This window comes from Paenibacillus sp. V4I9 (assembly GCF_030817295.1).
Classification (GTDB): domain Bacteria; phylum Bacillota; class Bacilli; order Paenibacillales; family NBRC-103111; genus Paenibacillus_E.
Genome location: NZ_JAUSZE010000001.1, coordinates 1,440,015 through 1,497,685, shown reverse-complemented (window position 1 = coordinate 1,497,685; position 57,671 = coordinate 1,440,015). Strand labels below are relative to the sequence as shown.

48 protein-coding genes and 1 riboswitch (2 of these 49 cut by a window edge) are annotated in these 57,671 nt (G+C 44.0%); of the genes, 8 read left to right on the top strand and 40 right to left on the bottom strand.

From position 1 onward, the window contains the following. From QFZ81_RS07165 to QFZ81_RS07145, 5 genes are all read right to left on the bottom strand, one after another. A protein-coding gene (locus tag QFZ81_RS07165) for an ROK family protein (RefSeq protein WP_307440909.1) crosses the window boundary here: on the bottom strand, positions 1-204 show its start. Its footprint begins 672 nt before the window's first position; 204 of the gene's 876 nt are visible here — the first part of the coding sequence; its start codon is at positions 202-204; its stop codon lies off the left edge, out of view. 30 nt (positions 205-234) lie between these two features. Next, positions 235-1,725: a glycoside hydrolase family 32 protein gene (locus QFZ81_RS07160; RefSeq protein ID WP_307602069.1), complete on the bottom strand. Its 1,491-nt coding sequence runs from the start codon at positions 1,723-1,725 to the stop codon at positions 235-237. A gap of 76 nt (positions 1,726-1,801) precedes the next feature. Further along, entirely contained in the window at positions 1,802-3,403 is a 1,602-nt protein-coding gene (locus QFZ81_RS07155) for an ABC transporter substrate-binding protein (RefSeq protein WP_307602066.1), read from the bottom strand. 48 nt (positions 3,404-3,451) lie between these two features. Beyond that, entirely contained in the window at positions 3,452-4,333 is an 882-nt protein-coding gene (locus QFZ81_RS07150; RefSeq protein WP_307440906.1) for a carbohydrate ABC transporter permease, read from the bottom strand. Positions 4,334-4,351: 18 nt separating this feature from the next. Beyond that, a complete protein-coding gene (locus QFZ81_RS07145) occupies positions 4,352-5,287 on the bottom strand; it encodes an ABC transporter permease (RefSeq protein ID WP_307449546.1) in 936 nt (311 codons plus the stop codon). Positions 5,288-5,839: 552 nt separating this feature from the next. On the opposite strand from QFZ81_RS07145, the gene QFZ81_RS07140 reads away from it, so the two are divergent. Next, positions 5,840-6,883: a LacI family DNA-binding transcriptional regulator gene (locus QFZ81_RS07140; RefSeq protein ID WP_307440905.1), complete on the top strand. Its 1,044-nt coding sequence runs from the start codon at positions 5,840-5,842 to the stop codon at positions 6,881-6,883. Between the two features lie 1,031 nt (positions 6,884-7,914). Here the strand turns inward: QFZ81_RS07140 and QFZ81_RS07135 are convergent. The 12 genes from QFZ81_RS07135 to QFZ81_RS07080 form a co-directional block, all read right to left on the bottom strand. Next, positions 7,915-8,592 (bottom strand): ABC transporter ATP-binding protein, encoded by a 678-nt coding sequence (locus QFZ81_RS07135; RefSeq protein WP_307602064.1) that lies wholly within the window; start codon positions 8,590-8,592, stop codon positions 7,915-7,917. 55 nt (positions 8,593-8,647) lie between these two features. Next, positions 8,648-9,349 (bottom strand): RNA polymerase sporulation sigma factor SigK, encoded by a 702-nt coding sequence (sigK, locus tag QFZ81_RS07130; RefSeq protein WP_047676202.1) that lies wholly within the window; start codon positions 9,347-9,349, stop codon positions 8,648-8,650. Positions 9,350-9,689: 340 nt separating this feature from the next. Next, a complete protein-coding gene (locus QFZ81_RS07125) occupies positions 9,690-10,874 on the bottom strand; it encodes a GntR family transcriptional regulator (RefSeq protein WP_307446260.1) in 1,185 nt (394 codons plus the stop codon). A 92-nt stretch (positions 10,875-10,966) separates the two neighbouring features. Continuing rightward, on the bottom strand, positions 10,967-12,574 hold the full coding sequence (locus QFZ81_RS07120) for a response regulator (protein ID WP_307446263.1): 1,608 nt from the start codon (positions 12,572-12,574) through the stop codon (positions 10,967-10,969). Further along, positions 12,567-14,408 (bottom strand): cache domain-containing sensor histidine kinase, encoded by a 1,842-nt coding sequence (locus QFZ81_RS07115; RefSeq protein WP_307446266.1) that lies wholly within the window; start codon positions 14,406-14,408, stop codon positions 12,567-12,569. Before QFZ81_RS07115 ends, QFZ81_RS07120 begins: the two co-directional genes overlap by 8 nt. Next, the gene (locus QFZ81_RS07110; protein WP_307602062.1) at positions 14,350-15,672 is read right to left on the bottom strand and encodes an ABC transporter substrate-binding protein; all 1,323 of its coding nucleotides are present in this window, start codon (positions 15,670-15,672) and stop codon (positions 14,350-14,352) included. The genes QFZ81_RS07115 and QFZ81_RS07110 overlap by 59 nt, the downstream gene beginning before the upstream one ends. A 198-nt stretch (positions 15,673-15,870) precedes the next feature. Next, a complete protein-coding gene (locus QFZ81_RS07105) occupies positions 15,871-16,917 on the bottom strand; it encodes a glycoside hydrolase family 43 protein (RefSeq protein ID WP_307602060.1) in 1,047 nt (348 codons plus the stop codon). A 30-nt stretch (positions 16,918-16,947) separates the two neighbouring features. Continuing rightward, a complete protein-coding gene (locus QFZ81_RS07100; protein ID WP_307446271.1) occupies positions 16,948-17,778 on the bottom strand; it encodes a carbohydrate ABC transporter permease in 831 nt (276 codons plus the stop codon). A 6-nt stretch (positions 17,779-17,784) separates the two neighbouring features. Then, a complete protein-coding gene (locus QFZ81_RS07095) occupies positions 17,785-18,684 on the bottom strand; it encodes a carbohydrate ABC transporter permease (protein ID WP_307446275.1) in 900 nt (299 codons plus the stop codon). A gap of 69 nt (positions 18,685-18,753) precedes the next feature. Then, entirely contained in the window at positions 18,754-20,076 is a 1,323-nt protein-coding gene (locus tag QFZ81_RS07090) for an ABC transporter substrate-binding protein (RefSeq protein ID WP_307446279.1), read from the bottom strand. Positions 20,077-20,621: 545 nt separating this feature from the next. Further along, a complete protein-coding gene (locus tag QFZ81_RS07085) occupies positions 20,622-21,281 on the bottom strand; it encodes a FusB/FusC family EF-G-binding protein (RefSeq protein WP_307446282.1) in 660 nt (219 codons plus the stop codon). A gap of 263 nt (positions 21,282-21,544) precedes the next feature. Beyond that, a complete protein-coding gene (locus tag QFZ81_RS07080; RefSeq protein ID WP_307602057.1) occupies positions 21,545-22,279 on the bottom strand; it encodes an MBL fold metallo-hydrolase in 735 nt (244 codons plus the stop codon). 82 nt (positions 22,280-22,361) lie between these two features. Between QFZ81_RS07080 and QFZ81_RS07075 the strand changes: the two genes are divergently transcribed. The 3 genes from QFZ81_RS07075 (at position 22,362) to QFZ81_RS07065 (ending at position 26,304) form a co-directional block, all read left to right on the top strand. Further along, positions 22,362-24,104 (top strand): sensor histidine kinase, encoded by a 1,743-nt coding sequence (locus QFZ81_RS07075; RefSeq protein WP_307446287.1) that lies wholly within the window; start codon positions 22,362-22,364, stop codon positions 24,102-24,104. 74 nt (positions 24,105-24,178) lie between these two features. Next, positions 24,179-24,277, top strand: a riboswitch (purine riboswitch). A gap of 58 nt (positions 24,278-24,335) precedes the next feature. Beyond that, positions 24,336-25,760, top strand: a complete 1,425-nt coding sequence (locus tag QFZ81_RS07070) for an NAD(P)/FAD-dependent oxidoreductase (protein ID WP_307446290.1) — start codon at positions 24,336-24,338, stop codon at positions 25,758-25,760. Positions 25,761-25,941: 181 nt separating this feature from the next. After that, on the top strand, positions 25,942-26,304 hold the full coding sequence (locus tag QFZ81_RS07065) for a LytTR family transcriptional regulator DNA-binding domain-containing protein (protein ID WP_307446293.1): 363 nt from the start codon (positions 25,942-25,944) through the stop codon (positions 26,302-26,304). A gap of 111 nt (positions 26,305-26,415) precedes the next feature. Here QFZ81_RS07065 and QFZ81_RS07060 read toward each other — a convergent pair whose 3' ends face one another. The 7 genes from QFZ81_RS07060 to QFZ81_RS07030 all read right to left on the bottom strand — a co-directional run bounded on the left by QFZ81_RS07060 (position 26,416) and on the right by QFZ81_RS07030 (position 34,299). Continuing rightward, positions 26,416-26,814, bottom strand: coding sequence for a hypothetical protein (locus tag QFZ81_RS07060; protein ID WP_056836124.1), 399 nt, complete (start codon positions 26,812-26,814; stop codon positions 26,416-26,418). A gap of 114 nt (positions 26,815-26,928) precedes the next feature. Further along, complete coding sequence (locus QFZ81_RS07055; RefSeq protein ID WP_307446298.1) at positions 26,929-28,197, bottom strand: MFS transporter; 1,269 nt, start codon at positions 28,195-28,197, stop codon at positions 26,929-26,931. Continuing rightward, entirely contained in the window at positions 28,194-28,643 is a 450-nt protein-coding gene (locus QFZ81_RS07050; RefSeq protein ID WP_307446301.1) for a MarR family winged helix-turn-helix transcriptional regulator, read from the bottom strand. The genes QFZ81_RS07055 and QFZ81_RS07050 overlap by 4 nt, the downstream gene beginning before the upstream one ends. A 337-nt stretch (positions 28,644-28,980) precedes the next feature. Further along, entirely contained in the window at positions 28,981-30,066 is a 1,086-nt protein-coding gene (locus QFZ81_RS07045; RefSeq protein WP_307602055.1) for a lactonase family protein, read from the bottom strand. A gap of 164 nt (positions 30,067-30,230) precedes the next feature. Continuing rightward, positions 30,231-30,851, bottom strand: a complete 621-nt coding sequence (locus QFZ81_RS07040; RefSeq protein ID WP_307446305.1) for a DUF2238 domain-containing protein — start codon at positions 30,849-30,851, stop codon at positions 30,231-30,233. An 86-nt stretch (positions 30,852-30,937) separates the two neighbouring features. Then, positions 30,938-31,741, bottom strand: a complete 804-nt coding sequence (locus QFZ81_RS07035) for a VanW family protein (RefSeq protein ID WP_307446307.1) — start codon at positions 31,739-31,741, stop codon at positions 30,938-30,940. 110 nt (positions 31,742-31,851) lie between these two features. Continuing rightward, positions 31,852-34,299, bottom strand: coding sequence for an HAD family hydrolase (locus QFZ81_RS07030; protein ID WP_307602053.1), 2,448 nt, complete (start codon positions 34,297-34,299; stop codon positions 31,852-31,854). Positions 34,300-34,435: 136 nt separating this feature from the next. Here QFZ81_RS07030 and QFZ81_RS07025 point away from each other — a divergent pair, with 136 nt between their 5' ends. Then, on the top strand, positions 34,436-35,251 hold the full coding sequence (locus tag QFZ81_RS07025) for a glycosyltransferase family 2 protein (RefSeq protein ID WP_307602051.1): 816 nt from the start codon (positions 34,436-34,438) through the stop codon (positions 35,249-35,251). Here QFZ81_RS07025 and QFZ81_RS07020 read toward each other — a convergent pair. Then, on the bottom strand, positions 35,240-36,085 hold the full coding sequence (locus QFZ81_RS07020) for an AraC family transcriptional regulator (protein WP_307602049.1): 846 nt from the start codon (positions 36,083-36,085) through the stop codon (positions 35,240-35,242). The two genes, QFZ81_RS07025 and QFZ81_RS07020, sit on opposite strands and share 12 nt — an antisense overlap. Before the next feature lie 131 nt (positions 36,086-36,216). On the opposite strand from QFZ81_RS07020, the gene QFZ81_RS07015 reads away from it, so the two are divergent. Both QFZ81_RS07015 and QFZ81_RS07010 read left to right on the top strand, forming a co-directional pair. Continuing rightward, entirely contained in the window at positions 36,217-37,218 is a 1,002-nt protein-coding gene (locus QFZ81_RS07015) for a Gfo/Idh/MocA family protein (protein WP_307446320.1), read from the top strand. Between the two features lie 33 nt (positions 37,219-37,251). Beyond that, positions 37,252-38,190, top strand: a complete 939-nt coding sequence (locus QFZ81_RS07010) for an aldo/keto reductase (RefSeq protein WP_307446323.1) — start codon at positions 37,252-37,254, stop codon at positions 38,188-38,190. 151 nt (positions 38,191-38,341) lie between these two features. Here QFZ81_RS07010 and QFZ81_RS07005 read toward each other — a convergent pair whose 3' ends face one another. Continuing rightward, on the bottom strand, positions 38,342-39,730 hold the full coding sequence (locus QFZ81_RS07005; protein ID WP_307601847.1) for an IS1182 family transposase: 1,389 nt from the start codon (positions 39,728-39,730) through the stop codon (positions 38,342-38,344). A 661-nt stretch (positions 39,731-40,391) separates the two neighbouring features. On the opposite strand from QFZ81_RS07005, the gene QFZ81_RS07000 reads away from it, so the two are divergent. After that, entirely contained in the window at positions 40,392-41,147 is a 756-nt protein-coding gene (locus QFZ81_RS07000) for a DeoR/GlpR family DNA-binding transcription regulator (protein ID WP_307446328.1), read from the top strand. Positions 41,148-41,202: 55 nt separating this feature from the next. Here the strand turns inward: QFZ81_RS07000 and QFZ81_RS06995 are convergent, their stop codons facing one another. From QFZ81_RS06995 to QFZ81_RS06930, 14 genes are all read right to left on the bottom strand, one after another. Beyond that, positions 41,203-41,397: a CstA-like transporter-associated (seleno)protein gene (locus QFZ81_RS06995; RefSeq protein ID WP_307446331.1), complete on the bottom strand. Its 195-nt coding sequence runs from the start codon at positions 41,395-41,397 to the stop codon at positions 41,203-41,205. A 4-nt stretch (positions 41,398-41,401) separates the two neighbouring features. Continuing rightward, the gene (locus QFZ81_RS06990; protein ID WP_307602047.1) at positions 41,402-43,462 is read right to left on the bottom strand and encodes a carbon starvation CstA family protein; all 2,061 of its coding nucleotides are present in this window, start codon (positions 43,460-43,462) and stop codon (positions 41,402-41,404) included. 129 nt (positions 43,463-43,591) lie between these two features. After that, positions 43,592-44,335 carry a LytR/AlgR family response regulator transcription factor gene (locus tag QFZ81_RS06985; RefSeq protein WP_307450018.1) on the bottom strand — a complete coding sequence of 248 codons (744 nt, stop codon included), beginning with the start codon at positions 44,333-44,335 and terminating at the stop codon, positions 43,592-43,594. Positions 44,336-44,341: 6 nt separating this feature from the next. Further along, positions 44,342-45,946, bottom strand: coding sequence for a LytS/YhcK type 5TM receptor domain-containing protein (locus QFZ81_RS06980; protein ID WP_307602045.1), 1,605 nt, complete (start codon positions 45,944-45,946; stop codon positions 44,342-44,344). 144 nt (positions 45,947-46,090) lie between these two features. Next, on the bottom strand, positions 46,091-47,338 hold the full coding sequence (locus QFZ81_RS06975; RefSeq protein ID WP_307446341.1) for an MFS transporter: 1,248 nt from the start codon (positions 47,336-47,338) through the stop codon (positions 46,091-46,093). Positions 47,339-47,501: 163 nt separating this feature from the next. Beyond that, on the bottom strand, positions 47,502-48,572 hold the full coding sequence (locus QFZ81_RS06970) for an ROK family protein (protein ID WP_307602042.1): 1,071 nt from the start codon (positions 48,570-48,572) through the stop codon (positions 47,502-47,504). Then, on the bottom strand, positions 48,572-50,203 hold the full coding sequence (gene nagZ / locus QFZ81_RS06965) for a beta-N-acetylhexosaminidase (protein WP_307602040.1): 1,632 nt from the start codon (positions 50,201-50,203) through the stop codon (positions 48,572-48,574). Before nagZ ends, QFZ81_RS06970 begins: the two co-directional genes overlap by 1 nt. A 26-nt stretch (positions 50,204-50,229) precedes the next feature. Beyond that, positions 50,230-51,045 (bottom strand): carbohydrate ABC transporter permease, encoded by an 816-nt coding sequence (locus tag QFZ81_RS06960; RefSeq protein WP_307446351.1) that lies wholly within the window; start codon positions 51,043-51,045, stop codon positions 50,230-50,232. Next, positions 51,042-51,926 (bottom strand): carbohydrate ABC transporter permease, encoded by an 885-nt coding sequence (locus QFZ81_RS06955; RefSeq protein WP_307446353.1) that lies wholly within the window; start codon positions 51,924-51,926, stop codon positions 51,042-51,044. Before QFZ81_RS06955 ends, QFZ81_RS06960 begins: the two co-directional genes overlap by 4 nt. Before the next feature lie 11 nt (positions 51,927-51,937). Next, entirely contained in the window at positions 51,938-53,275 is a 1,338-nt protein-coding gene (locus QFZ81_RS06950; RefSeq protein ID WP_307602038.1) for an extracellular solute-binding protein, read from the bottom strand. Between the two features lie 94 nt (positions 53,276-53,369). After that, positions 53,370-54,968, bottom strand: a complete 1,599-nt coding sequence (locus QFZ81_RS06945; RefSeq protein ID WP_307602036.1) for a response regulator — start codon at positions 54,966-54,968, stop codon at positions 53,370-53,372. Then, positions 54,965-56,779: a sensor histidine kinase gene (locus tag QFZ81_RS06940; protein ID WP_307446361.1), complete on the bottom strand. Its 1,815-nt coding sequence runs from the start codon at positions 56,777-56,779 to the stop codon at positions 54,965-54,967. Before QFZ81_RS06940 ends, QFZ81_RS06945 begins: the two co-directional genes overlap by 4 nt. Positions 56,780-56,917: 138 nt before the next feature. Beyond that, positions 56,918-57,361, bottom strand: coding sequence for an OsmC family protein (locus QFZ81_RS06935; RefSeq protein ID WP_307446364.1), 444 nt, complete (start codon positions 57,359-57,361; stop codon positions 56,918-56,920). A 23-nt stretch (positions 57,362-57,384) separates the two neighbouring features. Next, a protein-coding gene (locus tag QFZ81_RS06930) for a DMT family transporter (protein WP_307446366.1) crosses the window boundary here: on the bottom strand, positions 57,385-57,671 show its 3' portion. Its footprint extends 115 nt past the window's final position; the window shows 287 of its 402 coding nt (coding positions 116-402); its start codon lies beyond the right edge, outside the window — the gene reads right to left on this strand; its stop codon occupies positions 57,385-57,387.

The window sequence follows — 57,671 nt, the reverse complement described above, 5'->3', positions numbered from 1 at the left end:
GCTCTGCGGGTTCACATCGATCGGGCCGAAAGTTCCGATTCCAATCGCTTGTATCTCTTTAGATGCAAAGAAATCCATCGCATTGCCGAGCGTAGCTTCAGGTGTCGTTGTTGGGATAGAGATGCGGTCAAGGATTTCACCATCTGCCGTACCAATCCCGCATACGAACTTTGTCCCGCCGCCTTCGATAGCACCTAATAACAATTCGTTTCCCTCACAATCATCGTCACTTTGTTATACCCTCACAACTGAATAGGTCGATTTCAATGGATGAAGCGCTAGAGAAATGACCTTGGCCTTTCCATCAAGCACATAAAGTTCCATACCTGTACTGAACGGATCCGGAAAAATTTGATCGGTAATCACGATCTCCCCGTCATTTGCAAATACTTCAATGGAGGAGCTATCGACAAAAAGGTGTAGCTTTAGCCGACCGTTTTGAAGCTCCAATTGTACATCATGCTTACATGCAAATGCGTCATGAAATCCGCTTTCACCGGAGTTGCAGCGGTCAACAAACAATGTCTGCATGGCGGTGTTATAGCCGACTACGGTTTCTTCCCGCTCCGAATTCCGAAGCTTAAAACCAACTTCCGATGCTTCACCCAAATCGATTTCACATTCGAGCTCATAGATATCGCTGTGCACGTCCGAAAGTAAATTTTGACCGGGATTAACTGTAACCTCTTGCCAAACCTGCGCTTCTAACCGAAGCTTTTGCAAATCTGTAACTGGCTTTTGTACTAAACGAATTCCAGATGGCCCCTTCTTCAGGGAGAGCACCCGTGGCAGCGTCATAGCGCTTCTCCAACTGCTTGTCGGAGTGAGATTTGCGTACTTCCAATTGCTCATCCAGCCGATAAACAGCTTTCCTTTATCCGATCTATCAACATCCGACCATGTTACACCGGCATAGTTATCTCTTCCGTGATCCAACCATAATACGGTTTCAGGAGAAGCATCGTTCGTAAACGTACTTCCGTCAAAGCTCCCGACAAAATATTGTGTCCTCGAACCTTCCGCCATCTGTGGATGATCTCCAATGCTGACGATCAGTATCCATTTCGTTTCTTCAGCATGACCATTTATCGGTAGCTCTATTAAATCCGGGCATTCCCATACTCCTGCGTGCGAGCCTTCTGCGGCACCGAACTCACTTGCAAAAGACCATTCCTTTAAATTGGCAGACGTATAGAAATGAACACGGTCACACGCTGCAAGCACCATGACCCACTGCTGCTTTGTAGCATGCCAGAAAACTTTAGGATCCCGGAAATCCGTTATTTGCTCGTTGCACAACACTGGATTCCCCTCATACATTACCCAGGTTCTGCCTTTATCCAAACTATAAGCAAGGCTTTGCCTCTGTCTCGGACGATCGGAATCCGGATAATGGTCCGCGTGGGTGAAAATAGCAACTAAACCCGGCTTACCGGAGAAAAATCCGCTGGTATCCTCCCAATCCACTACTGCGCTTCCGGAAAATATAAAACCGTTTTGATCCGGCTTTAACGCAATCGGACGATGCTCCCAATGGGTCAAGTCCGTACTGATTGCATGACCCCAATGCATCGGTCCCCAAGTTGTACCTTCCGGATAATGCTGATAAAACAAGTGATATTCCCCATCGAAATATACCATTCCATTCGGATCGTTCATCCACTTAGCCGGCGGTGTAAAATGAAACTGTGGCCGGTACTTTTCTCTATACATAACAGTTGACATCTCTTCCACTCCCTCTATATTTAAAATCCGGAGCGTTACCTTCATACTCGATCCGCTCCGGGTCCTATAACAAAACTTATTTTTTTACGTTTCTGTCGTAACCTGCTTGTTTAATCTTCAACCAATCTTGTAGGCCCAGACGGTCCAATTCTTTTAAATAACCAGCCCATTCAGCTTCAATTTTCCCATTCTGGATCCACTCGGTCCGTTTTCTCAGCACATATGCAAACATATCTGTTTCAATCGCAGTAAGTCGATCCAATTCTTCAAGAGAGAAGAACACTTTTGGATATATATTTTTAGCTTTCATGTCCGGGACCATCACTTTTTTCATTAGATCCAATCTCCATGCCGCATCGTCTGGCTTCGTCGTAACATTGCCATAGTAAGAATCCAGAATCGCCAATGGTCCGCCAACAAAGGTTTTTTGTCTCAATTCCCAAGGAGACATGCCGTTCAACGGTAAATGTTTCAGCATTTTTTTAGATTCGTCGAATTCAAAGATATTTTGCTGCGCTTTATCTCCATAAGTGCCCCAGTTGTTTTGTACGGATTGGGTCGGATCGTATAGAGAATCAATCCATTTTGCAGTCGTTTCGATATTTTTATTTGCTTTTGTGATAACCATTCTTCCTCTATCGAAGCCCATTCCGTTCGTTCTTGTTACGTTTTTCCAGCCATTTGGTCCTTCAAGCGCAGGCATAAGGTCATATTTATCGTTCATGCCTGTGATATTTCCCTTATCCCATGTAAAATATAGACCATAACGATTTTCTTTTCCTTTAGCTAGATAAGTATTCCAATCCTGCGTAGGCGCTTCAACATCCATTAAACCTTCTTTATATAATTCATTTAGAAACTTGACACCTTCCTTAAAGCTATTATCAGCAGATGTGAAAGTAACCTTTCCATCATCACTGACAACCGTATGATCCCAGTTTTCACCCAGACCGAAGGAGCCAAATAAGAACGCCAAGTCTTCTCCGCCGGTTTTATTAATAAAGGACATAGGTATTTCATCCGCTTTTCCATTACCGTTCGGGTCTTTTGTTTTAAAAGCTATCAAAACTTGTTTTAATTCTTCGGTAGTTTTAGGCATTTTCAAGCCTAACTTATTTAGCCATTCCACGTTAATCCAAGGAAAATCGTCGACAGAATGGATACTTTCCTTACCCGCGCCTAGCTCCTCAATCCATGGGAATGAATAAATATGGCCATCAGGGGCCGTAATCATCGATTTATATTGCGGCGCTTTCTCCAAAACCTTCTTGAAATTTGGCATTTGTTTTTCAATAATGTCATCGAGCGGAATAATGGTTCCGTCCTTTGCCAATTTAAGCAAATCGTAGTCACCCAAGGCTGCATCGAAAATCGCATCAGGAAGGTCCCCGCTGGCAATCGCTAAATTCCTCTTCTCGGCAAACGAATCCCACGGATAATTCTCCCAATCAATGTGTATCCCCGTCTTTTCTTCTAGACGTTGGAATATCACCTTTTTATTAGGATCTTCGGGAGCTAGCGGTGAGCTTTGTGTCATAAACTTCAAAGCAGGTTTCGCTGTTGTACCTGGGGCAGCACTTGATGCTGCCGGCTGGCCTGATTCCTCGCTGCTGCCGCACCCCGTTACTGCCAATAATGCCGCCATAGAAATGAAGAATGCCTTTTGGGAATGTTTCATAAGAATAACCCTCCTCTTTTTTGGAAAACCTATATGTTTGCCGATCCATTATTTTAATGAACCGACCAAAACACCCTTTTCAAAATACTTTTGGAAAAAAGGATACATAATAAGTAACGGTAGACTTGAAATAACAATGGACGAATACTTAATAATCTCAGATAACCGTTTCAGTTCTGCCATAGCCAATTGGTCCGCAATCATGCCAGGATTTACTTGATTCTGAATTAAGATAGATCTTAAAACCAACTGTAGAGGCAGCAAATTAGCACTCTTCAAATAAATTAACGCGTCGAAATAAGAATTCCATTGGCCTACGAATGCATATAGAGCTAATACGAAAATAATTGGTTTAGATAGAGGGAGAACAATCTTGAAGAAGATACGCACCTCAGATGCGCCATCGACCTTTGCTGCCTCGTTCAATTCATTCGGAATTCCACTAAAAAAGGTCCTCGCCAAAACAATATTCCAAACATTTACAGCCGTTGGTAGGATGATCGCCCATACCGTATCTAACATTCCCAAGTTTTTTATCACCAGATAGGTTGGAATTAACCCGCCGCCGAAAAACATGGTGATGACAAACAGGATTGTAAAAAACTTTTTACCTACGAAACCAGCAACCGATAATGGGTAGCCGGCAAAAATGGAGACAACGACGGTAACAAAAGAAAATGCGACGGAGTAAAAAAGAGCATTTACAAATCCCCGGATCATCGCATGATTCGATAAGATGACTTTATAGCCTTGAATACTATAATCCGCAAGATGGAAGGAGATCCCTTTATTTAACAGTGCAGTCGGCTCCATAAACGATGCCACGACAACATAAATTAAGGGAACTACAACGATCAATACAGCAAAGAACAATAGAATGTAATTGATGGCCAGAATAAAACGGTCCAATCTAGTAGGCTTAAAATTCATACGGCATCTCCTTTTCTTTTAATAGAGGCCTTCACCTTCATTTAATTTCTTCACGACAATATTAACGAGGATAAGTAAAACGACATTAATCACGGAGTTAAATAGACCAACCGCAGAGGAATAGGCATAATTTCCTGCTTGCAAACCAATTTTATACACATAGGTTGGAATGATCTCTGAAGTCGGAACATTCATTGCCGTTTGCATCAAATAGGCTTTCTCAAATCCAATTGCCATAATGCCGCCTGCAGCTAAGATGAAAACGATAGCCATAACCGGTTTAATCGTAGGCAAGTCGATGTGTTTAATTCTTTGCAGCAGGTTAGCTCCATCAATGGTTGCAGCATTATGGAGCTCGGGGTCAACGCCGGCTAATGCAGCTACATAAATAATCGATGACCAGCCCGCTCCCTGCCAAATGCCAGATAAGATATAAAGCGTACGAAAATAATCCGGGTCTGACATAAAACTAATAGGATGGCCAGTAATCAGGGTTAAAATCTTATTAATCGGCCCTACCGGCGATAAGAAGACGAATAGCATCCCAACAACAACGACAACGGATATAAAGTTTGGCGCATATAAGACCAATTGAATCCTTTTTTTAACACCAGCTTTACGCAATTGATTCAGCATGAGCGCTAATAAGATGGGGACCGGGAAACCAAGTATGAGTCCGTAAGCACTAAGTTTCAGCGTGTTCATGAAAATAACTTCAAAATTGGGTGAGGTTAAAAACTTCGTAAAATGCTTTAATCCCACCCATTCACTGCCGAAAATCCCTTTGCTCGGACTAAAGTCTTTAAAAGCAATGACCGCCCCGTACATGGGCACGTACTTAAATAGGATGGTCAGAATGAAGGCTGGTGCCATCAGTAGGTACAGAAAAGGATTTTTCCTCATATAATCGATTTTACTTATAAATGTATTACTTTTCTGTTTGGCTGCTCTCATGTCAACTTCTGCTATTTCTTGCAAGATAGTACCCCCTAACTCAATATCCATAAAATTATTCATTTGCACAAATTTTTTTCAAACAAATTCGTTTTTTCACATGTAACCCCCTTGATAGTAAGGGCTTACATTTCTCGTCTTATCCTCATGACCACAATTACAATTTACACACAATATTAAATTTAGTCAACATAATTTTCATTAAATTTATTCATATGTAAATCAAATTTGGTGCATATTCCCACCTGAAAGTCGGAAAACTCTTTATTTTTATGGTTTTTTTCATCTCTCCAAAAGAAGACGAAAGATATAAAAGGAGAATTAACTCTCAATTCACGGATCCATTTGCACAAATTTATTTGTGCATTTGTTTACATAAATTAGTTTAATCATCGAATTATCATCTATTTGCATATGCACTAATTTCTGAATTCAATTTTGTTCATTTGTAACTTTTTTAAATTGACACTTTAATTATAATATTATACATTTATTTTAAACTTATCATTCATTGATCTGCGAACTTTAGTTGTTCGTTAAAGGAGTAAGCACATGAGTAAAGAAAAAATCACCATACAACATATCGCGGACTCCTTAGGACTATCCAGGAATACTGTTTCTAAAGCGCTAAACGGGAGTGATAATATTCCTGCAGAAACAAGAAATAAGGTATTAAAACGTGCGATTGAGTTAAATTATAAACAGTTTGCTCTTATAGATACGGACACTTTAAATACCAAAAATACAGGCAACATTGCACTTTTAACGTCAAACATGCCGAGCAATTCTCATTTTGGCGCCTCATCACTAAGCGGGCTTGAAAAAAAAATCAGTTCCGATGGTTTTAATTTATCCATCCACATTGTTCGAGAATCGGACATTTCTTCTTTAGTACTTCCTAATAATTTCGATACTAATAAAGTAGACGGAATCGTTTGTATTGAGTTATTTGACAAGAAATACACCCAATTAATCAATTCCTTGGGGATCCCATCCATTTTTATAGATTCCACAGCGGATATCTTTTATCCCGAACTTCATGCAGATATTATTCTAATGGAGAACGAACAAAGTTCTTATTATATGACAAAGAAATTAATCGATAATGGTTATGCAAGTGTTGGCTTTATTGGTGATTACAATCATTGTAAAAGTTTTAATGAAAGATGGGCTGGATTTAACAGGGCATTACTAGACTCTCATTTACAGCTCGACCCTTTATTTTGCATAGTTGAAGAAGATCGATATATTGCGGATCCTAAATGGCTTGAAAATCGGTTGGATAACATGAAGAACCTTCCGTCTGCATTTGTTTGTACGAATGATTTTATTGCCATTAACGTGATGAGGATTTTAAAAAATAAAAATGTACGAATACCAGAGGATATTGTTATCTGCGGATTTGATAACTCTCCTGAGTCGCAGATCGTAGAACCTCATTTGACAACCGTCCATATATTCCGGGACGAAATAGGAGTTCTAGCTGGTGAAATATTGTTATCCAGGGTTGAGAATCCTCTCAAGCCTCCTCAAATTACTCACGTACAAACAAAGCCCATCTTTCGCGAATCTACGGGGAATTTAAACGAATCGTAATTTATGAAACCATAAAACAATAAACCGCTGCACCCTATGAATGGTGCAGCGGTTTATTGTTTACTTAAGAAAGGGGTCGGGAAACCGCCTCCTCAATTAGCCATCGCGTTGGATTTGTGTGTATTTATTGCAGCTTTGTTTATTTATCGTCCAAAACATTCAAACAAAGCTTAAATTAATAAAGAGGTCACTCTTTAAAAGAATGACCTCACTAACCTGACTAAATATCGCCTCTATACAAAAACCACAACTGATCTCATGAAAAAAAGTGGTTAGTAACAAAAATTAATCATCCTATTAAAAAAACGGTCCTCCCGAATGATCTAGGAGAACCGTTTCTTGATGTTCCTATAGATCCACCTGACACCAAAAGTCGCTGCTCAGCGGACTATGCTAAGAAAGTATCAAAATTATGAAGCCTGATCTACTGTTTTGGCGACTTGTTGATGTACATTTAACGACTTCATTTAAGGATTGCGGTAGTAGGTAGGAACAAGTCCGTGTCTGTTTGATAAGGAAGATGGATCCTTCCTTTTTTCCATCCTTAATCTCTATACCCGCACGCTAAAGGCCGGCGATCGACAACATGACAAGGCCCGTCTCTGCGGGTCACTCATCTGCACGAGCTGCGATTAAGAGGGAATGCCAAACATGATAGAATAAAACGCGATATTCGTCAAAATTGCGTCTCCTCCATCATTGCTCTGCAGTAATGAACGCAGCGGTATATAACTCATCATCTCCATCATCATATTTGAAGAAACGACGTCAGAAGGCGCTGCGAATTGATTGAGAGAACATCCATTCTAGAAGCAGCGGCAGCCTTGGACGAAATAAAGCCCTAGACTTCCGCTATTTTATTAAGCATAGTTACAGTTAGCGTAAGCCGCCACTTCCCCCGTAATAGCAGACAACGGTAACATATATGATATCCCCCTCATTGGTGGGCTCGCACAAGCATTAGAGGAAGCCCCCGCTAGGTACACTTCAACGATGATTGTCTGTTTCTCCACCGCTTGACCCTACAAAACTCACGACACATCCTCATGCATTCGCCCATCCCGAAAACGAACAATCCGCTTTGCCTGCTTCGCAACCAAAAGATCATGCGTAATCAAAACAATCGTCCTACCTTGTGCATTTAATTTCTTTAAAAGATCTAAAATCTCAACGCCCGTCTTCGAATCCAACGCGCCTGTAGGCTCATCGGCCAAAATAATCGACGGATCTCCTGCCAAAGCTCGGGCAATGGCGACACGCTGTTGCTGCCCACCGGATAATTCCGAGGGAAGGTGTCCCCTACGATCTAGTAAGTCCACGGATTCCAGCGCCTGCAGAACATATGGCTCTCGTTCCCTTTTCGTCATTCCCCGATAAATTAAAGGTAATTCCACGTTTTCATACGCACTTAATCTCGGCAGCAAGTTGAAGCTTTGAAAAACGAAGCCAATCTTCTGATTGCGAATCTCAGCGAGTTGAGTATCCTTAAGAAGGTTAATTGCTTTACCATCAAGGTCATAGGCACCTTTATCTGCAATATCCAAACAACCTATAATGTTCATTAACGTAGATTTACCAGAACCAGACGGGCCCATGATGGCCACGAATTCGCCATGCTCAATATCTAAAGAAATGTCATCTAATGCTCGAATGGTTTCTCCGCCCATATAGTAATATTTACTAACATTTTCGATATGGATTAAAGTCATTCACTTCGCCTCCATTACTTGATCACAAATAAATGAAGTATGCGATTCATAACCCTTACCTTTTAGCCTTATAAAACTCATGATACAGCTTCATCAGCGCCCGCTTCTCAATCCGAGACACATACGACCGCGAAATCCCCAGCTCCTTCGCTATCTCCCGCTGCGTCCGCTCTTCCCCGCCAAGCTCCAGCCCAAACCGCCCAACGACGACTTCCTTCTCCCGATCATCCAATATCTCCAGATTACGGTAAATTTTGCTCTTCTCTATCTTGAGCTGCACCTTATCCACGACATCATCGGCTTCCGTGCCGAGAATGTCGATGAGCGTAATTTCATTCCCCTCTTTGTCCGTTCCGATGGGATCATGCAAGGACACATCTTTGCGTGTTTTCTTTAACGAGCGAAGATGCATAAGTATTTCATTTTCTATACAGCGTGCTGCGAAGGTTGCCAGCTTCGTCCCTTTGTTGGGAGAGAACGACTCGATGGCTTTGATCAATCCGATCGTCCCAATCGAGATTAAATCCTCGAGATCTTCTCCTGTATTGTCGAATTTTTTGACTATATGCGCGACAAGTCTTAAATTATGTTCAATCAACTTATTTCTGGAATGGTCATTACCTTCAGCCATGAGCCTAAGATGTTTTTCTTCTTCTTCCTCGGTAAGAGGTTGTGGAAACGCATTGTTTTTGACATAGGATACAAGCAAAGTTAACTGTTTGATTAATAAAGCAATTGCACTAAACAATCCAGGCATTCCAGCCACCCCCTTCAGTGTAGCGGATCATAGCTGTTTAGGAAGCCTCCGCTTATAGATTAGTATTAGTCTATGTGGGTGTAAGCCTAGAAGTGCATGTACGCAAAAGATTACCACTGCTCCGATCGTTTGAATTCACTCAAGATACATGTGTTTATCTTATATCTTATTGAGGATAATCCATCTAAGTTTCTTTATGCTATAAACATAGCATATATATCGTATAATTTAATTAGCCTTTTAAGATTATAGCATTATACATCTATTTCTCGTCATAAAACAAAAAAAGCGCCTCTTTATGACCTTTCGGGTCTAAAAAGAGTTCGCTATATTATGCTTATCACTTTTTTAACGGTCCTGTCGATTTACCCACCACTAACTTCGGTTGAAGGATAATCTTATGATATTTACCATCACCTTCACCATCACTATCCAACAAGCCAATCAATACTTCAGCTGCTTGTCTGCCTATCTCTGCCTCGGATTGAGCCACATGTGTAAAGGCTCTTGTTTCACCTTCCCCCGAGGATGGGTCATCGAAGGTGAGAATAGAAAGCTCATCAGGAACACTAAGCTCTAATCGTTGTGCAATGGCAGCAATATGAAGACCAAGCTTAGCATTTAATGTTATATATGCCGTAGCCAATTTATTACGGATATATCTATACAAAGGATGCTGATCGTCGACGCCTTTATTATAATCAATTCTGAATTCAGTTAAAATGAACGCTGGATTGATCAAAGCATTTTTCTGCTTTAAAGCTTCCATATAACCAGCAATCCGCCCTTCAACTGTAGTTGTAGAAAGCGGAGAATCCGTTACGATGGCGATATCCCGATGACCCAGATCCCAAAGGTGAGAGACCGCTAGTTGGATGCCCATAAAATTATCCGAGCTTACCACATGTGTTTCTACGCCAGGTAAATTTCGATCAATCAATACAAACGGATAATTTCTTATCTTCATTGCGAGGATTTCTTCATTATAGGTTTCCGCATCAATTGGAAAAATAATCAAGCCCTCTGCGCCTTTATGGATGAGCTCCATAATCGCTTCTTTTTCTCTATCCTTGTTATCTTTCGTGAGGACAATAGCTAAATAATAACGACTCTCATCCAATATCGAATTAATGCCTTGAATCAATCTTAGTGCAAAGTAATCCTCTAACGACGGAATTAAGAAGCCAATCATTCGGCGACGGTTCGTTGATAGTGGTTGATAGCTTTCCCCGGATACCACATTAGATTCAAGCCCAATCACTTTAGGCTGATCCTGATATTGTACAACAGGTTGAGGCATAGACTTGCTTTGGACGAAGCTGCCTCTTCCTGGTATTCTGTAAATCCAACCATCCTTGGCTAGCTGAGTGAGGGCATTAGCAACCGTGATTCGGCTAACGTGAAACTCCTCCATCAATTCTTTCTCTGTTGGAATTTTGTCATCAGCTGCCAGCTGCCCTGTTGTAATCAAGCGCTTAAAATGCTCCTGAATCACCATATATAATGGTTGTCTTTCATTATTCATTGTTTTTGCCCCTATTTGCTAAATTCTCTTATATCAATTATAGCAATTTGACCTACTTAGTCAATCCCCTTCAACTGGCCGACTCGCTAAACCTAATTCGATCCCATATTCTTACCCTCACGGTATTCTGTAGGGGTTCGATTCGTAAGCGTTTTGAACACGCGATTGAAATGACGAATATTCGTAAAGCCCGTTGAATCCGAGATCACTTGAATTTTTTCATCCGAGTAGAGCAGCATCGTTTTCGCTTTTTCTATTCGCTTTTCCGTAAGAAAATCGATAAAAGACTGACCTTGCTTGCTTTTAAACAAGCTGCTTAAATAAGATGGATTCAGATAAACGATTTCCGCCATCATGTTTAGGGTGATCGATTCAGCATAGTGTTCTTCGACATATCGCACAACCAATTCAACTGGACTGGTTACAAACTTTTTCTTGCGGTTCGAAATGCAAACACTTAAATCACCTAACAGCTTCTGGCAGCGTTCGATCAATTCTTTACTGGACGAAATGGAGTAAATATCCATTAACACCTGCTTCACATCGGTAGCCTTCAGCCACTGTTTAACCACAGCCAAATTGACTGCCAGTTCGTAGAAGTGAAGCAGCATTTTGCAAATTTGCTGTTGAATGATTTCTGGGTCATGCCATTGTTGACAAAGCTTGGTTACAAATTGACTTGCCTGGTATTGTACATTAGTCAAATCGCCTTCTTGGACAAATTGATTGAGCAGGTTCCAATCGGAGGAATGCCATTCGAACTTCTCCATTTTCATCTCGGCTATGGTCTCACTAGAAAGCAAGCGGTCTCCGCCAATAACCAATCGGTACAATAAAGCTAATCCCGCTTCCTTGTAGGATTTAGAAATTGATTCCAAGTCCTTGGCAGGACTGCCTAGTCCAAACGTGATTGTAAAATTGGATTGCCCGCGGATTTCCTTGCGGATTCGGTTTGTTAATTTCTCAATTTCCGAATACGAGGATTCCCCTTCCTCATGATTGATTAAAGCGACAACCTCATTATCATGTAAAATAAAGACATGCCCAAGTAAGGATTTGTCGATGCTCTCCTGAATAAATTGCTGCATGTAGACGGAAAACAAAGATGGATTCAATTGGTAATATCTTTCATCCGTTACTGAATCTCGGTCTAGCTTAGCAACCAAACAGCTAGTATTAGGATGTGGAAATAGAATTCCTACATTCTCAAGCAGCTCTGTCTCCGCATGATGAATGCTCCCCGTTAGTAGACCGGCTAATATATGGTGACGCATTTGATTCTGTACTTGTCTATCTTTGGCATTTACTTTACTTTGCTGCTTTTCTAGCGCCAACTCTTCCTGCAGCTTGCCAAGCAAATCATATAACTCTTCTCTTTCGAATGGTTTCATTAAATAGTCTTTTGCCCCTAATCTTAGGGATTCACGAGCGTATTGGAAATCGTTATACCCGCTCATCACAACACATGCAATCTGCGGGTAGCGTTCCTTCACGATATACTGCAGCTGGATACCATCCATCCGTGGCATTTTGATATCTGTAATAATCAAATCGGGCTGTAGTTCCTCTATTTTTTCTAAGGCTTCCACGCCATCCATGGCTTCCCCAATAACAATCCATTCAGATTGCATCTCTGCAATCATTAGTCGAATGCCTTTACGAAAAATCGCTTCGTCATCTACGATTAGTATATTAGGCATCCCTTATACCCCCTTCAAGATTATCTTCTATGAGCGGTAAAGTAAGGAATATGATTGTTCCTTGTTGAAGGCTGCTCTCTATCTTAATGCCATACTGATTACCATAGCGCAAGGCTATTCTTCGATGTACATTCATTAAACCGTGACCGCCTGTGCCTTCCTCAGATGAGGCCAAATCGAATTTTTTATCAAGTAAATTTTGCAATTGCACCGCGCTCATACCTGCTCCATCATCTTGAATGGTGATCAGCATATTATCTTCCTGTTTCTTTCCTGTAAGGATAATGTTGCCATATCCATTCCCCTTATCAATTCCGTGCACAATACTATTCTCAATGATCGGCTGTAAAATAAACCGAATAACGGAATAGGAAAGCAGTTCAGGCTCAATATTTACATGGAATTGAATTTTTTCCTCAAAACGAATTTGCTGTATTGCCATATAGCCTTTTACATGCTCTAGTTCCATATTAAGCGGCACTTGGCTTTTGTGACTATTGATGCTGTAACGCAGCAGCTTGCTTAAATTATTGGTCATTTTAACCACTTCACGGTTGCCTTGTATTTCTGCGTACATGCTAATTGAACCTAATGTATTATATAAAAAATGAGGGTTAATTTGGCTTTGCAATGCAGATATTTGCGCATTCTTCTCTCTAATTTCCGATTCATAAAGACGATAACCTAAATCACTGAGCTTTGACACCATGATATTAAACGATTGACTAAGCTGCCCAATCTCATCACGGCTGCTGATGGGAATCGATACATGTAAGTCTCCGACAACAACCTTTTTCATTAAATTGCGCAATTCACTAATCGGATTCGTAATACGCAGGGCGAAAATAGTGAAAATGATGAACGCAAGGAGCAAACAAACAGCTCCGATCAGGATAATATAGTTCCTAACATAAACGGTGTCCTGAAGCAGAGTGGCAAGCGGTACCATTTCGATCATCGTCCAGCCCGTGAAGGGTGAAGTATAGTAGGATAAAAGCTCTGTATCATTGTTTTGCTTATAAACAACAGTCCCTGCACCTTTATATGGCAGTAATTTATCAGAATCAATCCCATATTCCATGCTTTTATAGATCATCGATCCCTCGTTATCGACGATCATAATGTTCTTCTTTTCGTTGGAAATAGCTTCAATTTTGTTACGAATCACATTCTTATCCACATCCAGCACTAGATAACCTAGAACCTTACCCGTATCTACACTGCGGATTTTTCTGGCAAAGGAATACACTTGGTTATTTGTGTCTAAGGCAGTTTTGTTGAAGGTACCGATATAAACGATTTTTCCTGTTTTGGATACTTTTTCATACCATGGTTCATCTTCTACACTTTTTATTGAATAATTGGCTTGCTCCTCCAACATGGCTGAGTAAGTACCGCCAGAAACTCGATAAAGGGTTACCCCTGAAATATCCAATCTTCCATTCGCAAATACACGCTTCGTGAAATCCTCAATCGTCACCCTTTCATTAAATGAAAGATTCGAAGCCGACTGCCCGCCCGCCTCCAAATATTTCAATATTTGCTGCGATTGGTAAGGCAACAGAGTTAACAAATTGAGTTCATTCATATAGGTATCAATATTAGCTGTTAATTCCTTCACGACGTCCATTTGATATTTGCCGGTGTTTTTTTGAATGGATGCTGAATAGCTCGTGTAAGTCAAATAGCTGGCAATCCCGAGCGGAACGGCAATAAGTATAAAGCTAATAACAATAAGCTTAACGGCAATAGGCAGGTTTTTAATCCACTGCAGCCTATTTTTGAGCTGTATTCTGCTGAATCTGAAGATTGGTATTAATAATCTTTTGCGCATTATGCAGCACCTCTTGTGGTGTTGACTGACCCACCATCATCTTTTCAAACTCACGCACAAGTTCATCATTAATCGTTCCCTGTCGCGGTTGACTTGGAAAATATTTCACATCATCCGCCGAGCTGGCATAGTCAGGGCGATATTTAAGCTGCTGAAACTCTTTCGATTCTACGGCTTTCTTAACAGCCGGAATATGTCCGGCTTTCGCCCAGCTTGCACCGTGAGCCGCAACCCAATTGGCAAATTTGATGGCTGCAATCTGCTTTTGCTTATCCGGCTTCTCATGATAGGGAAGAGAAAACGTGTGGGAGTCGCCCCAAACCGCTGGATGATCGTAGATCTGAGGTATTTTTGTAACACCAAAATTCAAATCTGCAGCTTTCTCAAAAGTACCTGTTGCCCAAACGCCTGTAATTAATATGGCTGCGTTGCCTTTAGCAAAGTTTTGAACCGTATCGTTAATATTAGGATGGATGAGCTTACTGGTATAAAGAGAGTTCACAAATTTCAAGGATTGCAGCGCAGAAGTATTATCAATGGCTGCCGCTTTTCCATCGTCGGTATAGAAACGTCCCCCATCCATGCTCATCTGATTATAGAAGGAATACCACAACCAGAAGGAGTCAATTCGCACATTAGGCTCAGCCAGAGGAGATATATGTTCCGGTACACTCGCGCGGATTTTTTGTAGAAATTGAATGAATCCTTCTTCACCATTGGATAAAATAGGCTTTTCTTTCTCATCTAGAAGGCCAGCTAGCTTCAGCCAAGTTTTGTTATAGTACATGACTTCTAGATGCGTATCTAGTGGAATTCCCAAATGCTTATCATCGGCAACCGTGCTTTTCAAAATCGTCGGATTAAAATCGTTCCAATTAACGCCGGCCTCGACAGCCAGTTCATTCAAATCTGTCAAGAAGCCCGCAGGCGCATATTGTGAATATTTGGCTGAGTGAACAATCGCGATATCAGGCGCTTCTTCTGTCACGATTGCCGTTGAGAGCTTTGGATAATAATCACTTGAATTATTGTTGATCTGTTCTATTTTAACGTGATCATTATTCTCGTTATTATATTGCTGGATTAATTCGGCCATAAATTGTCCATCGCCTCCACTAAACGGAGACCAAAAGGTGATTCTCAGCTTATTAGAGCTGGCTTCTTCTGTATGGGTATTCAGCTGTGGACTGCAGCTTATTGTGAAAGAACTCATTAGGATAAGGATTAATGTGGCGCTTAATCTTGATCGCTGCTTACCGCTCACTTGAATCCCCCGATTTAAGATATAGTATCTCTTAATTATACAAAGTAGGGCATGTGAATCCAATGACCTAATTACTCCAGTAATGGACATATTTTTAGGTTCGGTATTATTGGCAGATATTCGCACATTTAGCAGAAAACAAAATAAGGCTATCCCAAAAGGTCATAGACCTTGAGGACAACCTTGTTTTATCAAATTCTATTCACCGCTAGGTACAGCAATTGGAATCCCTTCCGCAATCGGAGTCCCAAAATTCGGCGATCCATCTTGATTCCACTTAAATGGCTGCATACGCACGTTGCGATTCCAGCCAGAGCCTTGGGTTTTCGCGCCATGATACAGAATCCAATCCTCTTTCCCATCTGGTGATTTCGCAAAAGAGTTATGACCGGGTCCGAATACTTGATCTGTTTTTGAAAATACGGCTTTATCATGTTTTTTCCATGAGGCAGGATTCAACAAGTCACTTTTCATCTGTGCACTCAGCATCCCTAGACAATAGTCATCGGTCCAGCTGCCGCTTGCCGAATAAATAACAAAAATTTGATCCTTATGCATCAATACCTGTGGACCTTCATTAATGGTAGGATTCCCGACCAATTCCCAGTCATAGGTGGGTCTTGAGATTTCTACTGGTTTTCCGCTAATCGTATACGGATTACTCATCCGTGCAATGTACAAATGTTGACTTACATTCACCGTACCTTCCCAGCCCGACCAAATGAAATATAACGATCCATCCTCTTTTTGCAGCGTTGTTCCATCAATAGCCCATCTGCCAGAAGTGTCCATCATTCCCCTGTCTATATATTTCCCTAGAGGATCCTCTGTCTCCGATTCAAGCACAAACATCCGATGGTTCTCATTCTGACCGTCATCTGCTGCATAGTAGATATACCATTTTCCTTTGAGAAAATGTAATTCAGGTGCCCAAATGTTTGAAGTATTAGGTCCTGAAACAGGTGGAAACCAGACGTCCTTATATTCAGCATTTGAAAGCCCTGTTAACGTTTGCGACTTCCAAATTCGAATCGAATTTCCCGTTGTATGTGTATAATAATAGGTCCCATCCTTCGAAGTGACCCATGGATCGGCTCCGTTGTCTAGTATGGGATTCGTAAATGTTTTCGCTTCCTTTGATGGCGATACCGTACTATTGGTTTCCTTCACAGCTTCCTCTACAACCCCTTTCGAACATCCCGCCAATAGCAGGATACAACCTAATAAAGCAATCAACATGCGCATATGAAAAACCACCTTTGACAGCGTTCCTTTTTACTGTTTAACCCCTGTGGCTGTAATGGATTGAATGAATTGCTTCTGACCAATTAAAAATATAATTAATGTTGGGATCGTTGATAATGTAGCTAGAGCCATTAATTTACCATAGGATGCCGTAAAGCTTCCTGTTGCCATAACGGCAACTCCCGCTGTAAGGGTTCGCATTTCCAAATCAGTGACCGTGAAGAACGGCCATACGTAATCATTGAAAACACTCATAAATGTGAAAATAGCGAGTGTTGTAACAATTGAAACAGAAGAAGGCAGCAGTACGGACGTGAACACGTGCCATTTATTAGCCCCGTCGATTCTCGCAGCTTCAATAATTTCATGAGGAAAGGATTGGAAAAATTGTATTAACAAAAATACACCGAGAGCTCCGCCGGAATACGGTAAAATGAGTACATAATACGTATTAATTAAATTCAAATTACTGAAACTCAAATATTGAGGAAGGAATGAAATAATCCCTGGAACCATTAATGAGCCTATGAATAAAGCAAACAATGTTTTTTTGAAAGGAATGTCCAGCTTTGTTAATGCATAAGCGGCCATAGTATCCAGCAATAGAATCAGGACCGTTGCGGCAAAGCCCACAAAAAATGAATTGAATATCCAGCGAAAAATAGGAACCTCTACATCGCCACCCACAAAAATCGTATGGAAATTATCCCATGTAAATTCTTGAGGCAGCAAATGAAACACAGGCGCCATCACTTCAGCATCTGTTTTAAACGAATTTGAAAACATCCATAGCATTGGAAGGATAAAAATGATGCCTAGCAGCGAAGCCAACAGCACATAAAAAATCTTCGAAGGTTTCATCGTCCTCTACTCCTTTCTATTTGTGACTTTAAATTGAATAATAGAAACAATCATAATCATTAATCCCATTAAAATAGCCATGGCAGAAGCAGAACCAATTTCTCTGGCTGTGTAAGCCGTTTGCAGAATACCTATTAATAAAACCTTCGTCTCTTCAACCTTATCCCCCATCATTAAATTGGGCTGGGCGAAGACGTTATAGGATGCAATGGTCGAAGTAATGAGTACAAAGATAATTACAGGTCTAATAAACGGGACTGTGATGCTTTTAAGTCTATCCCAGCCATTCGCTCCATCTATTTTGGCTGCTTCATAAAGATCCTCAGGTACGCCATTAAGTGCATTCACAAAAATGATCATGTTAAAGCCAATAGTCCACCAAAGCGTAGCAATAACCAATGCGAACCATACGAAGGGGCTATCCAGCAGCCATGGAACCGGGTCGAACTCACGAATTCCCAGCTTTGCTATAAACATATTGATAAATCCGCCGGTAACATCGAACATTCGCTTCCAAATCACGGCCATGACCGTTGCTGAAACGGCATAGGGAATAAAATAAATCGACCGAAAAAGTGACCGAAGTTTTGCGGGAAGTGCATTTAGCAGCAAAGCAAAGCCTAAACCTACAATAACTAAAAATGGAACCGAAAAGACGACAAACTTCAAAGTCGCTTTCATCCCAATGAAGAAGAGGTCATTTGGTTGCGTACCCTTCGTAAAAATTTGCTTATAATTGTCTAATCCAACAAACGGATGTACAGGATCCAGTAAATTATATTGCTTTAAACTAATGATAAAGCCATAAATGATTGGAAAGAGCGTAAACAATAAAAAGGCTAGAAAATACGGCAATATGAATAAGCTTGAAGTCAGCTTTGATTTCCAATTTGATGTTGTTGACAACGGATTCCCTCCTATACTTAGAATTGAAGACGGGTAAACGATACCCGTCTTCCTTCCTTTCACTATGACTTACTTTTTCATCGCTTGTGTAGATTTGGCTGCTGCATCATCAAGCGCAGCTTTCGGATCCTTCTTACCTTGCAAAGCATTCGCTAACTCCGTCCAAATACTGTCGGAAATTGGACCCCAATTTAATACTTTAGGTGCAAATTGAACATAATCAAAAGACTTAGCAACTTCTGTTTGTTGCTGTGTCATGGCTTTAAATGCCGCGCTGTCACGTACGACTTTAGAAGCAACTGCTTGACCGGACTCTGCCCAATCAATCGAATTGGCAGATACGAATTTCAAGAAATCTCCGGCACCTGCAAGAACATTGGCATCTGTCGTTGATTTAGGAATGACAAAGTTGTGTGATCCGCCGAAAACAGCCTGTTTGACGGTTCCTAGTTGTGGAACGGGTGCAACACCATAGTTGATCTTGGCTTTATCGAAAGCATCCTTGGACCAAGGACCATTGAAGTGCATGGCACTTTTCCCTTGTTGGAACAAGTTGAAGTCACCATCTTGCGCAACTGTAGGAGGGGATACTTTCATCGTCGTTAAGCTTCTCATAAATGTAACGGCTTCTACACCAGCCGGTGAGTTATAAGCAATATTCCCTTTATCATCTAAAAAGCTTCCGCCATTTTGGAATAGGATGGTCGGGAACAAGAAATTTTGAATCCAGAAAGTTGGCATTGCCGCTCCCCAAACACCTTTGGAAGGATCGGTAAGCTTTTTCGCAGCATCTACAAATTCTTGACGATTGGTTGGAGGCGCTGTAATACCGGCAGCTTTGAACAAATCTTTATTGTAATACATGATTAATGGATGAACATCCAAAGGAATGCTGTACCATTTGCCATCTTTTGTAGAGTAATCTACCGTTGCAGCAGGGAAGTTGCTTTTTTCAACACCAACGGATTTTGCTACTTCGTCCAATGGCTGCAGCAAATCTTTAGCAATATACGTAGGCGTTTGGTCAAGATGCATGATCGCTACATCAGGAACTCCTTTTTTCGTTGCGATCGCTGTATCCAGCAGTTTATAGTAATCGGCATTTGGCTGAATCGTCATTTTCACGGTATATTTTTCTTGTGATTTATTGTAATTGTCGACGATTTTTTTCATAAATGGACCATCATTACCTGAGAATGGCGTCCAGAAGTTTACCGTAACTTTTTCCGCGCTTTTCGCAGGTTCTGGCGCTTTGGTAGCTGCCGCTGAAGCAGCTGGTGTTGCCGCAGCTGGAGACGAAGTCGCCGTTTTAGTTGAAGAACAACCTGATAGCACCATTGCCAAGGATAGCCCGGTTAAACCCAACATTTGAAAACTTTTCATCTTAACCATGTATATAATCTCCCTTCAATTTGAACACAGAATAATGGACTTGCTTCTCTAGCTCGATTTGTGTCAAAATTGTAGTGACGATTGAATTTCGCAAGAATTCAGTCTCACTACCGACGAGCGATCAAAAGGAAAACCCACGCCAATGGAGCCTTTTATCGCTCTTTTATTAACTCCCCGTACCATTAGAACATTTATTAACCTTACAATTCCTTATACCTCATCACCCCGTTGCTCTATTGTTTACCACAACCTAACTATAATGACTTTGAGAAAGCGTTACCATGACGATATTCAAGGACCATTGGACATATTTTCAGATAACATAGAAATTGCAACGCAACCTCAGCTCCGCCTGAGAGCGCCAAAAAGGCGCTTTCGGCACGCTTTTCGGCTCCTCAAACGCACAAAACATCAAAACTTACAGCTTTAAGCGCCGTTTCGGCGTCTCACGAGTATCATAATTCCCTATACAATAGCAAAGAAGCGAAAACCGCTCTTTCGGCTTCCGCTTCTTCTTTATTAATTATCTATATACAGCGCGGCAATTAAGGACCAATCAACACGCCCTGTATGAATTTCTCCAACACGGTAACATCGGTTATATTCTTGTTGCAAGCCTCGCTGTTCACACACATGTAATTGCCGATTGCTCTGTAGTAATCAGGCGTAGCGCTTGCCGGCTTCCATTTGGTCACCGCCATAAATAACGCAACCTCTTCATGCCGATTACACACAAAGCAAATGCCTTTCTTATTCGTCGGCGTATATTTCCCTTCAATTCCAACGAGCTTCCCGTTCAGATGATAAACGAGGAACAATTTATTCGTCGCGATATCGGACCAGCCGAGATACGTCACGTACCGATAGTCGATGGCCGTTAAATCGGGCACCTTTAATTTTTTGATTTTGGGAAAAAGCTTCTTCAGCTGATTTTCCGTCACTTGCGCAAATTCCGCCAAATAAGGCTCCAAAGAACGCAAATAGCGCTGAAACTCTTCTGCTGTTTGCAGCAGCGTTATATTCCCCAGTGCTTGCTTTTGCAGCTCATTTGCTTCCGGAAACACCTCGTTCAGTTTGTCTTGCGCGTTATATCGCACCGACTCTACCACTTTCCGATCGGAAACGGAATTACAGGTACTTTGCAGCAGACCGACCTGCTTCTTGATATCATTATATTGATGGTTTCTAATGAATGGTTGATTCATTGCTTTTCAGCCCCTTATTTTTGATAAAAATAAAATAAGTTGCAAAGCCCCATTATTAGAAACGATTTAAGCTTTCTCGGGCGATCACGACTTCCAAATCACCCCATGCAAAGATCGCCCTAATGAAAGGCTTTGCATGAGTCGTTACTTATTCCGGCAAATTGATTTGCCATATTTACCGCCTCCCTTGTAAGAACTATTATAAGGGAGGTCCTTCAATTGCTGCAAGCTATACACCGCTTGAGGCTTATCGGCGTGACACTCTACATATACCCAAGCAAAGGCTCAGCCAACCGAAACTTATACACCTGATGAAACTTCTCCCGCCGATCCGTCTGCACATAATCATCCACGTAATGCATAAGAATCATCTTCGCTTGAATGGATTCCGGCAGACTCAGCAGTTCATCGAGTGACGTATGCGACGGCAGCTGATCATCCTGCATATGACATTCGTGATAAATGGTTTGCACCTCATCGGCGATACTCCGAATGTAGCTTTCATCCATTCTGGTATCCCCGCTAAAGTAAAAATACGGATTGCATAGAAGACCGTAACTAAGCATGTCCGGCACATGCAAGGTAGGGACAAGTTCGAATTTCACACCCGCTACCGTAAACGCATTGTCCACACATTCGACGTCAAAATAGTCCTCAAGCACGCGCTTGCCCCGCGTTGTCAGCTCCAATCCGTGGCGCAAGATTTGCCACAAATCGTCTTTTAAACCGGTAGGTACATAAAGCTTCGGCTTCATTCTGTTCGGGTACACCCGGTGATACAAAGCCAGTTTCTGCAAGCCATTCACGTGATCCTCATGCAGATGAGTGATAAAAATATGCTCGATCTGATTGAGCTTCATTCCCAATTGATGCAGCCCAAGGTGATTAGACTCAGGGAAATCTATACATAAATTCGTATTTTCAAAGGTAAGAAGAGCACTATTATGCCCTTGCTCGATACTAAAACCGTCCCCGCAACCCAGAAATGTTATTTTCATAAAAACCTCCATTTTTCGTGTGTGATTCTATGTATTTTTATACTATGATAGTTGATAGATATGGCCATATTAGGAGGATAACATGAACAAACTACATAAACCGAAGCCAAAAATCCACCTGCGCTCTTCCATCTTTATCCTAATGATTTCCTTAATTATTGTACTACTTACGGATAGCGTATTCTACTATTATACCAAAAGGATGCTAACTTCCGAACTTGAAACCAAGCTGCAGCTTATCGCAGATAACGTCACCATCTCGATTAAACACTCCAAAACTGGTGAGAAATACGTAGAGAACCTAATCGGCCAAAATCTGCGTACAGCCTCGTTAGCAGCACAATACCGACTCGATCCCGACATTGAGAAAGTGACGAATGAAGAGCTTACTGTTCTAAGTAAGGAGTTAATGATCGATCATATTACACTAATGAAACGAAGCGGTGATGATATTATTGGCTACAAATCCTCCGAGCCCAAGGAGATTAACATGAGCACCAAAACATGGTCCAGAGATTGGTTTCAAGCGTTCAATCAGCTTTTAGACACCAAAGAAACTAATGTACAAAGCGGCCAAGCGCTGCCTCATTATTGGTCAGGACCCATGAATACATCTATGACAAACCCCCAGTTTGTTGACAAATGGGGCTATTACTATGATGGCCGCACGAATTATATTCTCGATCCCTACGTGCATGATACGTTCTTCCGAGATTATCAACGGGAAACGGGTGTGGATGCTGTTATTAATGAAATGATTCATGGCTACACCAACCATGGAGCCAAAGAAATTGCCGTTTACAATCCGCCGATCTTCCTGAAGCAGCAGGAACAGTATAAAAAGGAAGGCTACATCTGGTTCACAGATCGGGAAATATTGTTCGGATCCTATACGATGAAAGATAATCGGGATCAAGAGATGGTTCAAGCCGTCATGCAATCGAAGCAAACAAAGCAGCTTATCACCACGATCGACGGAAAAACCTATCTCAAAATGTTCATTCCGCTTCAACTGGATTCCCCTGTTGTTATCGGTTTGACAGCTGATTATGAAACCGTACAAAAATCAATTCAACAACAGCAAGTGAACCTGCTCATTTTGATCGGATCAACCGCACTTATCGCATTCATCCTAGTTATTCTGAGCATCCGCTTCATCAATCGGAATCGAGAAGCAACCGCGGAAAGCATCCAAGAAGTTTACGTTGATCATATCGGCTCACTGTTCCGTTCCATGAAAGAACAGCGTCATGATTTCAATAATCATGTTGCTACAATACATTCCCTCGTTCATTTGAAAGAATATACGGAATTAGATCGTTACACCACCGAGATTATTGGTGAAACGACAGCTTTGAATGACATTATTCAAATTAACGTGCCTGCTTTATGCGCGATTGTTCAGTCTAAGGCTATACAGGCCGTTGAGCGCAAAATTACATTCTTTCATGAAGTCAGTAATTTAAATCAGATCAACCTTGGTGCTGTCAAAGCGACAGATTTGGTTCGAATCATCAGCAATTTAATCGATAACGCATTTGATGCCGTTACTGTTTCCAAAAAGGCAGAGGACAAAGAAGTCAACTTAATTGGTGTTTTGGAAGGAAATTTACTTACATTCAAGGTGATCAACAACGGTGAACCTATCCCAAGCGATCGTCTAAAAAGTATATTCGATCCTGGCTTTTCTACGAAACAAGAATCCGGACTCCACGCCGGCTTAGGTTTGAGCATTGTCAAAAAACTAGTGGACAAGTATAACGGAACCGTTCATGTCAGCAGCTCAGAAGCCGAAACCAGCTTTACGATTTCCATTGTTGTATAAAGAAGATTACACGAACATTATCTAATTGACATCATTTAATGTTCGTATTATGATAGTCAAGTCGGTAAGTAATAGCCACATACGTATAAATCGTTCGTATATCCTTGAGGATTGGCTTAAGGGTCTCTAGAGGGAGCCATAACTTCCTAGCTACGACGGGTACTTGCTTTCGCATACCCGTGTGGCTGGGTTTTTTTGTGTCCAAAAATGAATAATCCAGAGGAGATTGCAATGAAAACATATGATTTTATCGTTGTTGGTGCAGGACCTGCCGGTATTTTTGCCTGTTATGAAATGACACTGCTTCACCCTAAAGCTAAAGTATTGCTCGTAGACAAAGGCCATGATATATACCATCGCAGTTGTCCGATCCTGGAAAGTAAAATCAAGCTATGTCCTCCCCCGGCAGGCAAAAAGGACTTCTCTGGCTGTCTTCCTGCTTGTTCCATTACGGCTGGCTTCGGAGGTGCGGGCGCTTATAGCGATGGCAAATTCAACATCACTACCGAATTCGGCGGCTGGATGACGGATTATTTGGCACCAACCAAAGTGATCGATCTGATTCGTTATGTGGATGGCATTAATCTACAGCATGGTGCAACCGAGAACATTACGGACCCTACGACTGAGGCCGTAAAAGATATTGAACAGCGCTCCTATGCTGCAGGTTTAAAGCTGCTTCGCGCTCAGGTTAGACATCTGGGAACCGAACAAAACTTAATGATTTTGAAATCCATCTATGAATATTTGAAAACACGTATCGATATGCAGTTCAAAGCTGAAGTTGAAGATATTCTAACTTTCAAACGGGAAGACAAGCATGTTATCCAAGGCATTCGTATGAAGGATGGTACAGATATTCATAGTAAACAAGTAATGTTAGGGCCGGGTAGAGACGGTTCTGCGTGGTTAACGCAAGTGCTCAAAAAGCGCCGACTCAAAATGTATAACAATCAAGTCGACGTAGGCGTCCGCGTAGAAACCTCGGATGTCGTAATGCGCGAAATCAACGAGCATCTTTATGAAGGTAAGTTTATTTATAATACATCAGTGGGGACACGAGTACGTACATTCTGTAGCAATCCATCCGGTCATGTTGTGGTCGAGAATCACAGCGGCGTCATGGCAGCGAACGGCCACTCTTACAAGGATCCAGCACTAGGTTCTAGTAATACGAACTTCGCCCTGCTCGTTTCTCATAAATTTACTGAGCCTTTCGATAAGCCGAATGAATATGCGCGTGAAATATGTAAACATGCGAATGACTTATCCAGCGGCGGTGTGATCGTGCAGAAATTTGGGGACATCATGCGTGGACGCAGGTCAACGGCTGATCGGATTCGCGAAGGCTTCCTTGAGGCGACTTTATCAGAAGCTGTTCCTGGTGATCTAGGACTTGTACTTCCCTACAATACAATGAAAAGTTTAATTGAAATGATTCATGCACTTGAAAAGGTAACGCCAGGTATAGCTTCAGAGCATACTCTTTTCTATGGGGTTGAAGCGAAATTCTATTCCGCTCGACCTAAACTTAGTGAAAGCTTCGAAACCGAGATACAAGGCTTGTTCTGTGGCGGTGACGGGGCTGGAATTACACGAGGCTTGGCTCAAGCTGGGGCTGCTGGTGTCTGGGTGGCGCGCAACGTAGTCGTCTAATTATTTCCGGGGAAATACGATTTCTTTCGTCAAAATCTGCTGTTAACTATTGGATCTAACTCATTATAGTTAGGTCCTTTGGTAATTTTACCTTTAAAACTACTTTAAATCTCTTTTAAAATATGGTAAGATGAAAACGTTCTCAATGTAAGCGTTATCATTTTAAAAGGGGGATTACAAAATGAATGTAGCGCTCGAAACAAGAAACACCTATGAGGAATTCGCACTGGAGAAGGATATTATGTACTTCCGAGTCGGAGAACATGGGCTAGTCTCTTTCCATGGGAAAAACTATCACATTAAAAAACGCATGACCACTGAGCAAATTCAAGAAATTACTACAAATAGCTCCTTTTTCAAGGTCAATACGGATTGCTATGTGAACACAAGAAAAATTCTACAGATTCAGGATGGCAAAGTATTTTTCGAAATCAAGGGTGCTGATTCCAAATTTGCATCGATTACGAAGCTTCGCCAATTCCGACTGAAAGAAATCGTGCAGCAGCACAAAACGGAAGCAGCTGCAGGTGAATCAGCAAAATAAAGAAACATTCCTTGAGGCGCAGTGTTATACCAATACCAAACTACAGCGGCCCACGAGGTTATACAGAAAAGGAGCTAACGAGAATCACGCTAGCTCCTTTTTGGTTGAATCCTATGAAATTTTTGCGAGTGTTTCTTGTTGATGCTCACGGATAAGAAAGCGTATGTAGTCGACTGTTGTATCTTTCACCTTTTTGGCTTCTTCCAAAGTCGCAAAGCTGTACTCAGCATGATCTGTGCTTTCGTACTTCTTCAGCTCTTCATAGTTCATTCCAAGTGTGGAGAAGTTATAAACCAGTTCGTAGGGTGTCTTAATATCCACATTTTTCACGAAAATATCTTTGGAAAAGAATGAGCCTTGTTTCTCCACTTTAAAAATCACACGAAACGGCTTGTCTTTATCCGACACAAAGCACTTGATAACAACGTCGATTTCCATCGTTTTATAATCCACAGCGTTCGTAGGTTCCTGCTTTGGTGTATGCATCCATTTTTTCAAAAAACCCAGCACAAGATTCCCTCCCCAATAACGACATGAATATAACTCATATTGTAGCGGATACACCAACAATTGACAATCCAAAAAATGGTTATTTTTGCAATAAAAAATAACATTCCCTCTCATTTATGATGCAGTTCCTATCTCCCCAAGAGATTTTTTAGCAGATTTCTTCCTATAATTCCAAATAATAATCAGACATAGCACACCAGTTAACACGCCACAACAGACAAAAGCCCCATTCGCACCATATCGATCAGCTACAAAACCAGCAAATATACTTCCTATCGGCGTGGAACCCGCAAATACAAGTGAATACACACTCATTACGCGTGCGCGATACTCCTCTTTAGCATGCATCTGAAGGGAAGAATTACTGTTCGTTGCAAATATGATGTTGAAAAATCCGGTTAAAGCTAACAATCCACCGCACACCCAAACGGAAGTGCTTAGTCCATTTAAAACCAAACAAACCGCAACTACCAAACTGGCTACAATACTTAATTTCATCATTGGCCCTTGCTTACTGCGAAATGACATCGTAAGAGCCCCCGCGAAAGAACCCACACCCAGACATGACATTAACGTGCCATACGTCGTTTCTCCCATATGCAGCACACTTTTAGTAAAAACCGGAATGAGTACATTAAAGTTAAAAGCAAGCGTGCCGATCACCGTTACGAGAAGCACAGTCTGTGCTAGCAAAGGATCTCTCGCAATGTAGACAATTCCATCTTTAATTTCCTTCATTATTCCATCGCGTGAGTTCTTCTTCCGAACATAGGGCGCGGCTTGAATATGAAACAATCCATACAGGACAGCCAGAAAGCTAACCCCATTGAGCAAGAAGCACCAGCCTGCACCTAGCCAAGCCATCATCACTGCACCAATCGCAGGACCAACGATTCTTGCCATGTTAAATGTCGTTGAATTGAGAGCTATGGCATTCATCAGATCTTCTTTTCCCACGATTTCTATATTAAACGATTGTCTCGTTGGCATATCCAGCGTGTTATTAAGCCCCAGCAGCAGCGCTAGCACAATGATATAGCTGTACTTTACCGTATCCGTCAGGACGAGTATAGCCAATGTAAAGGCTAGAATCATCGCGACCGTTTGCGTTACAAGCAGGATGTTCTTCTTTGGAAACTTATCGACGATAATGCCTGCAAACAAGGAAAATAAGAGAATTGGGAGGAACTGACATGCCGCAACAATCCCAAGTTTAAGAGGCGAGCCAGTGATCGTAAGAACGAGCCAAGACTGCCCAATATTTTGCATCCAAGTTCCAATAAGCGATACACACTGACCTAACCAAAGATACCGATAATTACGATGCGTTAATGCATGAAAATGCTTATCGATAAACAGCGAACTTGCAAGCTTCATATTCATGGCTCCACCTGCTCCTCTGCGAAACGGGACGCATTATCCCCCATCTTCTCCAAAATCGTCAAAGCCAGTTGTTTCTCCTCATCCGTTAAACCGAACGTTAGACGTTCTCGCCAGTCCGTCAGCACCTTCCGCACATCACCCTTAATCAGCAGCGCCTTCTCGGTCAGATGAACTTCGTTGCATCTCTTATCTTTTTTACTGACCGTGCGGGTTATGTAGCCTTGCTCTTCTAACTTTTTAAGCGCTTTAGCAGTCGTACCTTTATCAATCTTCAAATAATCCGCCAACTCTTCTTGCGTGAGACCATCTTCTTTATACAGCGCGTTAATGAAAATATGCTGCCCTCTGCCGATGTCGTATTTCTTCAAATGCTCACCAATATACATTTGCCCGTAACGGTAAATGAGTGAGACCCACCTTGGTATCGAATTCCTGTTTTCGATCATAAACATGTCTCCTCTGTTTGAGCAAAATAGTAGTGATCTTCCGAATCGTTGCACTTGCTACTATTTTAGTATATGCCTGATTAGTTGCATGTGCAACTAATTTTTGGTTTGTTACGGCTGCTTACTAAATTTGCTGCTATATCAGTGAGTATTGTTTGAGTAGGAGTTTTCGAGTCATTAAGCATGTTTTTCAGGAATTGGCAGGCTGAGAAGTCGATTTCCGAGCCTATCGTACTCGAAAACCTTAGCAAGTCAGGAATTGGCACTCTGCAAGCAGGACAAAAAAAGAGCGAACACCCAAACAGCTTACGCTGCATGGGTACTCGCTCTCTATGTCCTAAAGAAACTTGATGCAAACCGGTCGCGATACCGCTACCGTTTGCCCTGTTTCAAGCAGCATTCCAGTTTCCCCATCAATGCGGAATACTGTAATGCTGTTCGAGTCCTGGTTCGCCGCTAGGAGGAACTCCCCCTGCGGCGATAGGGCAAAGTTCCGCGGCGTCCGCCCGAGCGTCGACTGCCAACCGACGACCGAAAGCGTGCCGCTTTGTCGGTCAACCCCATAAACCGCGATACTATCGTATCCGCGGTTGGATGCATACACATAGCGGCCATCCTCGGAGAGATGGATGTCCGCGCATGTGCTCTCGCCGCTGAAGCCTTCCGGCAGCGTCGAAATGCTCTGCAGCGCGGTCAGAACTCCCGCGTTTGCCTCATAGCCCAGCACGGTAACTGTGCTGTCCAGCTCATTGATCGCGTACACGTACTGACTGTCCGCGCTATAAACCAAATGCCGCGGGCCTGCGCCCGGCTTCATCGCCGTATCGCCATGCGGCAGAAGCAAGCCGCTCTCCGCGTCTATGCTGCTAACCACCAGCCGATCGAGGCCCAGATCGGCTGAAATCGCATACCGATTGTTCGGTGCCGGAACAATCGAATGCGCATGCGGAGCCTCTTGGCGATCCGCTCGCGGCCCCAATAGGCCTTCGTGCTTCACCAATTGCGTATGCTCGCCAAGCCGCCCGTCCGCTTCTACCGGATAAACGGTCACGCTGCCGCTTGAGTAATTCGCTGCATACACCGTTCGGTTAGTATGGTCCAAGCTAATATAACAAGGAGCAGCTCCGTCCGTAGGCTGCTGATTCAACTTCTCCAGTCTCCCAGTGCCGGCTTCTATCGCATAAGCTGCCGCGGAGCCTCCAAAACGACCGTTGTACGTTTCTGTTTCACTCACCGCATACAAAATCGTCCGCGCATCATTCAGAGCAAGGAACGAAGCATTTGGCAAATCCGTATACGATTCCACCAACCTCATTTCTCCGTTCAAAGGATTGAACGCATACAATGAAATCCCATTTGCATTGCGCTCATCTGTATAGGAACCCACATAGACATACAATTCGTTCTGTTCTCCTACTGACATTGGCAACCAGCCTCCATGATAGCGATTTCTGCTATAAATAGTGTCTCATCAACTGAACTCATTTCCAATTTCATCTCATAAATCCTGTTTTCTCTCTCGTACTTAATCTCATAAACCTGCTCTCACATTTCCCTACTTAATCTCATAATCCTGCTTTCTTTTCTTTACTTACTACCCACCCGCACTTTACGCCAAACCGCAGTAACAACCATAGCAATCACCGCTCCATACAGAGCAAGCTCCATATCGTGGTGCGTATCCCAGGGATCACCTTGTGTTCCGAGGAACAACGTTCCAATCTCAGGAGCCACAAGCAGCGCAACCCACATTTCAATAAGCTCATAAAAAGCCCCCATCGCCAAAACGATGACACAGGTAATCACATAAAGCCATTTTCTGCCTAGCCGCGTCCATGCGCTCATCGCTTCCCGAATCGGATAGGCGAGGAGCAATCCAAAGCTAAAATGTACCAAGCGATCATAATGATCACGTTCCGAGTGAAGAATTAGCTTCAACCAAACATCTACCCAATTCTCGTTATACGAATAGTGAGCCCCAAACGTATGCAGCACCAGGAATAAAGCAATCCATGCATAAGACAGATTTGTAAATGAAAAAAACTTATACGTACTTACAAGTCCAATTAGCGCTGCCCATATCAGCAGGTTTTCCAGTACCCAGTCATACCTGCTGTAAGGCTCCACCGCCAGCCAAATCCATATCCCTACGTACAGAATGATCATCATTTGCAAAAACCGATTTTTAGAGAATGAAATGGTCTGCATGGTTTAGTCCCCCTTGTTATTACCTATAAACTCAGGTTACCTCGCCATTATCTTTTCCAAAAGTACTAACTTCAACTAGTACCTTCTTAAGACGTATTGAACAAGTCATACTTCACTTCCGAGAAGTTATGTATCATTTGTTCCTCCGCTGCAGTCTTTCCTGTTCTTTTATCAATCACTTTGCGCCAAATCTCATTTTCACGATACTTCCGGCCATCTTTTTCAAGAAAACGGTGGTTTCTCTCTTCCATATGGTAGGCATGCGGTAAAAGCACGTCACAATGTACAGAGCCTTTCAAATGCTCATCAGTCAGCCACAACCGGAACTGGAAAGCATGCTGGGTAGGATTATAAATGCGCAGGTCTATATAATTGTAAAATACACTCGCTCCGCTCCCAAAAGGCAGAACCCGATGATCATCCGGAAATGGATCAAAGCTATGGTGATGCCGCTCCACGACTTGAAGTGGGGTATGCAAAGCCATCCAAAACAGTAAATTGCCCAACTGGCATATCCCGCCTCCGACACCTCGCTTCACACCGCCTTGCGATAATAGCAGACCTTCAATGTAGCCTTTAGCCGACGTTGTTTTCCCAACTAATTTCCAGAAGGAAAAGGTTTCACCCGGTCGAATCACAATGCCATCCATACGTCCAACGCTAATCCTTAGATTTGTAATTTTGTTTTCTTGTAAAATGGGATCGGAAGAACCGAGCTTTCTTCGCAGTAAGGATTGGTGTTTTTTGCAAGTATAGGGAAACGAATGGTCAACTCTATGCTTAGCATAAGTAATCGATGGATTCAAATTTAAGAAGTGCCGTTTAAGTCTTAACTGAGCAATTCGCAAGCGGTAAAGCACGGGAAACAAGCTAAGTAACTTTTGCTTCATCCCATTCACCTTCCTTTTTCAACCAAAAATAGGATCATCCTGCAAGCAAATAGATCACTAATTAAGATGTTCCATCCATCGATTTGGTTCAATGACTTTAGGTGTAATTTTTAAGGACGAAGCTCGTAAAAGATCGGCGTTACCCCACTACCCTGATATACACGCAAAATATGGTTCTTATATTCCTTCATATCAGATAACGTCGCGATCAAGAAAGCGTGAGGGGCAGTTCCTTTCTCATCTCCAATCCCCCCATCCCTCACCTGTTCCAAAGTAACATAAGCAAACCGCCCCCAAGGCGCCGCATCCAATCCCACAAGCGGATCAATCCAGTAACGAATCTGAAGACCATGAAACCAAGACATCTTCAAGGCCTGCTCGGCAAAAGCCCCCGTTCCATAAAGATGAATATTTCCTAAGCCATCCTCTTTCACCCTTTGGATTGTCTCAAACAACATCACCTGGCTGCCGAACCCATCTTGAAGCCGCAAATAGAATTTATATATATAATAAGGAAAACGTCTAGTCACAAGGCCCTGCGGCCAATTCGCATTCAAGATCGACGGCCCATAGTTACAGCTATTCAGAAATGCTTCTGGCCCTTGCACGAACCATTCTTCCGCCACATCTTCACAAATCGGTGCAATGTACTCCGTACAGAAATTGTCCTGATGCGTCAAATCCCCCAACAATCTCGCTTCCTCGGGCCTCGGCATATCGAGAACACGGTGCAGCGGCTTGCTCCACTCTACTGGCTGTAAGGATGCGCGCTGCAATCGCCCCTCTTTCTGCTGCAGCAGATAGGCATAATAACCTTGGAACGCCATTGCCCCTTCTTGACACGCTCGTTTCATCGCGTACTCTTCGTCAGAACGTTTCAGCACTGCCATAATCGGTCTGATTTGACCGAGCTCACCTTCAGCATAACGCAGCGTCGAACCGAAATCCCCCATCATGAGCTCCTCCAGAAAGGCAGGCGTCCTTGCGATACGTTTCCCCTCATCACTTCCCACGCTACCCGAGCGCAGCATACTACGGATATCCATACCATGCATGCTCAGCTCATCCAGCCGATTAGCGCCAACAGCAAGCAAATGCGTCATTTGCGGCTTATGTCCTGCTAATCTCACGATTTTTTCCAGTGATTTCTGAATGGTTCCATGAAAGCCAATATCGACCGTTACCAACCGTTCAGGCGAACCGAATTCTTGCTTCAAATAACTTACAAAAAGCTGCCTATGCCGCTGCACAGACGCCAAAATTTTAGTTTGTATGGGTGCACTTCGTAGAAAAGCCCTAACTTGATCATTGATTGAGCTTCCATTTTCACTTATTATATACTTGCAATTCTCAATTCTTTCCTCCAAAAATGCTTCAAAATGAACGCCTTCCTCGCTGATATCAAGCACCTCGAAAAGCTCGCCTAATTTCAAACCGTGAATACCTAGCAAAGACGCTAGCTCATCATCACCAAAACACTCCAGTCCTGCCAAAAAAGTAGCTTGTCTGGAAACATAGATCGGCTTAATCTGGAGGTCAATACCTCGAATACGCGCAGCATTTTCAAGCATCGGAGCTAACAAATAGGCTTCTCTCATCAAAGGATGTACTGTCCGGATGCCTTCATCCACGCATTGATCAATGACCCATTCGCACAGGGCTTGCAAGAATGGTCCTATTACACTGGTACCCAAATTATAAAATACCCGGCCCAGCTCGCCCATTCCTACCGTCATATCCGAGGCTTCCGCTAACTTCCGCAAGGATTTCCATTCCGGCAGTACATGTCCATGTCTAACATATTCCCAGTGATGCAAGCTCTCGAAATATTCAGGAACGACATTGTAGTGTACGCTCCTTATCCCTTCTTTGGAGGCACCTTCCACATCTGCGGCTATATTGTCACCAATATGCACAATAGCGTGACTCTCGATCTGTGGGTAAAGTTCCTTCAACCGGGCGAATAAATGTCCCGATGACTTCCCTTCATGCTCCTCCGAAGAAACAAGCAGCGTATCCACACTTGATAAATCTAGACCTGCTGATGCAAGAATCCAGCGCAGCTGCTCTGAGGATAAATACATATCCGATAGCAAGGCTATCGGGATCTGTTTGCTTTTACAAGCAGCTAACAATGACGCCACATGCGGGTTTACATAGCAAACTTCCGCTTCGATCTCGACTTCTATTTGAGCCATCTTATCCTTGATACAGATTCCTTCAGGCATCTCAGCATAAATGATTTCCAATGTGACCTCGCCAAAGCCCGTTAAAACAGATTGCCGATCTCGTGCATTGTTCTCAGCACGAATCCGCATCTCTTTGAAAGCAGCTGGCGTTAAGGACGCTTTCAGGCAGCCAATACGGTGTGCTTTTTCAGCAACAAGAACAAAAATGTCAGAGGGATTTGCACATGTACGAAATAATAGCGTATCGAAAATATCCAAACTGAGCAGCGCAACGGCGTCGATATCACCAATCAAAGCGCTTAGAAAGCGATCTTTTTTCCATAAATGAAGATCGGTAAAGCTTATACTTGTATGCGGTACTTCAAGCATTAGGAACCTCCTTAAAGTTTTCGAAGAAAACTGGCTTCGTAAGCGTAATCTTAATTATTCTTTATTACTTATATTTGAGAAGTACACCGAAATTGAGGTAAGCTTAAAATACCATAATTCGGAGGTGCGCTTTTTCATGTCCTATCAGCCATTAGTGTCCATCATTATCCCTACGTATAATCGCCAAATTGAACTCGCTGAGCTCGCAGAATCATTATACCGCCAAACGTATAAAAACCTGCAAATCATCATCGTTAACGATTGCGGCCCCTCTGTCGATTTCATTCAGGAATTATATCCGGAACTGGCTATTCAGATCGTCAATATGCCGCAAAACTTGAAGCACGTTCATGCGCGCAACCGCGGATTGCAAGAGGTGAAAGGCGATTACATCATGCTCTGTGATGACGACGATCTGCTGCTCCCGATCCATATCGAGCGCATGCTGCAAGAAATTGAAGGCTATGATCTCGTCTATCCAGACGTAGAAATTTTCGATTACGTATATGAAAATAACGCCCGTTCCATCACAGATCGGTTCGTATTTGCTTATGAATTCGATGTGCCTGCGATGCGCAGGTTTTCGACCTTCTTCTCTTCCGGCTGTATATTTCGTCCCGAGGTTATCAACGCACTGGGCGCTTTTGACACGGACGTATTTCATTATTGGGACTGGGATTTCTTCTTACGGGCAGCCGAACAATTCCGCGTGAAACGTGCGCCAATAGCCAGTGTACTCTATGCATTCTCTCAGCAAGGCAGCAGCAACATGTCCGGTCAGTTAGACAATATGCGTCCTTATTTGGACATGCTTTCAGCCAAGCATCAACTCGGTGAATTGCCTACGAAAAATTTCTTCCTCCTGCTGGAAGAACCGGAAGTGAAAGCGCGCCAAGCCGTGACCGAAATCATCTGGGACGGGAAACCAATTCGTTCTCGCCTATCCAAATAAGCTTTTGGCATAGAAGCTTCGAAACTCGCTTGGCGTCATTCCTTCATGTTCTTGAAACCGCTGGTTGAAATAACTCGCGCTGGCATAACCTGACTCCTTGGCGATGTCTTTGATCGGCCAGTTCTCCTTTTCAATTAAACGCTGCTTAGCGAATTGAATACGGCAAAGAGTAATGAAGGAGAGCGGTGTCATCGACATGGCTTTACGAAACAATTTGCAGAAATAGTAAGTGCTTACGCCTGTGAGCTCCGCCCACTCTTCCAAGATGAACGGTTCACAGGCTTTTTGCTGCATCGAGGGAAGTAAGGCGAGAATGCGATCCACGGATTCCATCCCGCGATTTCCCGTTAAAGGCGCCGCATAGCTCATGAATTCGCACAATATCTTATACGTCAGCGTCGAGAGATTTGTTGTCCGAAGAATGTTATTCGTCTCCGCCTCCAGCAGCAGTTCGTGAAACGCTTCTTCAAGCTCATTCCATCGCTTTAACGTCCACAAGGTACGCAGAAATCCTCTTTCCAGCATAAACTCCTTAATATGATTTCCATCAAAATGAACCCATCGGACATCCCAAGGATCTTCCTTCGAGCTGTAGTATTTTTGTTCTTGGTACGGAAAATACAGAAAAGCATCCCCTTTTTGAATGGGATACTGTTCCCCCTCAATTTCGACGTACCCTTTACCTGAAACGATGAAATGCAAGCTAAAAGTCTCGCATAACCTTTCGGATCGATAGACAGAATGATTGGGGAGATCCCGATACCAGCCAACTGATTCTGGAAAAATGAAATGAGAAGATTGCTGCAGCCTTGGCAGCATGACATGCCTTTGCATCTTTACGCATCCCCTTCTAATGACAATATTCCGATACTAGGTGCAATATATTATCATATTCATTTTAAATAACTCGTTTTATAATAACAATATACCGTTATTAAATATTTTATAAAAGGAGAAGTGCTGTAATGACAAAGCTTCGTTGGGGGATTTTAGGTTGCGCCAATATTGCCATTAAGGCTTGTATTCCTGGTATCAAGCAGTCTCAAACTGGTATTGTAAGCGCTATTGCCAGCCGCAATTTGCAGAAGTCACAGGAAACTGCTGCTAAGCTAGATATTCCTAAGGCTTACGGCAGTTATGAAGAATTGATCGAGGATCCGGATATTGATGCCTTATACATACCGCTTCCGAACCATCTGCACAAAGAGTGGACGATTCGTGCTGCCCAGGCTGGTAAGCATGTACTTTGCGAGAAGCCAGCTTCTCTTACGGCAGATGATGTTCAAGAAATGGTCACGGCTTGCGAACAAGCCGGGGTGCTGTTTGCTGAAGCCTTCATGTATAGACACCACCCGCGGTACGAGCGGATCAAAGCCATTATGGACTCGGGTGAAATCGGTGATATTCGCGGAATTCATGGTGTTTTTACCTTCTGTAATCCGGGTGATAGCAAAAATGTTCGCTTCGTACGCGAGTGGGGGGGCGGCGCGGTCTATGACGTAGGCTGTTACCCATTAAGTGCAGCAAGAATGCTGTTAGGCAGAGAACCTGAGGCTGTAACCACCCATGCTTTCTTCTCACCTGAGCATGATGATGTCGATATGATGATGTCCGGCTTAGTTGAATTTAGCGGCAATGTTGCGCTAACCTTTGACTGCGGGATGTGGGCCGCTTTCCGAAATAAGATTGAAGTGTTAGGTACGCTGGGACGCATTGAAATCCCTTCGGCTTTTATAACGCCAACTGAAGAATCTGGTCACTTTAAAGTATTTGTAGGAAATGATCAACGTGAAGAAGAGGTTCCCTTCCTGAACCAATATTCACTGCAAGCGGACGACATGGCTTATGCTGCTTGGGGTGAGAAAGCACCTCGCTTCCCAGCGAGTGATGCTATTAGCAACATGAAAGTGATTGATGCGTGTCTGAAGTCAGCTAGAGAGCGCTCGCGAATTGTGATTAATCAATAATCATTTTTAAAAAGAAAGCAGGGATGTTTTCATATGAAACACATTCAGATTAAAGGATTAAATAAACCCGTATCTAAACTGATCATGGGATCGGACTTTTTTAGACTGGACAATGGTCAAGAAGTCAGTGATATCCTTGGGCATTATCTGTCTATCGGCGGAAATACGATTGACACTGCGTTCATCTATTGTGGCGGCCAAAGCGAGCAAGCTCTTGGGATTTGGCTGGATGAGATGGGCAATCGCGATGACATCAATATCTTTACCAAGGGCGCACATCATGATGCTAACGGGCCCCGAGTGAATCCGGAAGCGATTCGCAGTGACCTGTTCACTAGTCTTGAGAGACTGCGTACTGACTACATTGATCTTTATGCGCTTCATCGCGATGACCCGGCAACACCGGTCGGCGTAATTCTCGAAGCGCTGAATGAACATGTGGAAGCTGGAAGAATCCGCGCATTTGGCGGGTCTAACTGGACACATGAACGTCTGCAAGAAGCAGCAGATTATGCTGAGCAGCATGGTCTAATTGGTTTCAGCTTTAGCAGCCCTAACCTTAGCCTCGCCAAAGCGAACGAGCCATTCTGGGCCGGCTGCGTCTCAACCGATGAAGGGGCGCTGCGCTGGCATGAAGCCAAGCAGTTTCCACTGCTGTCCTGGTCTTCGCAGGCACGCGGATTTTTCACTGGACGGTTCACACCGGAGAACCGCGAAAACGCCGACCTCGTCCGTGTCTTCTATAGCGACGAGAACTGGACGCGGCTGCGCCGCGCCGAACAGCTGGCGCAGGAAAAAGGCGTCAGCGCGATCCAAATCGCGCTCGCCTATGTACTGAGCCAGCCGTTCCCGGCATGCGCGCTCATTGGCCCGCGCAGCGAAGCCGAAATGCTCTCATGCCGTGACGGCGCGCAGCTTGTGCTGTCTGCGCAGGAGCTGGCATGGCTTGATTTAACCGCAGCGACGGTGTAGCAGCTGCGCAACCTTTGCGGCACCGTTTGTGTGCCGCTTGAAGCCCCCCGGCCGATATTGGGGCTGTTGACAAAATGGGTTGAGGATCTTGTCCTCAACCCATTTTGCTGTATTATAGAGTTTTTGTTGAATGGAAGAGCAACATTTCCATCTACACTGTCGCCTTAATCATTCGTTTTATGTTTAGCGCCAACGCCGAAAAGAGGCAGTGTTCCGTAGCGTTACGGATGCCCCGTTTATAGGTTCTGCTTAGATTGTGAGATTGTTTCATGATTCCGAATGTGCCTTCGCACCAAATACTCCGAAGACGCTTGAAGTTCCGATACTCTTCGCTCTTAGCCCGTTCCTTGTTGCGTTCTGTTGCTTCATGGAAAAGAGTTCGCCGAATGACTCGATATTTCTTCGACTTTCCAAAACATTGTTCACGCAGCGGGCATGCTTTGCAATCTTTGGTCTTTGCCGCATACACACTTCGATAAGGGGTCTTCATTCCATCACCCTCGACATGCGTAAACTTCAATGTCTTTCCTTCAGGACACAAGTAAGTGTCTAATTCTTCATCATATTGGAATGGTTTACCTCCAATGGCCTCAATACTGCTTTCTTTTACGATTGGTGAGATGTACCCTTCAATGTTTTGCTTTTCTAAAGCGTGATGCACCACTGCGCAGTCGTATCCTTTGTCAGCACAAACCTTTTTAATTTCAAGATTAAACCTTTCTTGCTGAGCAGCTAATCGCCCAGCGTAGGGTTCGTGGTCATTCACATTACCTGGAGTTACATGGATATCCGTGATAATACCGTAGGCCGTGTCGATACTGGTATGGCTAAGAAAATGGAATCCGATCGGCTTTTTGGGCCGATTCATCAGACCAGTCTCAGGATCCGTCAGGCTTTGAGTAACTTCTGTTTGGATAGTGGTAGTCATGCGATCCTGTTTGACTCTCCCGCACTTCTTCTTTCCTCCGGCATCGCGCTCTACTTGCCGCTGACTCTCAAGCCGCCGCGCCTCTTTTTCTAATTCCTCCAAGTATTCCGATGGTTTCTTGTCCACCTTTACTTTTTCAGAATGGCTTAGCGATGCACTCGCTTTAACATGAGTCGAATCCGTTACAATAACATCGCCTGTTACAATTCCCTTTTGTATGCATAATGTCACAATGTGATCAAATATCTCTTGAAAGATAGAGCTGTTTTTAAACCGGCGTCGACGATTCTGACTAAGAGTAGAATGATCCGGAACGGATTCCATGAGATCTAGTCCTAAAAACCAGCGATACGCCAGATTCATTTTCACTTCTTCTTCCAACTTGCGTTCAGAGGAAATTCCGTATAAATACCCGATGAGCATCATTTTCATGAGAAGCACAGGATCAATAGATTTTCGACCAACGAGGGAATATAGATGCTTCACTTTGTCGTAAATAAAAGTGACGTCCACTTCTCGTTGAATAATTCGCAGCAAGTGATCTTTTGGCACATAATCCTCCAAGTTTAAAAAAATAAACTGGTGCTGCTTATCTCCGTTAACCCCCATCATGATCGGTATCCCTCCAAATAGAAAAACTGCATAGAATTAAATTCTACGCAGTCTCTACAAAAACCTCTCAATATTGTGTTTGTCAACAGCCCCATATTGGGCCGGGGGGCTTTGTGTGTTTGCGGATAATCACCTGCCGGATTTTACTTTTCTAACATTTTCCACTCAAATAGGAATCTCTGGGGACTCTTATTTGGCAGATTGAGCTTAAATTGGATAAAATCTGATCAGATAAGAGCCTCTAGAGACTACTATTTTTGCTTTTCTGGCACTTTCCACTCAAATAAGAGTCTCTGAAGACTCTTATTTGGCAGATTGAGCTTAAATTGGTTTAAATCTGAGCAGATAAGAGCCTCTAGAGACTGCTATTTTTGCTTTTTTGGCACTTTCCACTCAAATAAGAGTCTCTGAAGACTCTTATTTGGCAGATTGAGCTTAAATGGTTTAAATCTGAGCAGATAAAGAGCCTCTAGAGACTGCTATTTTTGCTTTTCAGGCACTTTCCACTCAAATAGGAGTCTCTAGCAACCCTTATGTGACGGATCACGGCTCCGCACCTCCATTCTTCCGCGCCATCCGATGGACGGCTTATCCATTGAATGATAAGATATACGTAAGCGTTATCTACAGGAAGAATAAGGATCTGCTCTTAGGAGGTACCATGGGAAAGACAGACATTCGCCGCGATGCGATTATGCAAGCCATTAAAGATAAAGGCTCCATTGCCCTAAACGATATCGTTAAGCAGTTTGCTGTATCGGAAGCAACGGCTCGACGTGATCTAGAGATACTCGAACAAGAAAAGCGCTGCATCCGCACCTTCGGAGGCGCTGTGCTTGAAAGCTTGAAGGTCGAAGTCCCTTTTTTCAACAAAATGGACCTCTACACCGATGAGAAGAAAGAAATCGCCGACAAGGCGCTGCGCTACATCGAGGATGGCGATATTATCGGTTTAACCGGTGGTACAACGACGACATTTATCGCTAAAAAGCTTAACCAATTCAAGAACCTTACCGTAATCACGAATGCGGTTAATATCGCCTATGAACTGATCGGAACGCCGGGACTGCAGCTTATCCTTACTGGCGGGGTAATTCGCACCCAAACCTTCGAGCTGTCGGGACCACTCGCCAATGCAACGTTAGAAAATCTCAGCATTCGCAAAACATTCATGGGTGTGGACGGTGTCTCGTTATCTCGTGGCATGATGATTTATAATGAGCTGGAAGCCGAGACCAATCGACGCATGATGAAGCAGTCCATGGAAACTTACCTGGTTGCCGATCATTCTAAGTTCAGCCGAAGCTCCCTGTTTGTGATAGGGGAAGTCCAAGAAACCATCGGTATTATCAGCGATTCAGCCATAACACCGGAAATGAAGCATGCTTTCAAGGAAGCCGGAGCTCCATTTCTATAAAAAAATAAAAACGGAGCATCTCGGGTTCATTCCTCCCGTAATGCTCCGTTTCTCTTTAGCAGCAGCGATTAATTTTACCGCTTTCATAACGTTCATGAAGGGAAAGCATGTAAAACTCCTTTTCAGTCAAAGGTGTATCATTGGAATGATGCTCCTGTTGATGCTTTAAGTATCTTTCATAGTCAGGGATATTGAAAATAACCTTGATTGTCGCACTGACCTTGTTTGTAAAGCTTGTTATTTTTTTCATGGCATCAGGCTCCAAATGTGGATTGTACAAAAGGTGCTTCATTTAATCTAGGTTTTTGTTTTTGAATTATGATCGTATACCATACCCGTAAAGAGATGATAATCATCAGAAGGACTACAATGCCGAAGAAGATCGTTAGCCCTGCATCGATATAATTATTCGTCACAATCTGGTGCATAACTTCCATATTTTTAGCTGGCGCGATGACTTGGCCTTTGTCAATTCCTGCTTGGTATTTCTTCGCTGCCGCTAAAAATCCAATAGCTGCATTATCGGAAAATGCTTTTTGGAAGCCGGCGGTCAATGTCGTCACGGAGAGGAACGCAAAGGGAAGGATACCTACCCATGCGTACCGGGCTTTGCCCATTTTTATCATAATCGTTACGGCTACGGCTAAGGCGATGGCAGCTAGCATTTGATTCGCGATTCCGAATAACGCCCATAAGGAATTGATACCTCCGAAAGGATCGATCGCCCCTTGATACAAGAAGTATCCCCAAGCCGAGCAAACAAGCAGCGAAGCAATGAAATTGTATTTGAATACTTTCGTTTGGCCAAATGGCTTGTAGAAGTTTCCGATCAAATCCTGCAGCATAAAACGTCCAACGCGCGTCCCGGCATCCACAGCTGTTAAGATAAAGACAGCTTCAAACAATATGGCGAAATGGTACCAGAATGCCTTGGCTCCATTAAGGAACGTTGAAAAAATCTCGGCCATACCTACGGCAAGCGTCGGTGCCCCGCCAGTTCTCGAAAGGATCGTTTTTTCACCGATTGCTTTGGCTGTGCTTGTAATCTGATCAGGAGTCAGCGTGAAGCCCCATGATGAGATTTTGGCTGCGACGGCAGCTGGATCGGTTCCAATCACAGCCGGTGAAGAGTTCATCGCGAAGTAAATGCCGGGCTCTAAGGCGCATGCCGCGATCAATGCCATAACGGCGACGAAGGATTCTGCGGCCATACCGGCAAAGCCGATAAAAGGCGCATGACTTTCTCTATCAATCATTTTCGGAGTCGTACCGGAAGAAATCAAAGAATGAAATCCGGAAACCGCTCCACAAGCTATTGTAATGAATAAAAATGGGAATAAATTGCCGGAAAATACGGGACCTGTTCCATCAATAAATTTGGTCACAGCCGGCATTTTCAGCTCCGGTAAAAGGACCATGATGCCACCAGCAAGTAAGATGATAACACCGATTTTCAGAAAAGAACTCAAATAGTCACGCGGTGCAAGAAGGACCCAAACCGGCAAAATGGAAGCAATCAGGCCATAGACGACCATTAAGATAGCGATTTGCGGAGCGGTGAAGGTGAACATATGGGACAGCATCGGACTTTCCGCTACGTACTGTCCTGACCATAAAGCAATCATCAATAAGACGAAACCAATGATGGAGCCCTCGATCACTTTACCAGGTCGAATATAACGCATATAAAAGCCCATAAATATGGCAATCGGCATGGTCATGGCAATCGTAAACATGCCCCATGGTGATTCAGCTAACGCTTTCACTACGACGAGTCCAAGAACTGCGACGATAATAATGAGGATCGCTAATGTTGCAATGGACGCTAACGTACCGCTGAATCGACCGACTTCGTCTTTGGCCATTTGACCGAGTGACTTTCCATCCCGACGCATGGATCCGACAAGGGTCACAAAGTCTTGTACGCAGCCAGCAAGAACGGCCCCGATAATAATCCAGAGAATACTGGGCAAATACCCCATTTGCGCGGCTAATATCGGACCAACAAGCGGTCCTGCTCCGGCGATAGCCGCGAAATGATGGCCAAAAAGTACATATTTATTGGTCGGGACGTAGTCTTTGGAATCGTTATGCACATGGGCTGGGGTTGCTCGTTTGTCAGTTAACTCGTAAATTTTCTTAGCAATGAACCGACTGTAAAAACGGTAACCAAAAGCATACGTACAGATAGCGGCAATGATTAACCAAACTGCAGAAATTTTCTCGCCATTCGATAGCGCGAGCATAGCGAAACCAGCTGCACCTAACGCTGCAATCGCACCCCAGATCACATACGAAGTAAATTTGTTTTTCATAACTATCACTCCTAGTAAGTGTTTTTTTCTTCAATCGACTTGGTTGATAACGCTTACAAGGAGTATAACTTGTTTGATTTCCGAGCGAAACATCTGGAGCGCATCATGCCATACTGGAGCCTTATGATGTTAAATTTCGAGTTTCAAACGCAGCATCTTCACATAATTTCGGCTAACAGGTATGCTGCTTCGCAGCGCGTCATCCATCCGCAGATTGTAAGCTCCGTTGACCCAGGTCTTCATCTCAACAATGGATGCCAGGTTGACAAGATAGCTTTTGTGGCAGCGAAAAAAACCGAATGGCTCCAACTTTTGTTCCAGCTCTACTAATGTATAGGAAACGTTATAGGCTTTATCGTGAAGATGAACCTGTACATGTTTGACTTCTTTACTAATATACGTGATGTCTTTTGGGGGCACATAGATAATGCCATCATCCAATTCTAGAGCTAGTTTTGCACTGGTCATTCCAGAGGAAGGTTGGAACAAGGCACCCAGTCCGTTCTGCATTCGAATTTTACTCAGCTCTCGGAAGACGATAGCTATATCTTCTTCGTCGTACGGCTTGAGCATATAGTGAAAAGCACGAAGCTTAAATGCATGGACGGCATATTGATCGTACGCAGTGGAGAATACAATCTTCACTTGCGGATTGATCTCCCCTACGATTTCCGCCACTTGAAGCCCGTTAAGATCCGGCATGTCCATATCGAGAAATAAGACATCCGGCGCTTGTTCTTTTACCTTCTTAATTGCATCCATTCCGCTGGTCGCCGGTGTCACTCTGTCTACACATTTGAACTGCTCTAAGAGATATACTAATTCTTCCCTTGCTGGCGCTTCATCATCAGCAATCACGATATTCCAGCCCACCAACCATCACCTCACCCAAAAACTAATTGTTGTACCTTCGCCTGACTTACTCGCAATTTCGAGTGGATGCTCTCTTCCGTAATGGTAAATTAGCCGCTGTTCGATATTCCGCAAAGCCATACCGGCATGTTCCCCTTGACTGTGAAGCCGGGCGATTTCTAGGCCAACTCCATTGTCCTCGACAGTAATACGCGCATGCCGCTTTCCGTTGTCCAGTTCCTCCTTCACCATAAGCTTGATCACACCGATTCCCTTCCTATTTTTGATGCCATGAACAATAGCGTTCTCGACAAGAGGTTGAATCGTAAACGGAGGGATCTGATGATCCAGTAACCCTTCATCGATTTCTGCATAAAATTCCAATTGATCCCCAAGACGTGATTTAATCAAGCTAAGGTAAGACATGACCAATTCATATTCGTCACGTATCGTAATCATCCGCTGGTTACTATGGCTCATGTTTTTGCGCAAAAACTTAGACAAGTGCATCACCATCTGACGAGCCTCTTCCGGTTTAGTACGAATAAATGATTTGACTGTGTTCAGCACATTAAATAGGAAGTGAGGATTCATCTGCGCCTGCAGTGAACGAATCTCCGCATCGGCCAGCAGCTGCGATTGTCTCTCGGACTCGACAAACGCATACTGCTGAGAAAGCAGACCGGCAAGCGAGGACAACATTCGTCTACGAGATGGATTATCATCCTGCTCTCGTTCGAAATACAAGCGAAATTGTCCAATAGGACGCTGATTCGGAATATGAATAAACAGGTCGATCCAATGCTTTGTTTTTCTTCCCTCAGCTACCCATTCCGAGCCGTTCTTGCTGAAAAATGCACCAACGGCCTTCATTTCCTCATTCAAAACTTTCGCGATTTCACGTACCGCCTTCTCGAATTCCAATCGCCAAAGTGGCATCGTCATATCCGCGATTTGCAGTGCTTTATGAGCATGCTCTGCGCCGATGCGATCCTCTTCGCGCTCCATTGTGTTGTACAGCACGAAATAAAGGGCCACCCCGATGCTGTTAGCGAGAGTCTGAGGTAAACCAATGAGCGAAACCAGGTTTACAGCGTCCCCCCAGGGCTTGGCGAGCGCAAGAATGAGTGCCATTTGCAGAGCTTCAGCCATGAAGCCAACAAGAAAGGCGAGTTGAATGGATGACACCTTACGGAAGCGTTTCTTGAACGCTTTGCGGCAAAGTCCAGCCAAGACACCTTGTAGAATAGGCGCAATCATACAGGCTACGGCAACAAATCCACCCAAGCTATAACGATGCAGGCCGGCTGCGACACCAACGATGAGCCCGCTTTTCACACCGCCAAGCAACCCGGCAATGACGACGCCAACAGTTCGTGCATTGGCAATAGCCGCTGTTGGGGAAACTTCGCCGATCCATGGAGCCGGTCGATACGTATAGTCGGAAACCGTCACACCTGAGTAGGTGGCCAGAATCGCATAAGCAGTGAAAAAGAAAAGAAAACGCCATTGATAGGTCCTGTTACCTTGATAACTCATATAACTGCGCATCCAGCGGCTGCGAGAAAAGGCAAATGCAAGCGCTATCAAGAATCCAACCCTTTCAATCATATCGACGAACAAATGAAGCATCGTTCACACACCTTTTAATATCTTTTAGAATAATCCTAGCAGAAATCGAGTGTCCTTGCAGTAAAAAAACCATGGTTTCTACGTTTGTAGAAACCATGTTCTTATGTGCCCTCTCGATAATCGGGAGGGTTCGTACATCACTCACTACTCGGCTGCGGCCACAGTTTGCTTATATTTTAACGAAGGCACCATAATGAAGACCCCAACTAAAAATAAAGCAGCACTCACTAGATAAATGGTTTCAAGCGAGAAGGAAGCCTTGATACTTCCGGCCAAACTCATCGTGATGACCATAGCTCCCATAAACAATGGATTCAGAATACCGTTCACGCGACCCACGAACGATTCTTCCGTGTTGCCAAGTATCATTGTATTGATACCAATTTGGATTGCAGGCATGACGAGCCCTGACAGAAATTGCATCAAAAGTGCTACCCATAAGAGATGTGTCATGCCAATGACTGCAAACGCCACGACACTTACGGACATCCCGAGTATAAGCAGCGCTTGCGACGACATTTTTTTGGAAAAGCCCATCGTCACGCCTCCGCCAATAATCATCGCGACACCATTTGTGGCCATAAACCATTGCAAGTTCTCTTTAGGCAAGCCTAGATTTTCCGTAACAAGAAAGATACCAAGCGGACTGATTAGACCAATCGCAAGACCGGCAACGGCAAAGCAGCCTCCCAAAGTGACCAGCATTTTATTCTTGAGCACATACCGGAAACCTTCGCCCATCTCAGCAAAAATATGCGTGGATGGTCCTTCTGATCCTTTTTCAGCTTTACGGTCAGATGGTAGAAACGTTAGGACAAGAGCTGAAAGCACGAAGCAAATTCCCATGATCGCTATAGCGACTTCGATTCCAAAGGTATAGTACACGAAAGTCCCCATAATTGGTCCCAAAATCATAAAGATAGCCATCATCGATTGAAACAATGACATCCCCATTTGCATTTGGGATTCATGCACATGAACCTTGAACAGCTTCATCCCGGACGGTTGAGAGAATTGAGACAGGATGGACGACACTAATGTGGCAAAAAAGATCGCCTTCCATGAACCATAATACAGGGTAACCATAATGACAAACACTGATGCAGCGCTGAGAATATCGCACCAGACCATCGTGAGCTTAGGTCTCCATCGATCTGCAAAGGCACCGCCAATGAAAGAGAAAATAAATATCGGCGCAAACTCGGCAACGGAAATCAAGGAAACCGAGTAAGGATCGTTATTCGTCATGTCGGTTACGTAGAGGAGAATTGCGAAGTTACGAATCCAAATCCCGATTTGGAGAAAAAGACCCGATAACATAATAGACTGCACGAAACGATTTGCAAAAAAAGAACGCATCGTTGGCGCAGAATTAGATACGGTTTGAGACATAGAAAAAAAACACCCCTTCGACAATAGATTGGTCAATAAAACGTCAACTTCATTCCGACGTAATCGGAACCAAGAAAGTTTCATAAACCTCATTTAATGTATCGAAAAAGGTGCCTAACGTCTAGTGCAATTTGTCATATGACCAGTCATAAACTGAAATGACTCAGTGCCCATCCCTCGACATGAGCAGGGCGGCGCCTACAGCTCCTGCGGAGGATCCAAGAGCAGATGTTACGAACCGGACCGGGCTTAGAATCGAAGGCAGGCAGCGATCCTCGATGATCTCACGCATCGGTCCTAGGAGCGGCTCGCCGATGTGCGAAGCCCCGCCGCCAAGAATGACCACCTGCGGATTGAGCAGGTGGAGGATGCTCACGAGCCCGATGCCGAGGGCTCGTCCCGCTTCACGCAGGATGCCGCTTGCTTCGGCATCCCCTTCCGCGGCTGCGGCCGCGACCAACCGCGCATCCACGCGGTCAGGGTCGCCTCCCGCGAGCCTCGTGAGGGCGCCGGCAGCGTCGCCGTCGCCTCCCGCAACGCGGCGTACATACTCGGCGCCGCGGCGGCCAATGGCGGTGCCTGACGCGTAGAGCTCCAGGCACCCCACATTCCCGCAGAGGCAGCGCGGCCCATTTCCATCAATGGAAATGTGGCCGAGCTCCCCTGCGTTATGGTTGACTCCGGCGATCAAGCGGCCGCCGGAGATGATGCCCCCGCCGATCCCCGTGGAGATCGTCACGAATATACAGTCCGGCGCGCCCTCGCCCGCGCCGGCCAGCCATTCGCCGACCGCTGCGGCGGTGGCGTCGTTTTCGAGCCGGACCTCGCAAGCGAAGCGGTCCGACAACACCGCGGCGACGGCAACGTCGCGCCAGCCGAGATTCGTGGCGAAGGTGACGACACCGTTCGCCGTATCGAGCGTGCCCGCGGTGGCGACGCCAATACCGCGGAGAGCACTGCGGCTGCCGGGCACAGCCGCGAGAATTCCCTCGATCAGGTTACCCAGCCGATCGAGCACAGCTACCTCCCCCTGCTGCGCAAGGGTGGGGATCTCTTCTCTTGCGATGATGCTGCCATCGTACGCAACCAAGGCGGCCAACATCTTCGTGCCTCCCAGATCTACCCCAACAAAATACTCCCGAACGAAGACATCTTGTTCCATGCTATTACCCTTTACAAAAACATCCTGCTTATTGTCTTGCTCGAATGTCATCTCTTTTTCCCCTTTCCCCATCAATCCAGCCTCCAACCTAGCGGATACTCCTCCGACAATGTCACAGGCAGCCTTCCAACCGCTTTCTCTTTCCCAAGCAGCACATTCGCAAGAGAAACCATCGCAAGCGGACGGTTTTCATAACAAGCATAATAAGTCTTTACCTCAGGAAATTCAAGTAAATCATAAGGATTTCTCCCGGCAGCCACGATAACATACGGCTCTTTCCTTTGAACTAATTCTTTAACCAACCTGGTTTGTCCTGCTGAGAATGTTGCATTATATGTGACAATGACAACTTGCTTGTTACCCTCACAAGCTTCCAGAACCGATGCTATCTCCGTATCCGAAGGATATAGCCCCAAGTAAACCTCCTTAATAGGCTTTCCGGCTATCTCAGATAAGACACTGCCCAGTGTCCCGCTCCGTTCCACAACTTCATCAATCTCAGTTCCCGTTTGTACTTCCGTCCAAATGACCAAGGTCGGCTCGTTCAGATCCAGCACTTTACCTACTTCATCCTTAACCCGTGTAATACTTTTACGGCTCAGTTCTTTGGCAAGCAGTTGATGCTCGGGTGTAGAGATAGGTACAGTCGGGATGGGTTCTAACGTATCATATCGAATCCCTCGCTTATATTTATAGGTCATAATCCGCAGCACGGACTCATCAATTCGCGACTCCGGAATCCGTCCACTTTCCACCGCAGCAATAACCGCTTCAATGGCAGACACTTGGCGATCCAGTGAATGACTAACCAGAATAAGATCCGATCCGGCCTCAATGGCCCGAACAGCACCTTCCGCCACACCAATCCCTTCTGAGATCGCCTTCATCTCCAGGCAGTCTGTTACAATTAACCCTTTGAAACGAAGCTTCTCACGAAGCAACTCCGTTAAAATGCGATACGACAACGTCGATGGAACGCCATTCTCTTCTAGTGCCGCAAATACGACATGCGCAGTCATAATAGCGTCTACACCGCCTTCAATCGCTTTAATGAAAGGGGCTAGCTCAAGCTCCATCAATCGCTCCATACTATGCGGAACAACGGGAAGGTCATGATGAGAATCCTCTGACGTATCACCGTGCCCTGGGAAATGCTTGACTGTGGCTATAACGCCCATATCCTGCAAACCTTTCACCGCATGTGTACCCATATCACCCACTAGCACAGCTGTTTCACCATAAGAGCGTACGCCGATAACAGGGTTTAATCGATTATTATTGATATCTAAACAAGGGGCGAAGTTCATGTTCACGCCCATTTGGCGTAGTTCTTTACCCATCACTTTTGAACTGGCATAAACACCTGCGGGGGCAAAAGCAGCCCCTAAAGCCATGTTCCCTGGCAGCAGAGTTGTTCCTTTTTCAATACGGGAAACCATACCTCCCTCTTGATCTACGGCAATGAATAACGGCTGTCCGCCGCTGCGTTGACTCATCGCTTGCAATTCAGCCGACAAATGAGCCAATTGGTGAGCATCTATTACATTTCGACGAAAATAGATGACACCGCCAAGTCCGTAATCCTCAATTAATTGGGTAATGGACGCATTTGGTTCCAAAGATTCAAAGCCGCAAATAAACATTTGACCCACTTTTTGACGCAAAGTTAAAGGATGTTGGTTATTGCGCGATGAAGATGACATGAATACACGCTCCTTGAATGAGTAAGTTAAGATTTAATGCTTTCAATAATACGTTTCTGCAAAATAAAATAGATCAGCACGACTGGAATAACACTAAACATGATTGCCGCACATAGCGAACCGTAGTTCATATTCAATTGGTCGTAAAAGGCTACCATACTTACAGGAAGCGTCCTAAACTTTTCCTTCGTTAGAAACAGATTCGCCATCATAAACTCATTCCAATTACTGAGGAAATTAAGCATAAAAACTGTGACGAGCGAAGGTATCGTTATTGGAAGAATGACTCGCCACAAAAGTCCATAGATAGATAATCCATCCATGATTCCCGCTTCTTCTAACTCACTTGGTATAGATTTCAAAAAAGCACTAAAAATAAACACAGTCAAAGGTAAACCCATCGTTACATAGGGCAGGATCAAGGCTAGCGGCGTGTTGTATACGTGCATGCTGCGAAGCAGCATATATAAAGGAACAAGCAAGGAACCTGCGGGAACAAGCAATGCGAGCATCAATATACGCTTCAAGAACTTGCTTAATCGTGGAAATTCCATTCGTGTTAGTGCGTACGCCGTTGCCGTACCAAGAAACAGCGTTGCTATGGCAGATATCACAGAAATCACCAAACTGTTCGTAAAATAATGACTTACATGTGCTCCAGTCCAGGCATTCCAATAATTCGAAAACGAGAGTTGCTCCGGAAGGGACCATGGCGAGGCAATGATTTCTTTATTTGTTTTAAAAGAGGAGTTCAACACCCAAAGAAGAGGAAACAAAATCATGCCTATGTACAACATGAGTACAACATGCAGGAAGACACGGCGATAGGGAAATCCCTTCAATATCGCACCTCCTCCTGCTTCCTTGTGAACCAGCCAAACAAGGATGTTAACATACCGGTTAAAAGGAGAATAAGTACGGCAATTCCATTTGCATAGCCATATTCACCAATGCGATAAGCTTTTTTATACATATACGTGGCCATCACTTCTGTAATCCCATACGGATTGCCGCCAGTCATCACATAGACGATGTCTAAGGCCTTCATAGCTCCTGTAATCGATAGCAAAATCATGACCATGATGACGGGACGCAGCAGCGGAAGCGTAATCGACCAAGCCTCTCGCAGGCTTGTCGCCCCGTCTAACTCAGCCGCTTCCAAGATATTTTTGGGGATAGCATAGATCGCCGATAAAACCAGCACGACATAGAATCCAATCCATTGCCATGCGTTGGTAACAAGCACAGAGACCATCGCTGTCGCTTCCTCTGCTAACCAAACATGCTGCCAAGTCATTAACCCTACAGCTTCTAATGCTTGATTGAGCAGCCCCGCCTGCGGGTGATAGATGAACCCCCATAGTACACCAACCACAGCTGTAGAAAGAATAGTCGGGAGGAAAATCATCGTTTTGTAGAAGCTAGTCCATCGCCTAACTTTGCTTACCAAAAGCGCTAAACCGAGTATAAAGGGGATTTGCAATCCAACAGAAAAACTAATGAAATACAGGTTATTCCGCACAGCCATCCAGAAATATTTGTCCTGAAAAGCAGTAACGAAATTATCCAAACCATTAAATCTCGCCGTCGACACTCCGTTCCATTCCGTGAATCCGTAGCGCAGCGACATGATCATGGGATATAAGAAAAAGATCACGAATAGCAGTAGTGTCGGTAACGTAAAAAGCGCATAAGCAAATGGGTTTCTTCCTATCTTTTTCATGTCTCATCCTACTATTTGGTATGGGTTTCTTCCTCATTCGAAGCCTCTTGCTGCTTCTGTATGTCTGCCATTAAGGAGGCCGGATCTGTTCTTCCGCCTATTAATTCTTGCATACCGCGCTCCAATTTTTCTCGAACTTTCGTTTGAATGCGTGAGTCGAATGCGGGGAAAGCACCTTTACTCCTAGCAAATACATTCAAAATTTCCGTAATCAGCGGGTTTACATTGCTCGTATCCTGCAGCTTCATGGCAGGTGGCATACCTTCTTCGACGAGCTGTCTTTTTTGCATGGATTCGTTATACATTTGCCTGATAAACTCCTTAATAGCCACCAGCTGATTTGGCGTCACTTTTTTAGAGAATCCATAGGCATTAGACCATCCTCCATTGATATAACCATCTCCTGGCCCTCCCATAGCTGGGAAACTCATGAAGCCTACATCCTTTACGATGGATGACTTCTCAGGGTCAAGCAACGGCGTATTCGCCCAACTGCCATCGAACATGAAAGTCGCTTCGCCGCTGCTAAATTTATTTTGCTGCTCGGCATATGCCAGTGCTAAGCTGCCCTCCTGGAGATACCCCTTTTGAATCAACGTATGATATTTCTCAAAAGCATCCACAACATCCGGATCCGTCCATCGCTTGCTTCCATCCAAAAAGCCCATAACAGAATTTGGACCGGCCGTACGCACCCACATAGTATTGATCATCATGTTAATGACCCAGGAATCTTTAGCCGCCAATGCAAATGGCGTTATTTTCTGAGCCATTAGTATCGCGGCAGCTGCGAGCAGTTCCTCCCACGTTTGAGGTGGTTTTATTTGATGATCCGCCAAAATCCTTTTGTTATAGTACAAGCCCTCGACGTACCCTGCCATTGGAATGCCATAAATGTTACCGTTAACCGTAAACTCCTCGAAGCTATAAAACTTATTGATTAATCCAAGCTCATTCAGTATGGGCGTAAGATCAAGCAGCCTACCCGCTTTGACGTAATCCTTCGTATCCGTTCCGCCAAACAAGTCGAATATTTCTGGTGGATTCCCAGCCGCCATCTCCGCTCTCAGCTTCTCGAAGCGATTGACCTTATCCTCCACCCCATCTAATGTAATCGATAAGCCAGGCACCTTCAACTCCGTTGCTTTCACTACATCCTGCAGCATCGCGAAGCGCTTCTTCTGCGTATCTTTCACTTGCGTATGACGAAGTGTCAGTAAGATCGGCTCTCCTTTTGTCCCCGCGGGGTCGGGAGTTTGTTCATTGTTCGAAGTTAAGCCGTTGCAAGCAGACACGATGAACGTCATAGCCGCTACCGCTGCTACCGAAATCAACGTTCCTTTTCTCATCTTGATTGATCTCCTTTATGCTTGCCATCTAAGTATAAAATAACGGTAGTTTGTCCTAAAGACCCACAAATTCCTTATAAAGGGGCAAAATCCTCTACTTCGCTTCTTTGCGCTTTTCGCGAAACTCTGATGGAATCTCGCCAGTAAACTTTTGAAATACTTTGGTAAAATATCGCCGTTCGATGTATCCCACTGATTTTCCGATGTCCGTAATACTTTTATCACTATGGAGCAGCATCGACTTCGCCAATTCCATCCGATGTTTCGTGACATATTCTACGAAGGTTTCTCCAAAATACTGCTTAAATAATAAACTAAAATAGCTGGAGCTTATGCCTAAAGAGCTCGATATATCCTCGATCCCGAAATCATTCGAATAGTGAGTTCTTATATATTCTTTCGCCGCTGTCATGAGGAGTTCGCTGTTTTTCTTCTTATTCGTCCCCTCCAGCCCAAGTGCTACAAGCTGTACCATAACCTGAAGCAAATGTTGAATGCTCTCGCTCTTATCCAGTTGACACCATATCTGTTCTTCCTCCTGAAAATCAAGGGAATTCATTTCTCGCAATTCGCGGAGCAAATGAAGAATGAGGAAATGCAGCATCTGATAGGCCCTGGCAAAGGAGCTGTCAGACAGACCTTCAAGCAATAATTTTAAGCGCTTTAAGGCATCCTCCGTTTTGAGACGGTTTAGCTGTTTAAGTCCTGTTACAATCTCCTCCACCAAATACCATAAGGAGCTGTTCGCATCAGCTGGCTCTTTGGACTCTTTATACAACAGCACGGATTCCTGCTTCCCCAGATTAAGCTGCATGAATCGCTGAAGCTTCCGATAGGCCTCAGAGAGCTGACGAAGTCCAACAGCTGCCGGAAAGATGCCTACACTAATGCCTAATTTAACCGATTGGGAAACGTTATGCTGAAGTTGAGCAGCTATTTCATTTAACTTCACCAATGCGGCGCTTTCGCCGGTTTCATCCCATTGTATGATTACACACCACTCGCCTTCGCGGATCTGGAGTACGGTGAACTTCAATTTCTCATCCGTTAACGAATCTTGAAATACATTTCGTACTGCGAAATTCCATAGTTTCCGCTCCTGCTCGGTCCAAGGCAGTGATTTCTGTGAGTAATCATCCACATCGATCATCGCAAATAAATAGGTCAACGTTTCAAGGTCCATTTCATCAATCGGAAGCAGCGTATTCGGCGTAATTTCCGTATAATTCATCAAAACGTCCTGTAGGATCTTCTCATAGGCCAAATTTCTCATTTTGCCCCACTTTTGCTGCTCCTCTTGCTCACTTAGCTTCTTAACCCTGATTTCATTCGCCAATTTGGTTATAGAATTCTCTAACTCTTCATAGTTAATAGGCTTCAGTATGTAATCGCTCACGCCAACTCGCATCAACGAGCGTACATATTCGAAATCCTGATACCCCGTCACCATAAGCACTGTACAATCCTCATTGATATCACGCAGCTTCTGAACGAACGTAATGCCATCCATTAGCGGCATACGAATATCACTCATGACCAGATCCGGCACATGCTGGCAGCTAAGTTCCAGCGCCTCCACTCCGTTTTTGGCCGTTCCAACAATATCAATCCCCAGTTCATCCCAAGGAATAACCGCCTGCAAATTACGCAGAATGTTAGGCTCATCATCTGCCAATATCGCTTTTAGCCTCATAAGCCTTCCCCCTTATTTTTTGGGATTACGATCTTCATCGTCGTACCTTGACCTTCTTGACTGCAGATGAACATGCCATAGTGTGCGCCATATTGGATCCGTATCCGGTCAGCTACATTGCTGACACCAAGTCCTCTTCGTTCTTCATTCGCGCCCAATATTTCGTGAAATGGCGTCTCTAGCTCTGTTTTATAATGGAATTTAGCTAATTTCTCCGTACTTATACCGATGCCGTTATCCGTCACATAAAGAGCAATCCGTTCTCCTTCATCCACAACCTTTATGGCGATCATGCCCATATAATCAATGGGTTCAAAACCATGCTGCAAACTATTCTCTACCAATGGTTGGAGAGTAAGCTTGAGAATGCAATAATCCAAAAGCTCAGGCGGAGCTTGAATGTCATATTGAAATTGATCTTCAAATCGGAATTCCTGAATTTCGAGGTAGCTTTTCAGATGCTCGAGCTCTTGCTTTAGTGAAATCTCTTCTCTGTTTTCCATTCCAATGCGCAGCAGATTCCCAAGTCGATACACCATTTGGCTGACTTTCTTCCCTTGGTTTTGGATCGCTAGCACATTGATGGATTCTAGTGTATTAAAAAGAAAATGCGGCTTGATCTGGGCTTGCAGCAGCATTAGCTCGGCCTTATTTTTACGGTCCTGCTGACGTTTGACTTCTTCCAGAAGATCCTCTACACGCACAACCAAACTGTTGAATCCTCTAGCGAGAGCAGACGTTTCATCCTTACCGCTTTCCTCCATACGGGTCGTCAGATCACCGCGTTCAACCTTTTTCATTGAGGAAAGCATACGCAGAATCAACTGAACAATTCGTCTTACGAAAACCAGATTGTACACAAGGGCAAAAAATAAACAGACGAACGTAATCCCAGCGACCAGCTTCATAATCGTCTCAATTTCCCCGGCCACATACTTCCATGAGGTGATCGACACGACGCTCCAATCCTGAACCCCCATCTGATTAATATTTAAATGGTAGAGTGAAATTAAGCTTTTTTCATTCTGAAAATTCGCCTGGAAACTGTTATTGTTTAGCTGCAGATCCAATTTGCCAGGCAACAGCTGCAGCACATTGGCACCTTCTAAATTTTGCTTATTATCATAAAAAATAAGTCCGCTTTTGTTGACGAGCAAATAACGCTTAGAGCTTTCCTCATTCGTATTGAATGATTTGAAAATTTGATCAAGCTCATTGAATTTGAACTTCAGCAGCATGAACCCCAAGTTGTCCATCGTCCAGAAGTCTTTGACCAATCTCGCTTGATAAAATTCCCCGCGCCCCGTCCCGAACTCCTTATATTCGGAAGGTCCAATCCAGAGTGGACTTCCGTTCAATTCCTGTATGTGCTGGAATGCGGTGCTTTGTGTCAGCGCTGTCCACGGCAAAGCGCTTCCACCCCCGCGCCCCGCACTAAACGATTTGCCGGTATTATTATAAATCGCGACGGATTGCACAGGTGAATAGGTCAATATGGAGCCGCGCAGCAAGGTATCAAAGGTATTCAAGTCATAAGACGAGAGCGTGTTTTCATTCGGCTTCACCTCATCGATCGTTCGATAGATACCCTGAATGCTCTCTTTTACCATCCAAAAGTCCGAAAAGTAATTGGCTTCCTTGAACATGTAATAAATATTACGGGAAATCGCCTGCAAAGTGACCTCGGTCAAATCGCCGTACTTCTTCTCAATTAGCTGCTGAGATACTGTATAAACAGCGGAGCCTAGTACGAACAAAGGAATAATAATGAACATTAAAAAACCGATAAACACTTTTTTGTTCAAATTCATCGACGATGGCAGACTCCTTCCAAACTGAATCACGCACCATCCTAGTGTTGGCGCCTTTGCACTGCTTACTTTTGATTATAAATGACCCGCATTTTGTGATCCTAGGGATAGGTTTGGATGCTATAGGGATAAAATCGTCTACTCCTTCAATAGAAGGATGTCAGGTTCCACGATGACCTCAACATTCCCTTTTAATGCTTTACTGATCATACAAGTCTGTTCAGCACGATAGGCGGCTTTGCTTATTTTATCCGTTATCTCTTGTGAAGTATGAGCTGGGATACAGATTCGCGGCCGGTGAATGATTTTATCCACCTTCATCGCCGGACTGCTATGGACGAATATCTCTGAGTTCAGCTCGATCGATGCAATACCTAGACGCTTCAGCAGCATGCTGAGTGTGATTAAATAGCAGGTCGCTGCCGCGCCAAGCAGCATCTCCTCCGGATTCGTCCCTATGCCAGGACCATCTAATTGGCTTGGCACTGAAATCCCCGAGACTAGGTTACCTGCTCGGATATGACCTGTGCCGTCCAAGCCTCCGGACCACTCCGCTTTTAGTTCAAAACGATGCTCGCTCATAGGTTTTTCCGCCTCACTTTCATCTAATCCTTCGTGTCTGAGTTTATTGCCTTTGAAGAATTTTGCGCTTGCAAGACCTTCGATTGACCTTCGTCCCCACTGCTGCTTATATGTAGACCAATAACCCCTAAGATGATGAGAACAATGGAAACCACCTTCAGTGTGGAAACCGATTCATTGAACCACCATATGCCGATGATCGTGATGAGTGCTGTCCCTACTCCAGACCATATGGCGTAGGCCAAACTGACATCGAGCTGCTTTAAAGCCAGCGTCAGTAAGGTGAAGCATAGAATATAGCAGATACCCA

Coding starts and splice junctions, on each gene's coding strand:
- QFZ81_RS07090 (WP_307446279.1), bottom strand. CDS start 20,076: ATGGTTAAGATGAAAAGTTTTCAAATGTTGGGTTTAACCGGGCTATCC.
- QFZ81_RS07085 (WP_307446282.1), bottom strand. CDS start 21,281: ATGAATCAACCATTCATTAGAAACCATCAATATAATGATATCAAGAAG.
- QFZ81_RS07080 (WP_307602057.1), bottom strand. CDS start 22,279: ATGAAAATAACATTTCTGGGTTGCGGGGACGGTTTTAGTATCGAGCAA.
- QFZ81_RS07075 (WP_307446287.1), top strand. CDS start 22,362: ATGAACAAACTACATAAACCGAAGCCAAAAATCCACCTGCGCTCTTCC.
- QFZ81_RS07050 (WP_307446301.1), bottom strand. CDS start 28,643: ATGATCGAAAACAGGAATTCGATACCAAGGTGGGTCTCACTCATTTAC.
- QFZ81_RS07145 (WP_307449546.1), bottom strand. CDS start 5,287: ATGAGAGCAGCCAAACAGAAAAGTAATACATTTATAAGTAAAATCGAT.
- QFZ81_RS07055 (WP_307446298.1), bottom strand. CDS start 28,197: ATGAATATGAAGCTTGCAAGTTCGCTGTTTATCGATAAGCATTTTCAT.
- QFZ81_RS07020 (WP_307602049.1), bottom strand. CDS start 36,085: ATGCAAAGGCATGTCATGCTGCCAAGGCTGCAGCAATCTTCTCATTTC.
- QFZ81_RS07140 (WP_307440905.1), top strand. CDS start 5,840: ATGAGTAAAGAAAAAATCACCATACAACATATCGCGGACTCCTTAGGA.
- QFZ81_RS07005 (WP_307601847.1), bottom strand. CDS start 39,730: ATGATGGGGGTTAACGGAGATAAGCAGCACCAGTTTATTTTTTTAAAC.
- QFZ81_RS06990 (WP_307602047.1), bottom strand. CDS start 43,462: ATGAAAAACAAATTTACTTCGTATGTGATCTGGGGTGCGATTGCAGCG.
- sigK (WP_047676202.1), bottom strand. CDS start 9,349: ATGCCTGGATTGTTTAGTGCAATTGCTTTATTAATCAAACAGTTAACT.
- QFZ81_RS07010 (WP_307446323.1), top strand. CDS start 37,252: ATGAAACACATTCAGATTAAAGGATTAAATAAACCCGTATCTAAACTG.
- QFZ81_RS07040 (WP_307446305.1), bottom strand. CDS start 30,851: ATGCAGACCATTTCATTCTCTAAAAATCGGTTTTTGCAAATGATGATC.
- QFZ81_RS07025 (WP_307602051.1), top strand. CDS start 34,436: ATGTCCTATCAGCCATTAGTGTCCATCATTATCCCTACGTATAATCGC.
- QFZ81_RS07150 (WP_307440906.1), bottom strand. CDS start 4,333: ATGAATTTTAAGCCTACTAGATTGGACCGTTTTATTCTGGCCATCAAT.
- QFZ81_RS07135 (WP_307602064.1), bottom strand. CDS start 8,592: ATGACTTTAATCCATATCGAAAATGTTAGTAAATATTACTATATGGGC.
- QFZ81_RS06950 (WP_307602038.1), bottom strand. CDS start 53,275: ATGAGAAAAGGAACGTTGATTTCGGTAGCAGCGGTAGCGGCTATGACG.
- QFZ81_RS07070 (WP_307446290.1), top strand. CDS start 24,336: ATGAAAACATATGATTTTATCGTTGTTGGTGCAGGACCTGCCGGTATT.
- QFZ81_RS07155 (WP_307602066.1), bottom strand. CDS start 3,403: ATGAAACATTCCCAAAAGGCATTCTTCATTTCTATGGCGGCATTATTG.
- QFZ81_RS07045 (WP_307602055.1), bottom strand. CDS start 30,066: ATGTCAGTAGGAGAACAGAACGAATTGTATGTCTATGTGGGTTCCTAT.
- QFZ81_RS06955 (WP_307446353.1), bottom strand. CDS start 51,926: ATGAAAAAGATAGGAAGAAACCCATTTGCTTATGCGCTTTTTACGTTA.
- nagZ (WP_307602040.1), bottom strand. CDS start 50,203: ATGTCATCTTCATCGCGCAATAACCAACATCCTTTAACTTTGCGTCAA.
- QFZ81_RS06975 (WP_307446341.1), bottom strand. CDS start 47,338: ATGTCTCAAACCGTATCTAATTCTGCGCCAACGATGCGTTCTTTTTTT.
- QFZ81_RS07100 (WP_307446271.1), bottom strand. CDS start 17,778: ATGAAACCTTCGAAGATTTTTTATGTGCTGTTGGCTTCGCTGCTAGGC.
- QFZ81_RS07115 (WP_307446266.1), bottom strand. CDS start 14,408: ATGCGCAAAAGATTATTAATACCAATCTTCAGATTCAGCAGAATACAG.
- QFZ81_RS07065 (WP_307446293.1), top strand. CDS start 25,942: ATGAATGTAGCGCTCGAAACAAGAAACACCTATGAGGAATTCGCACTG.
- QFZ81_RS06945 (WP_307602036.1), bottom strand. CDS start 54,968: ATGAGGCTAAAAGCGATATTGGCAGATGATGAGCCTAACATTCTGCGT.
- QFZ81_RS07160 (WP_307602069.1), bottom strand. CDS start 1,725: ATGTCAACTGTTATGTATAGAGAAAAGTACCGGCCACAGTTTCATTTT.
- QFZ81_RS06970 (WP_307602042.1), bottom strand. CDS start 48,572: ATGGGGAAAGGGGAAAAAGAGATGACATTCGAGCAAGACAATAAGCAG.
- QFZ81_RS06980 (WP_307602045.1), bottom strand. CDS start 45,946: ATGCTTCATTTGTTCGTCGATATGATTGAAAGGGTTGGATTCTTGATA.
- QFZ81_RS07120 (WP_307446263.1), bottom strand. CDS start 12,574: ATGCCTAATATACTAATCGTAGATGACGAAGCGATTTTTCGTAAAGGC.
- QFZ81_RS07015 (WP_307446320.1), top strand. CDS start 36,217: ATGACAAAGCTTCGTTGGGGGATTTTAGGTTGCGCCAATATTGCCATT.
- QFZ81_RS06940 (WP_307446361.1), bottom strand. CDS start 56,779: ATGAATTTGAACAAAAAAGTGTTTATCGGTTTTTTAATGTTCATTATT.
- QFZ81_RS06995 (WP_307446331.1), bottom strand. CDS start 41,397: ATGAAAAAAATAACAAGCTTTACAAACAAGGTCAGTGCGACAATCAAG.
- QFZ81_RS07035 (WP_307446307.1), bottom strand. CDS start 31,741: ATGAAGCAAAAGTTACTTAGCTTGTTTCCCGTGCTTTACCGCTTGCGA.
- QFZ81_RS07125 (WP_307446260.1), bottom strand. CDS start 10,874: ATGAATAATGAAAGACAACCATTATATATGGTGATTCAGGAGCATTTT.
- QFZ81_RS06935 (WP_307446364.1), bottom strand. CDS start 57,361: ATGAGCGAGCATCGTTTTGAACTAAAAGCGGAGTGGTCCGGAGGCTTG.
- QFZ81_RS07000 (WP_307446328.1), top strand. CDS start 40,392: ATGGGAAAGACAGACATTCGCCGCGATGCGATTATGCAAGCCATTAAA.
- QFZ81_RS07030 (WP_307602053.1), bottom strand. CDS start 34,299: ATGCTTGAAGTACCGCATACAAGTATAAGCTTTACCGATCTTCATTTA.
- QFZ81_RS07105 (WP_307602060.1), bottom strand. CDS start 16,917: ATGCGCATGTTGATTGCTTTATTAGGTTGTATCCTGCTATTGGCGGGA.